Below are 55,195 nucleotides of genomic sequence, written 5' to 3'. Positions count from 1 at the left end.
AGCGCCGGCCGGCTACATCGAAGCTCGTGGACCAGCTCTCTCCCGCAATCAGGTCCTCCGACGACTGTTCCACAGTCTCCCTTTCATCGTGGCGCCAGTGCAGCATGGGCAGTTCCGCTGCCGGCACCGATGCGTCGTACAAGTGGAAGTCGAGGTCGTCGCCGAATTCGAACGAGCCGATGGTTGCGCGAACAAGTTCGTCGACGGAGAACACGCCGACCGTGAAACCGGCCAGCCGGCGCTGGCGGTCGTCGAGCGTGATCGGAACGGTGTTGCCGCGAAAGACAGGATGGAACACCAGAAAGCCGAAGTCCTCGCCCGCCTCCTGAACAAGGCGCAGCGGGCGGGTCGCGATCGGCTGTGCCATGTCCCGGGCGAGGTCCATGGCTTCGCGTCGTTCCGGGTTCGATGCCAGGTCAAGTCCGAGGGCCTGCTCGTTGCCGTACAGCGGCTCGACCAGGAACACGGGGTAGTACTCGTCGCGTCGGCCGACCGCGACCTGCGGCCCATCGGGCCCGATCTCGCGGAACGCGAAATCGGCAAGCCCGTCGTGACGTGCGGCCTGCTCGAAGCTCTGGCGCAGCGGCGCCTCGACCCGTGGAACCCATTCCAGGGCGCGGATCCCGTCGAAGTTGTCCAGGGTGATCGAGACCAGATCCGCGAATTCGTTGCGCGACGGCGTGCGATAGGAGGTGTAGGTGGCGGCCAGGGCCCGAACATGGCCGATCTGACGCTCGACGTCGCCCTCGAGCAGCATGGCGAACGGCCGTGCACGATGGTCGTAGAGCTCGTCGAGCGTTGCGTGCCAGTGGTCGCGCCCGGTGATGGCGGTGACCACGGCCGTTACCAGCAGGCCAAGAACGACCGCAACGATCGGCCCAGTGTTCGAACCCCGCTGACCCCTGACCCCGCGCGCTTTCGTTGACGGCTTGCCGTTCATACAGATGGGATCCTCGACCGGCCAGCCGGCGACCGCTCGGTCAGTCCTGCTTCCGATGCTCCAGGATGCGCGACACAACGCGCATCTTCGATTCCAGCTGGGCGGAGGAGAACGGCTTGCGGATATAGCCGGTCACGCCGCAGGCCTTCGCCTCGATCACCGATCCGCGGTCGGCGGTGCCGGTGATCAGCAGGAAAGGAATCTCCTCGTCGCAGGTTCGCACCTGGCGCAGCAGGTCGATGCCCGACATGCCCGGCATCTTCCAGTCGCTGAGGATCACGTCGACGAACGACTCGTCGTCGTCGTAGGCATTCAGCAGCGCCAGCGCCTCGGTGCCGTTCTTGGCGGTGAAGACCTGGGTCATGCCGATGTCGTGCAGCATGTTCTTGATCAGCTGCATCGTTTCGAAGCTGTCCTCGACGACGAGGACGCGAAGATTGCTGCTCGGAACGCTCTGGCGCATCGTGCGGAATCCGGTTCTTCTCCAGGAAACCGGAAGTTAACGTCGGCGCTGTTGCAGATTCGTAAATGGAGGCCGGCGGCGGCGGGAGTCCACGTGCGTTCCTTGCCGCGCTCAGGTGCCGGTTTCAGCTCTTCCGCGCGAAGGAACGGGCGCGCGCCGAATTGTCGCGCCGCATGGGCTGGTGTCCGTCAGCCCGTCAGCGCGTGTGCGTCCTGCCGCGCCTTGACGTGGCACAGCACGTGGCTGACCGTTCCGTCCTCTTCGCCGAGCGGCAGCGCAACCATCTCGCAGTCGAGGTCGTGGCCGGTCGGGCCGACGAACCGCTTGTCCTGGCCCAGCGGCTCGCCGACCCTGGCGACGTCCAGGCTGACCCGCACGATCCACGCCACCATCTGCGGCGTGAAGGCGATGTCGGCACTGCGGTCGGCCATGCCGTCGTTGTCGACGATCCGCGTCGCGCGCGAGATCAACGGCCGGCCGTGGTTGCCGCGCTTGCAGGCCAGCAGGAACGAGTTCGGCCAGAAATAGGCGATCTGGTTGGCGTCGAGGTCGCGCCAGGCCGGCATCGGCCGCGCGCCGGCGATGCGCGCCCAATAGCCGAGGATGTCGGAGTCGCGCCGCGATTCGTCGCGCGCCCGCTGCGGGAACGGGCTGACATGCTCCGGCAGGCCGCCTTCGACCAGCATCACGGTCGGATGCGGCGCCAGGTTCTCGTGGTCGGCGGGATCGACGGTGAGCACCGGCAGGCCGCCGGCGAGCGCTTCCTGCCAGGATACCACCACCGGAGTCAGGGTGGGGCGCGGCGCGTCTGCGACCAGCGCAAGCGGGGTGCGCGCCGGCGCCGGTTCGGCCTCCGCCGCCGGCGCGGCGAGGCCGGTCAGCATGCCGGGCTTCGCCGCCGCGGCCGTCTCCTGCCCGTCCGCCTTCCACAGGCGCATGCCGGACAGCGAAGCCGCCGGCGCCTTCTGCGAGGTTGCGCCCTTGGTAGCCGCCCGTCGGCGCGGGGCCTTGGCCGGCGCTGCGCTCATGATGCCACGGGGGCGGGCCGCGTCGGCGCGGGCTGCTGCGACGAAGCGTTGAGACAGGCGCAGGGCCGGCCGTCGGCGCTCTGCGGCGAGCGGCTGACCATTCCGTCGATCGCCATCACCAGCACCTGCTGGACCGTGAGGCCGCGATGGGCGGCGAGGATCTTCAGCTTGCGATGGCGTTCGCGGTCGAGCCGGAGCGTCATCCGCACCGGGTCGGCCTGCGGACCGCCGCCCGGTCCGCCGCCGCCGGTCGCGGGCCGCGGCGGCGCCTCGACGGGCGCGACCGGCCGGCCCAGCGACGGCCGCATGATGGTCGCGAAGCCGCCGGCATGGCCGTGGGCCGCCGCCTCGACGGCGGGCTTGGCCGGGCCGGTCTCGACCGGCTCGACCGTCAGGGCGAGCGAGGGGCGCGCCTCGCCCTTGCGGGCGAGCAGGTTGCTGGTGAGGGCAGCGGCTTTCATGGCCAGCGTGTCTCCCTGGGTCATGCCGGTTGGGCGTGTGCGAAGGCAGGCTGGGCGACCGGCGACAGGGCGTGGCCGCCGGGCACGGCGACTGTGGCGGCCCCGGTCACGGCCTCTGCGCGGTTGCGGTCGAGCCGGTGACGCAGATAGCCCCACAGGTCGATGATCTCGCGCGCCGACCGTCCGGCGTTGGGCAACTCCATCACGGTGCGGCCGTCGATCATGCTGGCCGCAAAGTCGGTGCGCTGGTGAACGATGGCGGGCGCCAGCGTGCCGTGTTGCGACAGGGCGAAAACGGCCTCGGTGGTGATGCGGGCCCGCTGGGTGGCCGCGTTCATCGCGAACACCAGCGGCTTGCCCAGGCCTTCGACCAGCTGCACGGTCGCGCCGGCGGCGCGCAGGTCGTGCGGGCTCGGCCGGGTCGGGATCACCACCAGGTCGCTTTCGCGCACCACGTCGGCGATGGTGCCGGTGATCGCCGGCGGCGTGTCGATCACCACCAGGCGGATGCCCATGGCACGCATCGCCTCGAGGTCCGCGTGCAGTCGGTCGACGGTGGTGCGGGCGAAGCGTGGCGTTTCCGCCGCACGCTCGTTCCACCAGTCGGACAGGCTGCCCTGCGGGTCGGTGTCGACCAGCGCCACCGGCCCGGCCCCGGTCATTTCCGCGGCAACCGCGACGTGGCCGGCCAGCGTGGTCTTGCCGGAGCCGCCCTTCTGGGAGGCGAAAACAAGCACCTGCATCGTTCCTCGGTTCCCCTCTGCCCGCGGCCGGCACGGGCGCGCCGGCCGTCGTTCTGTCTCAGGCCGCGCCGCACCGGCGGCGAATCCTGCGACAACGGTAAGGGGAGGAAGTTAAGTCAAGATGAAGGTAGAAGTATAAGATAAGAATAGAGCAAGGAAAACTTCGCGAGAATTTTATTGAAACAAGCGCATGATCTGTGTCGTGTTTTTGCCGGCCGCGACGCCGTCGCGGTTGTGCGGCGACGCAAAAGCGTTGTGATCGAGGGCGGGGCGTTGCAAAGTCCGCCGCGGCCGGTCGGCCCGGCCGCAACGGAAAGGGAGGCAAGCGCGCAATGAAGGCAGGCGAACTCGGCGGGGTGTGGGTCCCGGTGCTGACGCCGTTCACGGCGGATCTGGAGCCCGACAGGGACCGCCATGCGCGGCTGTGCCGCGATCTCCTGGCCGACGGCGCCGACGGGCTGGCCGTGTTCGGCACCACCAGCGAAGCCAACTCGATGTCGCCGGCGCAGCGCATGCGCCAGCTCGACGGCCTGATCGCGGCCGGCATCCCGGCCGAGCGCACCATGCCGGGCACCGGCGCCTGCGCGATCGACGACGCGGTGGCGCTCACCCGCCATGCGGTGCGCGCGGGCGCGTCGGCGGTGCTGATGCTGCCGCCGTTCTACTACAAGGGCGTCAGCGATGACGGCCTGTTCCGTTTCGTCGCCGAGGTGATCGAGCGGGTCGGCGACGACCGGCTGCAGCTGCTGCTCTATCACATTCCGCCGGTGGCGCAGGTCGGCTTCAGCCCGGCGCTGGTCGGCCGGCTGGTCGAGGCGTTTCCAGGCACCGTGGTCGGCATCAAGGACAGCTCGGGCGACTGGGACAACACCGCGACCTACCTGCGCGAGTTCCCGCAGCTGCGGATCTTCCCGGGCTCGGAGGTCTTCCTGCTGGACGGCCTGCGGGCCGGCGGGGCCGGCTGCATCACCGCGACCGGCAACGTCAACGCGGCCGGCATCCGCCGTGTCTACGCCGACTGGCGCGGGACGCAGGCCGACGGCCTGCAGGCCGAGGCCACACGCATCCGCAAGCTGGTGCAGACCCATCCGATGGTGCCGGCGCTGAAGCGCATCGTCGCGACGGTCTATGACGACGAGGGCTGGGCGTTGACCTGTCCGCCGATGCAGCCGCTGGGCGAGGCGGCATCGCGGGCGTTGCTGGATTCGCTCGCCGGCACCGCTCTGCTGCGCGCGCGCGCTGCCCAGGCAGCGGCCTGACCGATCCGTGGGCCGCCGGCGCCGGCGGGCGTCGGCGGCGCTTCAGTCGAACAGGGCGTCGATGTCGCCCTGACCCATGGTGGAATCGCCCTCGGCGCCATCGAGATCCTCGACCCGGGCACCGTTGATGATCGCACTGGCGCGCTCGATCATGCCGCGCATCTCGCGGGCGATGGTCAGCATGTGGTGGCGCGCGGCCTCGCTCTCATGCTCGACCAGCAGAGCGCCGACGCGCGGCACCGTCTCGCAGATCATCGCGTCGATCGCCGCGATCGTCTCATCGAACGGGCGGCGGAACTCGGCCGGCACGTGGTCATAGGCCGCGATTGCCAGGTCCTTGTGCGAGAAGCCGCTGTCGGCGAAATGCTGCACATAGGTCTTCGGCTGCCACTGCTCCAGTTCCGGCGCCATGTCCGGCATGTCGGCAACGAGTTCGAGCATCATGACGAACTCGTTGAAATGGTTCAGATAATCGGTCGACAGCAGAGTCGTGCCGTTGATCGTCGTGCCCTGGACCAGTCGACGGTAGGTCCGGGTGTGTGTGGCCGATCCGCTGTCCAAGGTCTCGTTCGCTCGGGTCAATGCCGTGCCCCGGCCGCGGGCCGCGGCGCGGGTCTTGTCTGCGTTGCGCCGGCCGCCGACCGATGCGCGAGCCGACGAACCGAATCCTCCCCACCGCCGGCAAGCCTAGCGTGTCGCGCGCGCTCCGCAAACCCGCGTCGCACCGGGGCGGCCGACGCGGTTGGGCATCGCCGCGTGCGGCGCGTCATCATCGCGCAGCGCGGCGGACGGCGGCCGTCCCCAAATGCAGAACAGGACGGTGGCAGCCCGGGGGACGAGCGATGGCGCGAGCAGGATACCGCTTCCGGCCGCGGTTGCGGCGGTTCAAGCCGGCCTGTGCCGTGCTGGCGGTGCTGTCCGCCGCCGGATCGGCGGCGGCGCAGCAGACCATCGCGCCGGAAAGCCTGCATTATCTCGGCGCGTTCCGCCTGCCGGGCGGCGAGGACCGGCCGCTGACCTTCGCCTATGGCGGCAATGCGATGACCTACAATCCGGACGGCGATCCGACCGGGCCGGCGGACGGCTTCCCCGGCTCGCTGTTCGTCACCGGCCACGATCGCATGGCCTATGGCGAATTGCCGGACGGCGACCAGGTGGCGGAGATCACGATACCGGTGCCGGTACGGGCGTCGACTCCCGCCGCGCTCGGCGAGGCCGGCTTCGTGCAGCCGTTCCGCGACATCGCCGCGGGGTGGTTCGCCGGGCTCGACGAAATCCCGCGGGTGGCGATGCAGTACCTGAACGCGCCGCCGCTCGGCGCGCGCATTCACCTCGGCTGGGGCCAGCATCTGCAGGACGACGAGGCCTCGCACGCGCTGTTCTCGCCCGGCCTGTCGGCGCCGGCGATGCAGGGGCCATGGTCGATCGCCGATGTGACGCCCTATGCCACCACCGGCTACATGCTGGAGATCCCGGCCGACTGGGCGGCGGCTCACACGCAGGGGAGGGTGATCGGCACCGGCCGCTACCGCGACGGCGGCTGGTCGGGGATGGGGCCTGCGCTGTTCGCCTATGCGCCCTGGACCGCCGACGGCACGCTGGCCGCGGCCGGCGCGCGGCTGCCGGCCACCACGCTGCTGCACTACCGCAGTTCGACCGAGACTGAGCGGATCGAGGGCGCGCTCGCCGGCTACCAGCACCCCGACGAGTGGGAGGGCGCGGCCTGGCTGACGACAACCGACGGGCGCGCGGCGGTGCTGTTTGCAGGCACCAAGGCCGTCGGCAGCCGCTACTGGTACGGTTTCGTCAATCCGGCGGGTGCCGAGCGGTCCTGCGTCGCCGGCGATTTCGTCGGCGAATTCCCGGTCTGCCGGCTGGCCGACGGGTCCGAGTGTCCGGCGGCCGAGCTGGTGGAATGCACCGGCCACAACGATTTTCGCGGCTGGTGGAGTACGCGCTTCGCTGCCCAGCTGATCCTCTACGACCCCGCCGACCTGGCCGCCGTGGCCGACGGCACGGCCGCCCCGTGGCAGCCGCAACCTTACGCGGCGGTATCGATCGACGACGTGCTGTTCCTTGACCCGCCGCCCTGGGATGTGGAGACGCTGGGCGCCGGCCCGCAACGGCGCCTGCGCATCGGCGACGCCGCCTACGACCGTGAACGGCAGATCCTGTATGTGCTCGAACTGTTCGCCGACGGCGCGAAACCCGTGGTTCACGTCTGGCGCATCGATTGACGCCCGGTCAGCCGAGTTCGTCGGCAGCAAGCCGAAGGGCGCGCAGCAGCTGATCGTCGCTGTACGGTTTGGCAACCCACGATAGCGGGCGCGCGGCAGCGGCACGTTCGCGGGTGAGGCGGTCGGAATGGGCGGTCACGAAGATCGATCGCACGCCGAACGTGCGGAACAAGTCGATGGCCGCATCGACTCCGTCGGCCGCACCGGCGAGCTGGATGTCCATCAATGCCACGTCCGGCTCGTGCTGCTGCACCAGCCGCCGCGCTTCCGCCGCGGAACGCGCCGGTCCGATAACGTCGTAGCCGGCGTCGCGCAACATGTCGGCGGTGGTGATGGCAGCGAGGAATTCGTCCTCGACCACCAGCACGCGCAATGGCTGCAATGTCTTCCGGTCCGGGTCGCCTTGCGCGCTCGCCCGCGGTCGATCGTTCTCGTCGCGGTCTGCGATACCGAATGCCAGAGGTCCCTTCTCGCGGCTGCTGCCGGAAACTCGCCTGTCTAACACAACTCCATTCCGTCTCTGGTTCGTGTACGGGTCAACCCGGCCAGATGGGCGGCAAGTTCGTCCTTGACGAACGGCTTGGCCACCACCGGCACTCCCTTCAGCGCTTCCGGCAACTCCGTGGTCATGCCGGAGCAGAACACGAAGGGTATTCTCTGACGTTGCAGCAGCAACGCCAGATCGAACGAGGTCGCGCCGCCCAGATCGACGTCGAGCACCGCCACGTCCGGGCGGTTCGCCTCGACGATGCCCCTGGCCTCGTCGGAGTTCGCCACTGGACCGAGGACGTCGAAACCCAGTTCCTCGACGATCGCCTCAAGGCCGACCGCGATAAGATACTCGTCTTCCACCAGCAACGCCTTCGGCCGGGCACCGGTTCCCAGCGCTGCCGAAAGCGCCGGCGAGGCCTCGACCACGCCGGCTTCCCGCGACGACACGACGGTCGCCAGCGGCATCACCTTCGGCCCCTTGCGGTTCAGGGCGACATGCAGCATGGCGCGCACGGCGGCGGACCGGCTCGGCATCCGATGCTCGAAACGCCACTCGTCGATGGCCGCGAGTTCTTCGTCGTTGACGTGGATCTGGATCTTCTCGACGCGCTTGCCTGCCACGTGCCTGTCCCTTTCTCAGGCGGGTCCGGGCTACCGGCGCGCGCACCCGCCTGGGTGACATATGTACAGGTTCTGCAAAGAAAATGCGACCGGCGCGCACGCGGCGGCGCCTAGCTCGGCTCGGTGCCGCCTGCTTTCGGTTCGTCGCACAGCTTTTCCAGCGGCGCGGTGAGTGTCCAGCCGAAGCCCGCGGCATCGTAGTCGAAGGCGACATCCGCATCGAAGGTCGACCGCAGCATCTCGTCGAGCAGGACGCGGCCGAATCCCTGCTCGTCGGGCGCGACGACCGGCGGGCCGCCACGCTCACGCCAGGCCAGCGTCACGCAGTTCTCGGCATCGACGGAGCAGGTGATGGTCACCGTCCCGGTGGCATTCGACCATGCGCCGTACTTCGACGCGTTTGTGGCGAGCTCGTGCAGCGCCATGCCGAGCCGTTCGGCCGCGGACGAACGTACCAGCAGGTCGGTCCCTTCGAAGCGATGGCGCGGGGGCCCGTCACCGGTGAAGTTGCCGAGCTGCGCCGAGACAAGTTCGCTGAGCCGCGCACCCTTCCAATCCTCCTGGATCAGAGCGTCGATCGAGCGGCCGAGACCGATCAGGCGGGGGATGAAGCCGGCCTGGAACGCCTGCACGTCGGGCGAGCGTCGGGCAATCAGCCGGGCCAGCGACTGCACGATGGTGAGCTGGTTCTTGGCGCGGTGGGCCAGCTCGCGCATCAGCAGCTCCACATGCGCGATCCGGTTTGCACGTTCGATCGCGGCAACGGCCAAAGCCTCGCTGACCTGGTTGGCTTCGCGCAGCGGCGTCAAGCGAGCCGGAACCCGCTCGCCCTTGCCGTAGGCCTGCGCGTCCGCGGCGATGCGGCGGATCGGGCGCGACAGGAACCGGCCGAACAAGAGGGCAAGCAGCAGCGACAGCATCACCAGCGCAATTCCGCCGATGCCGAGTCGCAGCCAGGATCGGTCGGAAAACGACTCCAATACCGGCTCCGGTGCGTCGATGATTGCCGTCCAGTCGGCCAGGAGCGGCTTGTCGGTGACTACCAGGTGAGACTCGCCGGCCGGGTCGGTCATCCAACGCGCAGTCGGGCGGGGACGATCGGCACCGAAGAGCAAGGCCGCAACATTTCCGCCGAGCAGGCTACCCGCCGCCGGCGTCCGAACGATCACGTTTCCCGACCCGTCCGCGATGGCAGCGGTGATCGCGGGGTCCAGCTGGCTCGTCTCCAGCCACGAATCGATATCGGCCGCATTGCGCGTCAGAACCAGGACGGCCTGGACCGCATCGTCGACGATGACGGGGTAGGTGATATTGAACACCGGTACGCCGGAAACCCGTCCGACGAAGACGTCGGAAACAAACGGCATTCGCCGCTGGACCGTGATGTCCACCGAGTGGGGGTCGCTGGTGAGGCCCAGTTCGGTCCCATACGGCACCCGCGTGTTCAGCAGCTGCTGATAATCGAGCCCCAGCAGCAGTACGAACGATTCCGTGCCGCGCAGCGCCGCCTGGGCACGCGCATGAAAATCGGCGTAGTCGCCACGGTCCAGCAGATCGGACGTGGCCAGCACTTTCAGCGTCGTGATGCTGTTGCTGATCTCCTGGTCGATGCGCGCCGCCAGACCGTCGGCGGCTTCGGTCAGGAAGGAGCTGTATCGCTCGCGCTCCAGGTCCGCATACAGCGCGAGCACATAGGCGCCGAAAGCCAGCACCGGCAGCACCAGAACCAATGCGAAGCCGATCAGATGAAGCGAGAGGGGCAGGCCTGCACGGCGCGCGGAAGCCGGGTCGTGTCTATGCACAGTCTTATTGGGCCCTCTCTCGGCCAATGGCTAAAGGCAGCCGGGCGACGGCATTCGAAAACGCAGCCAACTTAGTCCCAGCTTATGTGCTGGAAAAGCCCGCACATGCCCTAACATATGATCGGCGGAACCGGCCGCCGCGCGGACGGGTTGCCATGGTAGGGCGCGCGGCGGGGCGGGCCTGCGCGGACCACGAAGGAGCCACAAGGAATGCCGCAATTTGTCGAACGTTTTTCGCTCGCCGGCCGCACCGCGCTGGTTACCGGCGCCTCGAAGGGTATCGGACTCGAGATCTGCCGGGTGCTGGCCGATGCCGGTGCCGACATCGTCGCGGTGGCGCGCGACCGCACCGGCCTGGCCGAGGCCAGGGCAGCGGTCGAGGCGGCCGGCCGGCAGTGCCTGACGGTGGAGGCGGAGATGGCGACCGTCGAAGGGCCGCGCACGGCGGCCGCGCAGGCGCTGGCCCGCTTCGGTACGATCGACATCCTGGTCAACAATGCCGGCATCGCCCAGACCACGCCGATCCTCGACACGTCGGTCGACGAATGGGACCGGATCCAGGCGGTCAACCTCAGGGCGCCGTTCCTGCTGGCCCAGGCGCTGGCGCCGCAGATGATCGCCCAGCGCCGCGGCAAGATCATCAACGTGTCGTCGCAGACCGGCGTGGTGGCCATTCCCGACCACGCCGCCTATGCGGCCTCGAAGAACGGCCTCAACGCGCTGACCAAGTGCATGACCTGCGAATGGGCGCAGTACAACATCCAGTGCACCGCGATCTGCCCGACCGTGATCCTGACGCCGATGGGCGAGAAGGTGTGGGGCGACCCGGCCCGCGGCGACCCGATGAAGGCGAAGATTCCCGCCGGGCGGTTCGGCCGGCCGGTCGAGGTGGCCGACCTGGTGCTGTTCCTCGCCTCGTCCGCCTCCGACATGATCAACGGCGACGCGATCATGCTCGACGGCGGCTACACCGCGCTCTGACTATCCCGCTCCGTTATCCGGTAGCCCGGATGGAGCGGAGCGCCGCCCGGGGTCGGGTCCGCGGTCGGGGCCATGTCCGTTCCCGGAATACGCGGCGCTCCTTCCGGGCTACGCCACCTCGGGTCCGGTAGCCCGGATGGGGCGGAGCGCAATCCGCGAGCGGGGTCCGCGGTCGCGGCCGTGTTCGTTCCCGGAGCGCGCTACGCGTCTTCCGGGCTGCGACATCGCGTTCAGTCCAGCGCGATCTCGTACTTGGCGAAGCCGTCGCCGCCGTCGCCCTGCAGGACGATGCCCATCGCGGGCGTCAGCGCCGCCTCCGCCGCCGGCGCCGAGACGAAGGTGACGTCGAGGTCTCCGGGAATCGGCTTGAAGCCCCAGTTGCCGTCGGCCGACGGGTCGATGGTGCCGAGCTGGAAGATGTAGTTGGCCAGCACGGTGCGGTTCTCGTCCGGCGCCTCGATGATGATGTTGGAGCCGTCGAGACCGGGGAAGTTGCCGCCGCCGCCGGCGCGGTAGTTGTTGGTGGCGACGATGAACTGCGCCGTCTCGTCGATCGGCCGGCCGTCGAAGGTCAGGTCGACGATGCGGTGGGCGTCCGGCTCGGCCAGCGAGCCGTCGGTCGCGTAGCGCGCCGGCTGGGCCAGGTCGATCCGGTACGACACGCCGTCGATCACGTCGAAATTGTAGGACGGGAAGTCCGGGTTGAGCAGCGGCTGCTCGCCTGTCGCCGCCGGGTCGATGCGGTTGAACGCGCCGGCCGACATCTCCAGCCATTCACGCACCTGGGCGCCGTCCAGCAGCACCGCGCGCAGGGTGTTCGGGTAGATGTAGAGATCGGCGACGTTCATCAACGCGATCTCGCCGGCCGGGATGTTGGTGAAGTAGTCCGGCCCGCCGCGTCCGCCGGCCTTGAACGGCGCGCCGGCCGAAAGCACCGGCAGCCCGTCATATTCGGTGCCGGCGATCAGGGTCTCGACGTACCATTTCTGCGCGTTGGTCACGATCTGGATCGAGGGGTCGTCCTGCACCAGCGCGAAATAGCTGTTGATCGGCGCCGAGGTCTGGCCGACGCCCTCGCGCATATAGGCGATGGTCGCCTCGTGCTCCTCGCGCACCGCGTCGACGATCTTCGGATCGGCCTCGACCAGCGGGACGATGTCGCGGTCGACCCGCTCGTAGATGCCGCGCACCGCGCCGGTACCGTCCAGCACGGTCCACGCGCCGGCGTCGTCGACGGACAGGTCGAGGTCGACGAGGCCGAGGTGGCTGCCCCAGAAGCCAGGCATGGTCGCCGCCACCCCGTTGATGGTGCCGGCGACGGTGTCGACGCCGTCCAGGCCGTCATAGGTCGCGCTGGGGAACACCTGGTGGGCATGGCCGAACAGGATCGCGTTGATGCCGTCGACCTGCGCCAGCCAGAAGGTCGCGTTCTCGTCCCGCCCGTTCGGGCCCATCGTCGTCAGGCCGGAGTGCGGTACCGCGACGACGATGTCGGCGCCGGCCGCCTTCATCTCCGGGACGTACCGGCGGGCGGTGTCGACGATGTCGTGGGTGACGACCGTGCCCTCCAGATGTGCCTTGTCCCACTGCATGATCTGCGGCGGCAGGAAACCGATCACGCCGATGCGGATCGGGTGCGTGCCGCCGTCGACCCCGGTCAGCGTGCGCTCCAGGATCACGTATGGCGTGTAGTAGGGCGTGTCGTTCGACGGGTCGTCGTCGCCGTCGGCGTGGAACACGTTGGCGCAGACATACGGGAAGGCGGCGTCGTTGACCGCCTCGGCCAGGTAGTCGAGGCCGTAGTTGAACTCGTGGTTGCCCAGGTTGCCGACGTCGTAGCCGAGCAGGTTCATTGCCTTGTAGACCGGATGGACGTCACCCGGGGCGAGGCCGCGCTCGTTGGCCATGTAGTCGCCGAGCGGATTGCCCTGGATCAGGTCGCCGTTGTCGATCAGCACCGAGTTGGCCGCTTCGGCCCGGGCCGCGGCGATCAGCGACGCCGTGCGGGCCAGGCCGACCGCATTCGACTGTGCGTCGCGGTAGTAGTCGTAGTCGACCACGTGCACGTGGATGTCGGTGGTCTCCAGGATGCGCAGCTGGACCCGCTCGTCCGCGCGCGCGGACGGCACAGCCAGCATGGCGGCGACCAGGGCGCTCGCGCTCGCCAGGGCAAGCTTCAGATTCGTTCCGGTCCCCGCATGCATGGCTCCGCCCTCCCGTTCGCACCGTGTCGTCCCCACTCGCCGGATGCTACGCCCGGCGCCCGGCGGGGGGCAACGGCGGCCGTATGACATGATCGGGATCAAACGGCGCCGCCGGCGCAGTGCCTAAGCTGGCTCTCGTCCGCAGCAACGGAGAGGCGCCATGAGACTTCGCCACATCGGCCTGGCCGCCGCCGGCCTGTTTGCGCTGCAGGCGCCGACGCTTGCGTCGCCGGGCTGCGACCTGCTGCGCATGTGCTCCGCCCAGATCGCCGACGAGATGCTGCGCGGGGCGGAAGGCGGCTGCGGCCAGTCGTGGCGCGCCGCGACGATCCGCCAGTACCGCCAGATGAGCGTGTCGCCGCTGGAACAGGCGGGCCCGGGCGTGTGCGAGGCGGTATTCCAGACTTTCGCCGTCAACGTCCGCGGCTGGTACGAGCATCGCCAGTTCTGCCGCATTCCGCCGGCCTGCAAGATCGAGAATCTCGGCGACCTGCCGGCACTGCCCGGCGCCGAATAGCGGCCGATCAGGCCGAGCGTCCGAACTCGCCCTGGCCGCGGCTCGCCGTGTCGGCGACGTCGGCGCCTTCGCTGAACGGCTTGGGCAGCCAGGTGCCGTCGGCCGGCACGCCGGCACGGGCGAACAGCGCCTCGCGGTGGGCGGCGACCATCGTGCGCAGCGACGCCAGGTCGACGCCGAGCAGCCGCCTGTTGCGCTTCCTGGCGACGCCGTCGACCCACACGCTGTCGACGTTGCCGCTGTTGGCGGATTCGACGATCGCGCCATAGGGGTTGTTCATCGGGAACATGTTGATCGCATTGGTGTCGACCAGGATCAGGTCGGCCCGCTTGCCCGGGGTCAGGCTGCCGACCTTGTCGGCCAGCCCGCAGGCGCGCGCGCCCTCGACCGTGGCGAACTGCAGCACGTCGGTCGACATCAGCGGCAGCGGGTCGACGATCCGCTTCTCGTCCAGCGCGCGGCCGTTGACTACGGCGCGTGTGCCGGCCAGCAGCATGCGCATGGCACCGAACATGTCGCCGGCGATCGAGGTGACGATGTCGATCGAGATCGACGGCCTGACCCCGACCTCCAGCAGCCGCATCGTCGCCAGCCAGCCATGGCCCATCTGCAGCTCGACCTCCGGCGAGATCGACGCGGTGGCGCCGGTGTCGGCGATCAGCCGGATTTCCTCGTCCGCCAGCATGTTGCAATGGACGAAGGTGATGTCGTCGCCCAGCAGGCCGCGCGCATCCATCTGCAGCAGCGGTCGCGACGTGCCCCACAGGCCGTCGCCGACATGCATGGTGATGCGCAGGCCGAGGTCGCGGACGTGGTTGAACTCCTCCTCGGTGATGTCGATGCTGGAGAACTGCGGGCCGCGCGAGGCGAACGCCATGGTGACGAGGCCGTCGTCGCCGGGGAAGTGGGTGCGGCGCACCCGGGTCACGTCCGCCAGGTTGGTCGGCAGGTTGCCGTTCGGGATCCACTCGTCGTTCGAGTTGCCGTAGCCGTAGACGCCGCGTATGCCGCTGTCTTTCAGCCCCTGCACCGCGCCGTCGGCGTGCGCCGGCGTGTTATTGTTGTGCGACCAGTCGTACAGCGTGGTGATGCCGCTATCGAGCGCCTCCAGCGCGCCGAGGTGGTTGGCGACGTACATGTCCTCGGGCGAGTAGAGCCGGCCCATCACGCCGCGCACGCCGGCGAAATATTGCGCCAGCGTCCAGTCGGCAGCGGTGCCGCGCAGCAGCGCCTGCCAGGTGTGGCGATGGGAATCGACGAAGCCGGGCAGGGCGATCATGCCGCCGGCCTCCACCACCTTGGCATCGTCGGCGCCGATGGTCGGCGCGACCGCGGCGATGCGGTCGCCGTCGATCAGGATGTCCGCGCGCTGGAAGTCGCCCAGCGTGGGGTCGAGCGTCAGCACGGTGGCGCCGCGGATCAGCGTTCTGGCCATGTCGTCCTCCCCTGGCCGGATGGCCCGCCGCTGGCGGCCATCGCGTTGCCGGCGAGCTTAGACCGGCGCGGCGGCGGATACACGCGGGATCGCCGCACTGCCGGCCGCGTACCGCACGGGTTGCCGCAGCGACATGCGCCGGCCCATAGTCGGCGCGGCGGCGCTGCCGCCGGGCCAGGGGGGAGGACTGCCCATGCGTCGTGCAATCGTGGTCGGCGGCTCGCTGGGCGGGCTGTTCGCCGGCTGCAACCTGATGCGGACCGGCTGGGACGTGACCGTGGTCGAGCGCACGCCCGGTCGCCTGGCGGGCCGCGGCGCCGGCCTCGGCGTACATGCGCCGATGGTGCAGACCCTGCTGGCCGCCGGCTGCGCCGTCGATGCGACGCTGGGGGTTCCGATACCGGGGCGCGCCTGCTTCGCCCGCGACGGCAGCGTCATGGCTGCGATCGACATGCCGCAGTTCGGCATCTCCTGGGGCAAGCTCTACTCGCTGCTCAGTGCCGTTTTCCCCGAGTCGCAGGTGCGGCGCGGGGTGGGCGTGGTCTCGGTCGAGCAGGATGCCGACACGGTGACGGCGCGGCTCGACGACGGCAGCAGCCTGACCGCGGAGCTGCTGGTCGGTGCCGACGGGTTGCGCTCGTCGGTGCGGCGGCAGTACCTGCCCGGGGTCGACCTGGTCTATGCCGGCTACATCGCCTGGCGCGGCCTGGCCGAAGAGGCGGCGCTGCAGCCGGAGACGCTGCGGACGCTGTTCCCGCTGTTCGCCTTCGCCATGCCGGACGGCGAGCACATCCTCGGCTATCCGGTGCCCGGCGAGAACGACGACGTGCGCGTCGGCCATCGCCGCTACAACTTCGTCTGGTACCGGCCGGTGGACCCGCAGCGCGGCCTGCGCGACATGCACACCGACGCCCACGGCCGCTACTACCCAGACGGCATCCCGCCGCATGCTGTGCGCGACGATGTCATCGCCACCATGTACCGCGATGCCGAGGCGCTGCTGCCGGCGACCTTCGTCGATGCGATCCGCGCGACCGCGATGCCGCTGTTCCAGCCGATCGGCGACCTGGAATCGCCGCAGATCGCCTTCGGTCGCGTCGCCATCCTGGGCGACGCCGCCTTCACCACCCGGCCGCACGTGGCTCAGGGCGCGATCAAGGCCGGCTTCGACGCGATGGAACTGGCCGCCGCGCTGGCGGCCGAGCCGGACGTGACGGCGGCGTTGCAGCGCTACGACGCGGTCCGCCGGCCCGCCAGCATGGCGGTGGTCGAGGAATCGCGCCGGCTCGGCGCCTATCTGGAAGGCAGGCTGGGCCCGATCCGCCGCGACCCGGAGCGGCTGATCCGCGAGAATGGCGGGGTCGACCCCGCCGCCGCCATGGCCGACGGCGGCGTGATGGTGCGCCTGCTGAAGGCGCTCGGCTATGGCTGACGATGGGGCGACCCACCGCCCCGCTTGACAGTGCGCCGCCGCCGGCCGCTGCATGGCGCATAGGCGACAGCCGGATTGGCGGCGGTCGCGAAGGGGGCAGGGGCATGGCACAGCATCACGACATCGCGCCGACGGCAGAAGCCTTCACCTGGGGCTGGCTCGACCCGTTCCGCGATCCGATCCTGCGGGTGCGGTCGGGCGACACGGTCGGGCTGACCGCCTGGGCGGCCTGCCGCGAGCGGAACCTGCCGCCGGACCGCACCACGGTCGACCCGCGGCACCTCGACGCGATGTCGAAGCTGACGCCGGGGCCGACCAGCCACATGATCGTCGGGCCGATCCACGTCGAAGGTGCGGCGCCGGGCGACGTGCTGCAGGTCGACATCCTGGAGGCCAGCCTGGCCGACGGGTGGGGCTATGCCGCGATCTATCCCCTGCAGGGCACGCTGCCCGGCGAGTTCGAGGAACAGCAGACCTTCCACACGCCGATCGACCGCAACCGCGGGGTGGCGACCCTGCCCTGGGGCAAGGAGCTGACGCTGGAGCCGTTCTTCGGCATCCACGCGGTGGCGCCGCCGCCGAACTGGGGCCGGCTGTCGGCGATGGAGCCGCGCAAGTTCGGCGGCAACATGGACAACAAGGACCTGAAGCCCGGCACCACCCTGTACCTGCCGGTGTTCAACGACGGCGCCCTGTTCTACGCCGGCGACGGTCACGCGGTGCAGGGTCACGGCGAGGTCTGCGTGACCGCGATCGAGACTTCGATGTCGGGCCGGTTCCGCCTGACGGTGCGCAAGGACCTGGATTACGACTATCCGTTCGCCGAGTCCGCGACGACGCTGATCAGCATCGGCCTGGACGCCGACCTCGACGAGGCGGCGCGGATCGCTGTGCGCCAGATGATCGCGCATGTCTGCCGGCGAACCCAGCTGACCCGTCACCAGGCCTATGCGCTGTGCTCGCTGGTCGGCGACCTGCACGTCACCCAGACGGTGGACGGCGAGAAAGGCTGCCACATGGTGCTGGACAAGGCGCACCTGTAGGCGCAAGTCGACCCGCCGGAAAGGCGACGGGCCCGACGCATGTGCGCCGGGCCCGTGCAGACGATGCCTTGCAGGCCCGGCCGGCTTCAGAAGGAACCCGGCGCCAGCTTGAACACGTCCGGGTTGGCGAAGTCGGCGATATAGGCCAGCTGCATGACCAGCGCGGCCTCGGGCGCGGCTTCGCCCTCGGCCGCCGCCTCGCCCTGGCGCTGGGCGATGCTCAGCGTCACGCTGCTGCCGTCCGCGTCCTCGGCATAGAAGGCGAGCAGGTTGCCGCCCTCGAGCGGGACGCCGACCGCGGTCTTCTCCGGGTCATAGCCCTGGCCGCGGAAATAGCCGACCAGCAAAGAGGCCGCGTTGCGGATACCGTCCGGCGTCGAATCCTCGGCCGCGCCCCAGACGATGTTCACCTGGATCAGGCTGTGGCTCTCGTAGCCGAAGATGTAGACGACCCGCGCGGTGCCGCCCTCCGGCATCAGGCCCGGCACGGCGATGCGTAGATTGGTGGTCTTCTCCAGCGCGTTCTCGCCCGCCTCGACCTGGTCGGCCGTGACGCCGAAATCGGCCTCGATCGCGGCGCGGACCTCGTCGGCGGTCATGCCGAAGCGGGCGCTGCGGAAGCCGTCGATGGTCGCCGGCTCTGCCGGCTGCTGCGCGGCGGCGGCGGCGTCGGCTCCGACGGCGGTCGCCGCCTCGCCGGTGTCGAGATCAAGCGTCTCGTTGCCGGCGGCCAGCGCCGTGCCGGCGGCGCCGAGCCAGCATGCCCCGGCCAGCGCCAGGGCGCGAACCAGATCAAGCTGCATCGTCGGTCACCTCCGCGCCGGCGCCGGCGCTCGCGGCCTGCTGGTCGATCAACTCCGCCCAGCTGCCGGTCGACAGCAGCTGTGCATAGATCAGGCCGAGCCAGCCCTTCTTGCGCCAGTCGAGGAACACGTCGTCGGGCAGGGCGTTGAATTTCTGCTCGTCGATCACGCGGAAGCCGGTGATCGCCAGCTGCTCGCCGCTGGTCATGCGGATGTTGGCCCGGTTCTCGCGCAAGAGGTCGTGCTCCTTCAGCGCCGCGGTGAACAGCCGCGTGCGCTCGATCTCGCGCTGGAAGCTGGTGCAGAACTCCAGCGCGCGCTCCAGCACCTGGGTGCGCTGGCCGTTGCGGAACAGCGGCCGCACGTCGCTGTTGACCACCAGGTCGGAGTCCTGGTCGATGCACAGGCCGAGCTTGGTCTTGTCCTGGCTCTCGGCGAAAATGAACGGATAGCGGCGTGCATAGGCCGGCACGTAGGCGCCGGCGCGCCAGCTGCCGTCGGCCTCGACGAACAGGTTGTGGCCGGCGCGCATGCCCAGGATCACCACCGGGGCCGGATTGTCGCCGCCGGCGAACACGATGGGATAGTGGCGCGCGGCCGCCGCGAATTCGATCGCGTTCAGCATCATCACATTGGCGTGGCGGGCGAAGCCGAAGCCGCCATTCTCCTTCAGCGACAGGTTGCCGTGCTTGTTGGCGTCCAGTAGCACCGGCTTGCCATAGAGCGGCGGCAGGCCGCTCGGCGCCCCGTCGGAAGCCGGAGCGGTGGCCTGGTCCTGTACGGTGTCACTCATCTGCGATCCTTCTTGAAATCTGGGGCCGCGGGGGCAGGCTGCGGCGGACTGTGGGCGGCGAAAGTCTGCACCGATTGTGCCCAAAATCGGGTTAATGCCCGACCGTCAATGTAGTATCGGGCGGGTCAGCCTGCCTGCCTGGCTGAGGTATTCGGCCCCGCCTTTGCGGATCTGGGGCGAAAGTGGAGGTCCGGGCCGGAATCGAACCGACGTGCAAGGATTTGCAGTCCTCTGCATAACCACTCTGCCACCGGACCATGCGCGAACGCTGCGCGCGTCCGACGCGGCTCGATATAGGCTTCGCCCGGCGCCATCGTCAAGGCGGCGGGTGGCGCGAGGGGCGGCGGCCTGAGCATGCTTGCGGCCTGCGCCGCCATTGATTATTTAGCGCACGCGAGCCGCGGCCTCCCCGGACTCCGGTTTGCGCCCGCCCGATGGCCAGACAAGGCGCCAGATGTCATGACCGACTACGCCACCGCGCGCCAGAACATGATCGATTGCCAGCTGCGGCCGAACAACGTCAACGACGCCGCCGTGCTGAAGGCGATCGCGCAGACGCCGCGCGAGATGTTCGTGCCAGCGGCGAGCCGCCCGATGGCCTATGTCGACGAGGATGTACCGGTCGGCGCGGGCCGCGCGCTGCTGGAGCCCATGGTGTTCGCCCGCATGCTCGAGCTGGCGGAGATCGGCCCCGGCGACATCGTGCTCGATATCGCCTGCGCCACCGGCTATTCGACCGCCGTGCTGGCCCGGCTGGCCAACACCGTCGTCGCGCTGGAGGACAGCGCCGAGCTGGCCGATGCCGCCAACGAGCTGATGACCGACCTGGCCATCGGCAACGCGGTTGTGGTCACCGGTGCGCTGACGGCCGGCCGGCCGAGCGATGCGCCGTTCGACGTGATCCTGATCGAGGGCGCGGTGGCCGCGATTCCGCCGGCGTTGATCGATCAGCTCGGCGAGGGCGGGCGGCTTGTCGCCATCCTGCGGCCCGACGACGGCCCCGGACGGATGACGCTGGTGGTCAAATCCGCCGGCGCGATCTCGCAGACCGCGGCCTACGACGCCGCCACGCCGCGGTTGGAGGCGTTCACGCCGGCGGCCGGTTTCGTGTTCTGAGCGGGCCGAAGCCACGCCGAACCGCTTGCGTGTCGTAAGATCATCGGCTAAGCGGTTGATTCGTCTGCTCGAAGCGGACGCAAAGCCTCGCCGGCCCGGGCGCCTCGCCATCGGGTCGACATCGCGGTGCCTGGAAGCCCGAGGGGAGCGACGGTGATGCTGAGACTGGGTTCCGTGCGGCGTCTGGCCGGCGGCATGACCGCGTTGGCGTTGCTGGCGCTGCCGCCGCTTGCTCCGGCAACGGCCGACACCCTGGTCGACGCCCTGGCGCAGACCTACACCACCAATCCGCGCCTGCTCGCCCAGCGCGCGGCGCTGCGCGCCTCCGACGAGCAGGTGCCGCAGGCCCTGTCCGGCTGGCGGCCGACCGTCACCATCAACGCGCAGGCCGGCTATACCGACGCGACGTCGGAGAACCGCACCACCCAGAACAGCGTCGATCTGCAGCCGCGGGCGGGGTCGGTCACGATCAATCAGCCGATCTTCAACAACGGCGCGATCCTCGCCACGGTCGACCAGGCCAAGAACGTGGTCCAGGCGGCCCGCGCCCAGCTGTTCTCCACCGAGCAGGCCGTGCTGCTGGACGCCGCCACCGCCTTCGCCAACGTGGTGCGCGATACCGCCGTGCTCCAGCTCAACCAGAACAACGAACGCGTGCTGGGCGAACAGCTGCGCGCGACCCAGGATCGGTTCGAGGTCGGAGAGCTGACCCGGACCGACGTGGCGCAGGCCGAGGCACGGCTGGCATCCGCCGTCGCCAACCGGATCCAGGCCGAGGGTGCACTGACCACCTCGATCGCCAACTACGAGCAGGTGATCGGGCCGCTGCCGGCCGAGCTGGTGCGGCCGCGGGCGCTGAGCGGGCTGCCGGCCTCGCGCCAGGACGCGATCGCCATCGCGCTCGCCAACAATCCCGATATCGCCGCGGCCGAGTTCAACCTGCGTGCGGCGACCGATGCGATCGACACGCAGATCGCCACCCTGCTGCCGACCCTCTCGCTGCAGGGCGAATACCGCTATGCCTATGAGAGCTCGACGCCGAACACGGAAAGCCGCAGCGCGGCCATTCTCGCCATCCTGTCGATTCCGCTCTACCAGAGCGGTGCGGAATATTCCGCGATCCGGGCGGCGCGGCAGACGATGAGCCAGCGCCAGAGCGACCTCGACCAGGCCAAACGGCTGGTGACGGAGGCGGTGACGGCGGCCTGGGACCAGCTGCAGACGGCGCGCGCGGCAATCACATCGTTCCAGGCGGCGGTCCGCGCGCAGGAGATCGCGCTGGAGGGGACCCGGCAGGAATCGACCGTGGGCACGCGCACGATCCTGGACGTGCTGGACGCGGAGCAGGAGCTGTTCAACGCGCAGGTTTCGGTGGAGCGTTCGCAGCGCGACGAGGTCATCGCCACCTACACGCTGGCGCGTGCCATCGGCGGTCTGACCGCGGCACAGCTCGGCCTGCCGGTCACCTACTACGACGTCACCGGGCACTACGACGATGTCAAGGACGCGTGGATCGGCACCGAATGACGCAGCCGGCACCTGTCGCCCCGCGGGCCGCATTGCTCTGGGCAGTTTTGGACATTGCGTTTGACTTCGCCTATTTTGGCGGATCGGCGAAGGACGAGCGATACAGCAGACGAAGGCGGCGCGGATGAGCCCAGCTGACGGCCAGCAAGAACCTTCGATGGAGGAGATCCTCGCCTCCATCCGGCGTATCATCTCGGAGGACGGAGACGGCGACCAGGCACCGGCGCCGCAGGCCGTGCCGGAGCCTGTCGAGGACGAAATCGAGGAGCGGGACGCCCTGGAGCCGGATCCCGAGCCGGAGCCGGACGTCGTCCTCGAGGCCATGGACGAGGAGCCGGACGACGAGGTCCTTGAGCTGACCGACCTTGTCGACGACGACGGCACGGTGGTCGACCTGGCGCAGCCGGCGGCGCGCGAGCCGGCGCCGATGGCCGAGCTGCTGCCCGAGGATGCCGGCATGCCCGCGGCCGGTGACGACGACGGCAACATCCTTTCCGACCACGCCGCAGCGATGGCGGCAGGCTCGCTGGCGGCGCTGACGACGGCCGCCGGGCGCAAGATCGCCGACCAGCTCGGCGCATCGGACATTGGCGGGCTGACGGTGGAGGAACTCGTCCGCCAGTTGCTGCGACCGATGCTGCGCGACTGGCTGGACCAGAACCTGCCGCCGATGGTCGAGCGCCTGGTCCGCCGCGAGATCGAACGGCTCGCGCAGCAGGTACGGCGCTAGCCGCGCCGCAACAGCCTGCCGCCACGGGGCTTCCGCCCACCGTCGAAACTTGATAATCGCGTCGCGCGCCGGCCGTGCGACAGCGTGGCCGCGCCGCGACCGTCCACCAGCCGACACGCCAAGACCGGACCGAACATGCTCGAAAAGACTTTCACGCCCGCCGAGATCGAAGCGCGCCACTATGCGCGCGAGGAGGAATCCGGCGCATTCGCCTGCGGCCGCGCGGGCGCCGGCGATCCGTTCACCATCGTCATCCCGCCGCCGAACGTGACCGGTTCGCTGCACATGGGCCATGCGCTCAACAACACGCTGCAGGACGTGCTGGTGCGCTGGCGGCGCATGCAGGGCCGCGACGTGCTGTGGCAGCCGGGCACCGACCATGCCGGTATCGCCACCCAGATGGTGGTCGAGCGCCAACTGGCGGCGAGCGGCTCGAACGAGGACCGCCGCTCGCTCGGGCGCGAGGCGTTCATCGAGCGCGTCTGGGCCTGGAAGGCGGAGTCCGGCGGTCTGATCATCAACCAGCTGCGGCGGCTCGGCGCATCGTGCGACTGGTCGCGCGAGCGCTTCACCATGGACGAGGGCCTGAGCCGGGCGGTGCTCAAGGTGTTCGTGCAGCTGTACCGCGAGGGCCTGATCTACAAGGACAAGCGGCTGGTCAACTGGGACCCGAAGCTGGAGACCGCGATCTCGGACCTCGAGGTCGAGCAGGTCGAGACCAAGGGGCACATGTGGCACTTCCGCTATCCGGTCGAGGGCGAGGCGGGTGTCTCGCTCGTCGTCGCGACCACGCGTCCGGAGACGATGCTGGGTGACACCGGCGTCGCCGTGCATCCCGAGGACCCGCGCTATAGGCACCTGATCGGCAAGCACTGCATCCTGCCGCTGGTCGGCCGTCGGATTCCGATCGTCGGCGACGACTATGCCGACCCGGAGACCGGGACCGGCGCGGTCAAGATGACGCCTGCGCACGACTTCAACGACTTCGAGGTCGGCAAGCGCCACGGGCTGGAGATGATCAACATCTTCGACGTTCGCGCCCGGCTGAACGACGCCGTGCCCGAGAAGTATCGCGGCATGGACCGCTATGAGGCGCGCAAGGCGGTCGTGGCCGACATCGAGGCGCTGGGGCTGCTCGACCGCATCGAGGATCACGTCCACACCGTGCCCTATGGCGACCGCGGCGGCGTGCCGATCGAGCCCTATCTGACCGAGCAGTGGTATGTCGACGCGGCAACGCTGGCCCGGCCGGCGATCGCGGCGGTCGAGGCGGGGCGCACCCGTTTCGTGCCGGAGCAGTGGACCAAGACCTATTACGAGTGGATGCACAACATCCAGCCCTGGTGCGTGTCGCGCCAGCTATGGTGGGGCCACCGCATTCCTGCCTGGTACGGCCCCGACGGCACCGTGTTCGTCGCCGAGACCGAGGGCGAGGCCCAGGCCGCGGCCGACGCTCACTACGGCGCGCCGACAACGCTGGAACGCGACCCCGACGTGCTCGACACCTGGTTCTCGTCGGCGCTGTGGCCGTTCTCGACGCTCGGCTGGCCCGACGAGACGCCGGAACTGCAGCGCTACTACCAGACCGACGTGCTGGTCACAGGATTCGACATCATCTTCTTCTGGGTCGCCCGGATGATGATGATGGGCCTGCATTTCATGCGGAAGGAGCCGTTCCACACCGTCTACATCCACGCCCTGGTCCGCGACGAGAAGGGCGCGAAGATGTCGAAGTCGAAGGGCAACATCATCGATCCGCTGGAGCTGATCGACGAGTTCGGCGCCGACGCGTTGCGCTTCACGCTGGCGGCGATGGCGGCGCAGGGCCGCGACATCCGGCTGTCGACCGCACGCGTGGCCGGCTATCGCAACTTCGCGACCAAGCTGTGGAACGCGGCACGCTTCACCGAGATGAACGGCTGTGCGCCGGACCCGGCGTTCGTGCCGGCCGGCGTGGGCCTGGCGGTCAACAAGTGGATCGTCGGCGAGACTATGCGCTGCATCGGCGCGGTGGACCGGGCGCTGGAGGAGTTCAAGTTCGACCAGGCCGCCGGTGCCGTCTACCACTTCGTGTGGCACAGCTTCTGCGACTGGTATCTGGAATTCACCAAGCCGATCCTGCAAGGCGGCGACGCCGATCCGCGCGACGTGGCGGAGACCCGGGCGACCACGGCCTGGGCGCTGGGCCGCATCCTGCACCTGCTGCACCCGTTCATGCCGTTCGTCACCGAGGAACTTTGGCAGCAGCTGGGCCCGGCCGACGGCGGGTTGCTGGTCACGGCGCCATGGCCCGATGCCGACCTCGGCCTGGTCGACGAGACCGCCGCCGGCACGCTCAACTGGGTGGTCGACCTTGTTTCGGCCATCCGCACGGTGCGGGCCGAACTGAACGTCCCGCCGTCGGCCGAGCTCAACGCGCACCTGTACGGTGCCGACGCGGCCGTCGCCGCCCGGCTGGCCGAGAACGAGGCGCTGATCCGGCGGGTCGCGCGGCTGTCGGCCGTCACGGCCCACGCCGGCGCGGCCGGCGATGGCGACACCCGTGCGGCGGCGCAGACGGTGGTCGGTGCGGTCACCGTGGTGCTGCCGCTGGGCGACGTCATCGACCTGGACCAGGAGCGTGGTCGGCTGCGCAAGGATCTGTCCCGTTTCGACGACGAGATCGCCAAGATCGCCAAGAAGCTCGACAACCCGCAGTTCCTCGCGCGCGCCCCCGAGGACGTGGTGGCCGAGCAGCGCACCCGGCAGGCCGACGCCCAGGAGCAGCGCGCGCGCCTCGCGGCGGCGCTCGGCCGGCTCGGCGGCTGACCGGCTGCGCCGACGGCGGTACCCCGCTTGTCGGTGACTCTTCTCACCTGGGCGCGGCGGGCGATGCGCATCGAGACGCGCCCGTCGCCCTGGGAGACCCGGATGGAACCGCGGATTCCCGGCGCTTTGCCGCGTCTCTGACGGCAATTTCTGAAAAGTCGTTCAGAATATTAAATAATTGACATGTCGATGCATTCGTAGGAGGTTCGCTCGGCCATGTGGGCAAACCACAGGCTGTCTTCGAGGGCGGTTCCGCCATGCTCATCGCCAATGACGAAATGCTGGTCGCCAGCCACCCCCTCATTGAGGCTGGGATCAAGTATTGGCAGAAGCTGGCCCGCGACCGGGCCATGCCGCGTCGGCGCGAACTCGACCCGACCGATATCCCGCGCTTGTTGCCTTACACGATTCTGCTGGATATCCAACACGATCCGCTGGATTTTTACATTCGTGTTGCTGGTCAACATATTATCGACAACTACGGTCGCACGCCGGTGCGATGCACAATTAACACACTGATTTCGGAAAATCCGTCGATCCGGCGCTTCGCCGACAGCTTCCGTTTGTGCGTGCAGCAGCGGCGCCCGGTGGTGGTCGAGGACCGGTTCGTCGGGGCGGACGACCTGCGCAAGCGCACCTACGGGGTCATTTTGCCGCTGGCGGACGACCGCGACGAGGTCTCGCACCTGTTGTGCTTCAGCGTCTATCTGGACCGCGACGGCCACCAGATCGGCTGAATCCCGGCGTCCTGCCGCCAAACAAGTCGAGCGCCCGGGCCGAGGTTGCGGTCACTCCCGACGTTCAGCCCCCGGAAAACATCGCATCGAGCAGGCGGTTGACGCGGCGGCCGTTCTCGGCGGCGCTGGCCGGGGCCGGTCCGCCGTTCAGGTGATCGACAATCTGCTGCACCAACGGCTGGTGCACATGCGGCGGGTCGTCCACGTCGATGCGCTCGACCGCGCCGTCGCTCTCCACCGTGATCGGCGACGGTGCGAAGAAACGCATCGAGGCGCGGCCGCGATCGCCGATCAGGGTCACCGTCTCCTCGTGCCGGTCGGCCACGTAGTTGCAGGCGAAGCTGGCGACCACGCCGCCGGGGTAGACCACCGTGGCGCCGACCGTATCGTCTGCCGCATAGAGCCCAGCCTGGTTGACGCCGGCGCCGCACGCCGACAGCGCCGGACCGAAGGCATGGTCGAGCCAGTCCAGCGTGTGCACCTGCGTGTCGGTGAACAGGCCGCCGCCGTTGATCGCCGGATCGGTCTTCCATGCCACGTCGGGCGGCTCGTCGGCGCGGCGGAACTGGCGCACGGCCACCATGCGGATGCGCCCGAGGCGGCCATCGGCGGCCAGCGCGCGGAAGGCCTCGAACCGCGGCAGCGCGCGCCGGTAGTAGGCGACGTAAAGCCCGGTGCCGGCGCGGCTGCAGGCCTCGATCATCGCGTCGCATTCGGCGCCGCTCATCGCCATCGGCTTCTCGACCAGCACCGGCTTGCCGGCTGCAGCGGCCTTGCGGACGTATGTCAGGTGCGAGCTCGGCGGTGTCGCCACGTAGACGGCATCGACGTCGGGGTGCCCGATCAGGGCGTCGGCGTCGTCGAACCAATGGCTCGCGCCGTGGCGCCGGGCGAAGTCCGCCGCCTTGGCGCCGTCGCGACGCATCACCGCCGTCAGCGCGCTGTCGCGCGCCTTGTAAAGCGCCGGGCCGCTCTTGACCTCGCAGACGGCGCCGCAGCCGACGATGCCCCAGCGGATCGTCGCCATCGTCAGCGCGGTCCGGCCGCGGCCGGCGCCGCATCCGCACGGTCCGCCGGCGCGCCAGCCGGGGCTTGAGTCATCATACAGGTCACGGGTCGGATCCTCCGGCGTTCCTATTGCCGACGGCCGGCCGGCTTTGCAAGCGGCCGGAGCCCTGGTCGGCGCGTGGCCGGCGCTATGCCTCGCCGCGGGCGGGATAGTCCTTCTCGAGGATGAAGTCGGTCGCCTTCAGCAGGTCGGCGATCTGCGGGCGGGCGAACGGCATGGTCTGGGTGGCGGCCAGGTAGAGCGTTCCGTCGGCGCGGACCATGAACAGTCCGGGCTCGGAAAACAGGGCGGGCTCCTCGATGCCGATCGAGGTCTTGCCGCGGCTGGTCGAGATGGCAAGACCCCAGTCTCGTGCGGTTTGCAGCGGAAGGTCATAGCCGACGCGGGTCTGGTCAAGCCCCCATTTCTCGCGTGCGGCGTCGGCCCGGTCGCGGCCGTCCATCGAGAGCGCGACCACTTCGACGCCGCGTTCGGCGAAGGCGGCGACATGTCCCTCCAGCCCGCCGACATAGGTGGCGCAGGCCGGGCAGTGCAGGCCGCGATAGGCGACGATCAGCGTGAAGGTCCGCGGCCGGGCATCGGCCAGCGTGAACGTTTTTCCGTCGAGCGTCGGCACGCTGAGCGCCGGCGCGGGCTGGCGGGTCTTGAGCATCCAATATTCCCCTGGTTTCGTTCGTGGATTGGCGTACTGCGCGCGACATAGACGCGCGCGGGCGGCCGGGCAATCCCGCTCGCCGAGCCGTGATCCGCCGTGTGTGGCGTCGGCATGCGCCCGATGCAGCCAAGCGTTGCGCCTTTGCGCCTTGTGTTGGATCGGGTGGGCGACAATGATGCGCCCGACGCGGCCATCCCCGGCCCAACAGCAAGCGTGCGGAGGATCATGCCCATGGGGGCCAACCCGAATTTCGACAAGACCAAGCTGCCCAGCCGTTATGTCTCGGTGGGTGCGAAAAGCGCGCCGCACCGCGCCTACTACTACGCGATGGGCATGTCGGAGGCGGAGATCGCCCGCCCGTTCGTCGGCGTGGTGACCACCTGGAACGAGGCCGCGCCCTGCAACATCGCGCTGTCGCGCCAGGCCCAGGCTGTGAAGCTGGGCGTCAAGGCGGCCGGCGGCACCCCGCGCGAGTTCACCACCATCACCGTCACCGACGGCATCGCCATGGGTCACGAGGGCATGAAGTCGTCGCTGGCCAGCCGCGAGGTTATCGCCGATTCCGTCGAGCTGACCATGCGCGGCCACTGCTATGACGCCATGGTCGGTTTGGCCGGCTGCGATAAGTCGCTGCCGGGCCTGATGATGGCGATGGTGCGCCTGAACGTGCCATCGGTGTTCATGTATGGCGGCTCGATCCTGCCCGGGCGGTTCCGCGGCCGCGACGTCACCATCGTCGACGTGTTCGAAGGCGTCGGCGCCAACGCGGCCGGCAACATGGACGACGACAGCCTGCACGAGCTGGAGTGCGCCGCCTGTCCGTCGGCCGGCTCCTGCGGCGGCCAGTATACCGCCAACACCATGGCCTGCGTGTCGGAGGCGATGGGACTGGCGCTGCCCAATTCCGCCGGCGCGCCGGCACCCTATGAAAGCCGCGACCAATATGCCGAGGCCAGCGGCGAGGCGGTGATGAACCTGATCAAGCTGGGCCTGCGCCCGCGCGACATCGTCACCCGCAAGGCGCTGGAAAACGCCGCCACCATCGTCGCAGCGACCGGCGGTTCGACCAACGGCGGACTGCACCTGCCGGCGATCGCCCACGAGGCCGGCATCGCGTTCGACCTGGACGATGTCTGCGCCATCTTCAAGAAGACGCCCTACATCGCCGACCTGCAGCCTGGCGGCAAATATGTGGCGAAGGACCTCTACGAGGTCGGCGGCGTCGGCATTGTGATCAAGGCGTTGCTCGACGGTGGCTTCCTGCACGGCGACTGCATCACGGTGACCGGCAAGACTCTGGCCGAGAACTACGGCAAGGTCGTATTCCCGACCAACCAGGACGTGGTCTATCCGGTCGACCGGGCGCTGAGCCCGACCGGCGGTGTGACCGGCCTGAAGGGCAACCTGGCGCCGGAGGGCGCGATCGTGAAGGTCGCCGGCATGAAGAAGCTGCAATTCCGCGGGCCCGCGCGCTGCTTCGACCGCGAGGAGGACGCGCTGACCGCGGTGCTGGAACGCACCTACAAGGAAGGCGAGGTGCTGGTCATCCGCTACGAGGGGCCGAAGGGCGGCCCCGGCATGCGCGAGATGCTGTCGACGACCAGCGCGCTGTATGGCCAGGGCATGGGCGACAAGGTGGCCCTGATCACCGACGGTCGCTTCTCCGGCGGCACCCGCGGCTTCTGCATCGGCCATGTCGGGCCGGAGGCGGCCATCGGCGGCCCGATCGGCCTGCTCCGCGACGGCGACATCATCGCGATCGACGCCGTAGCCGGCACGCTCGACGTCGAACTGTCCGAAGCGGAACTTGAGGCGCGGCGGAAGGCGTGGCAGCCGCGCCCGGCCAATTTCGGTTCCGGCGTGCTGTGGAAATATGCCGCCACGGTCGGCCCGGCGTGCAAGGGCGCGGTCACCCATCCCGGCGGCGGCGCCGAGACGCGCTGCTACGCCGACATCTGACCGCCCGCCCGGACGAAAAACGCCGGGCCCGCATGGGCCCGGCGTCGTCTCGGGGATGCAGATCGGTTCAGGGCTTGCCGGTCGGGCTGCCGTTCGCGCCGCCGCCCTGGCCGCCGTCCCGGCCGCCGTCGTCGCTGCCGCCGTCGTCGCCGCCGCTGTCGGTCGGCGAGGAATTGTCGGTGCGGTCGTTTTCGCTGCCCAGGGGCTCGCCCGGCCGCTGCCCGGGAAACGGACCGTCGTCACCGAACGGGCCGTCGTTGGGGTTGTCGGTCGGCTGGTCGTTGGGCTGGCCGTTGGGCTGGTCGGGGTCGTCCGGGTCGTCGCCGGCGGCAGGCTGGATGCAACCCAGCGGATCGTAGGCGCAGACCAGCGCTTCGGCGGTCGGCATCAGCTCGTCGCACAGGCGGTTCTCCGGATCGGCCAGCATCGCCTGCAGGGCCGCGGTGTCGCGCGCCTCCACGGCGTCGGCGAAACGCTGCCAGTCGTGTGCCTGGCAGCTGTCCATGACGCCGACGGTCGCCTGCGCGTGGGCAAGGGAGGTGCCGGCCGACAGGATCGCGAAGGCCAGGCCGGTCTTCAGCAGGGGGTGAACGCTCATCTCACTTCTCCGTCGCATGTGTCGTTTTTTCGGGGTTCGACTTGTTGCCAATGAGGCTGGGTCGCGCAGGCCCGCGGTCGGGTTCAAACTTTCTTAACCATCGGCCAAGCGCGCGCCGCGCCGCGGGCACCCAGAGGCCGACCCCGACCCGACGTGCGGTCGGGCCGGGGGGCCGGAGAGGGGCGTCGCGTCAGCCGGCGGCGCCGGTCACCGCGTTGCTGCGGCTCGGCGTGTTGCCACCGTCGCCGCCGCCCGGGTTGCCAGGATCGGCCGGGCTGCTGTTGTCGTCGCGATCCTGCTCGTTGCCGGCCTGCTCGCCGGGGCGCTGGCCCGGGAACGGACCGTCCGGACCGAAGAACAGGTTGTCGGTCGGCGGGGTGTCGTCGATGTCGACCGGGATCGGGCTGGGACCGGCCGACGGCGCGATGCAGGCCATCGGGTTCTCGTTGCAGGTCAGCACCTGGACGGTGAGGTAGAGCTCGTTGCAGTTGGCGATCTCGGGATCGGTCAGCATGCGTGCGAGTTCCTCGTTGTCCTGCGCCGCGACCGCGTCGGCGAAGCGCTGCCACTCATGCGGGCGGCAAGTCATCACGCCGGTGCTTGCGGCCTGGGCCAGGGACATCGAAGTCAGGACGGTGCCGAGCACAATGCCCGGGAACAGGATGGTCTTGGCGAACATTTGGAGCCTCTTGGATCTGATTGGTGGCGGGGGATATCCCTGCCATTCAGGTCGTCAGTCGAGGCCCGGACCGACGGCGTTCACGAGTCACAATCAAATCACGAGTGTGGCGGATATCACCGCGGTTGCTCGAATTCCGCCTCAATCGTCACCGCGACTTCGTCGCCGACCGCGGGCAGCCAGTTGGCGAGTCCGAAGGCGCTGCGCGAGAAGGTGGCGGTCGCGCTGAAGCCGAGCACGTAGGTCGGTTCCAGCGGGTTCGGCGCCCCGCCGTTGAAGGTCACGTCCAGCGTGACCGGCCGGGTGACGTCGCGTATCGTCAGATCGCCTTCCACCGTGCCGGTCTGTGCCCCGGTCAAGGCGATCTGGCGGCTCTCGAAGCGGATCTGCGTGTAGCTGCCGGCATCGAAGAACTGCCGGCCGGTCAGCATCGCGTCGATCTCCGGGTCGCCGGTGTCGACGCTGGCCGCGTCGATCGTCGCGGTCAGCCTGCTGCGGGTGGGATCGGACGGGTCGAAGTCCAGTTGCGCATCGAACCGGTCGAAGCGCGCGATGTACCGGCTGTAGGCGAAGTGCCAGACCGCGAACTGCACGTCGGCATGGCGTGCCGACAGCGTGTAGGCGCCGGCCGGTGCCGCCGCGGCGTCAGGGCTGGCCCGGTAGGTCGCGACCGACACGGCCTCGCAGCCGGCAAGGAGGCTCGCGAATACCCAGCCGACACTCGTGCGCACGCGCATGGCAGACCGCCGTCCCACAGGGCCGCCGAGCCGGCGGCGGCGGCACTGTTGCGCCGCCGGCTGTCGCATGCAAGACACGAGATCTTGTAGAAGAAAAGTCCAACCGTGACGAAATATTGACGTTGCCAACCGAATCGCCTATTGCCCTCTCTCCGGTCAGTAAGACTGATGGCCGGTGGCGAAACGGGTAGACGCATCGCACTGTTTATGCGACGCCGCGCGCAGCGGTTTGGAGGTTCGAATCCTTCCCGGCCAGCCAATCTCGCCTTCACGGTGAAGCCGACGATCTTCCGAATACTATGGTATTGCTCCGTGACTACCAGCCTTTGTTGGCACGGAGCGGGTCGGCGCGGGATATCTAGCCGGCGAAACGCCTGACCGCCAGCACCGCGTTGAGCCCGCCGAAGGCGAAGGAATTGGACAGGGCGACATCGACCTTCGCCTCGCGCGCTGCGTTCGGCACATAGTCGAGATCGCAATCGGGGTCCTGCTCCAGGTAGTTCGCGGTCGGAGGTACGATGCCGTCGCGGATCGCCAGCAGCGTCGCGGCCAGTTCGAGCGCGCCGGCGCCGCCGAGCGCATGTCCGATCATCGACTTGGTTGACGATACCATCAGGCTGCGGGCGTGGGCGCCGAAGGCGTTGTGCAAGGCCCGGGTCTCGGTCACGTCGTTCGCGGCGGTGCCGGTGCCGTGGGCGTTGACGTAGGCGACGTCCTCCGGGTTCAGCCTCGCGTCGCGCAGCGCGCCGGTGATCGCCCGGGTGGCGCCGGCGAGGTCCGGCGTAGTGATGTCGCGTGCGTCAGAGCTCTGGCCGAAGCCGACCACCTCGCCGAGAATGTCCGCGCCGCGCGCCTTGGCGCCGTCCAGCGTCTCGAGCACGAAGATCGCGGCGCCCTCGCCGAGCGACAGCCCCTGTCGGCCCTTGGAGAAAGGCCGGCAGGTGTCCGGCGCCAGCACGCGCAGCGCCTCCCAGCCGCGCATGGTGCCGAAGGCTATCGCCGCCTCGCTGCCGCCGGTCACCGCGCTGTCGACGGAGCCGCTGCGAACCATGTGGAAGGCGTGACCGATGGCGTGCGCCGCCGACGAGCATGCGCTGGCGATGACATAGGCCGGGCCGAGGATGTTGTGCTCCATGCTTATATGGCTGGCCGCCGCGCTGATCATCAGCCGCGGCACGGCAAACGGGTGCACCCTGTTCTTGTCCTCGCGGTAGATCGCCCAGTAGTTGTCGTCCTGCGTGGTCTGCCCGCCGACGCCCGATCCGATGATCGCGGCGGTGCGTTCGGCGGCTTCGCCCTCGAAGCGGATCCCGGCCTGCGCGATCGCCTCGCGCGCGGCGACAACGGCGAACTGAGAGAAGCGGTCGAGCATGCCGCGCTGCTTCGGCTCGAAATGGCCGGCGGGATCGAAGTCCCGCACCTCGGCGCCGATCCTCACGTAGAGCCGCTCGGTCGGAATGGTGGTCAGCGCGCCGATCATCGAGCGGCCGGCCTTGAGCGTGTCCCAGAACTGGCCGACGTCGTGCCCGGCGGCACTGATCACCCCGAGCCCGGTGACGACGACCCTATGCATCCAGGGCCGCCCCGGCGCGATCGCAATGACGGCAGATGGGCGCGGGCTGCGGCAACGCGCTAGGCTTTGCCCGTGACGAGCCCGGAGACCGCGTCGATGACGTCGCCGACCGTGTCGAACTCGGCCTGGGAGTCGTTCGCGTTGTAGGGGACCTGGATGTCGTACTTCTCTTCGATCGCGAAGATGATCTCGACGATGCCGAGGGAATCGACCTGAAGCTCGTCCAGTTTGGCATCGCGCCTGACCAGGTCGCGCTCGACCTGACCCTTGTCGGCGATGATGTCCATGATCTCGCTCTCGACGTTCGACATGCTGTTCTTTCCTACGCCCGTCGTGACGGCGCGTATCGGTGATGGGATTGCGCTTGTCGGCGAGACGGGCAACGCCCTAGAGATATTTTCGTTAGCGTGTTTGCCGAGCGGTTTCAACAGCTTTGACCGGGCCGTTGGCGAAGCGGCGACCCGAGCCGGAAGCCGCGGCCGGTGCGGCTCCGCGACCCGGCGCGACACCGACCGTGCATACGCAGGCGGGTCGGTCCGCGGGCGCGCCGGCACGATGCACGGCGGCAATCGGTACGGCGGACTGTGTCGCTGCCGACGGGATGAACGGAGCTGCTGCGGGTCTTCAGGAAATGGCGCCATGCGGGCGTCGGGTGGAGGTCGCGATGCTGCGGAACGGGCGACGGTGGTGGGCTGGAGCGGTGGCCGTTGCGCTGGCCGTTGGCATCGGCGGGCGGGCGACGGCCGAGGCGCCGCCCGCGGACGATGGCGAACTGCTGCGCCGCATCGCGGCGATGGGCAGCATCGAGCCCGACTGGGTGACGCCGGCGGCACGCAGGCAGCTGACGCCGGAGCTGATCGCGACCGTGATGTCGCAACTGGGCGAGGCGGCCGGTCCGTTCGAGGCGGTGGCACCGGAAGGCGATGGCTGGCTGTTGCTGTTCGAGAACGCCAGCGTGCCGGTCCTGCTCAGCCGGGACGAGAACGGCCTCGTGGCCGGGCTGTTCTTCCGGGAACCGATTCCCAACGATCTGACGCTCGACGAGGTGGTCGGCGCCATTGCGGCACTGCCCGGCGAGACTGCGGTCTATGTCGCCCGCGGCGACACGGTGCTGGCCGCGCACGCCGCCGACGCGCCCTTGCTGGTCGCCTCCAGCTTCAAGCTGGCAGTGATGCTGGCGCTGCGCGAGGCGGTGGACGCGGGCGACCTGGCCTGGGACCAGGTCGTGCGCTACCGGTCGGACTGGGCCTCGGTCTCTTCCGGCATGCTGCACGCCTATCCCGATGGGCATCCGATCACGGTGGCGAGCCTCGCCGCCATGATGATCTCGCTCAGCGACAACACGGCCACCGACGTGCTGATCCGTCTGGTCGGACGCGACCATGTCGAGGCGGCGGCCGGCACCGCACCGATCCTGATGACGGCGGAATACTTCAAGCTGAAAGCCGACCCGGCGCTGTACCGGCGCTATCTCGACGCCGACCTGGCCGGGCAGCGCGCGATCATCGAGGAGATCGGCGCGGTACCGCTGCCGCGTCAGGCGGACCTGGCCAACGGCCGCATCGCCCACGGCTGGCGGTTGAGCGCGCGGTCGCTGTGCGCCCTGATGGGCGCGGTCGCGGACCTGGGCGAGATGGGCATCAACACCGGGGGTCAGCCGTCGGTCGAGTGGGACCGGATCGCCTTCAAGGGCGGTAACGACGTCGGCGTGACCAACCTGACCTACATGGTGACGCCGCCGGGCGGCATGCCGGTCTGCCTGTCGATGACCTGGAACGAGCCGGGCCATTTCGACGACGCCACGTTCAACAGCCTCGCCGGCCAGTTGCTGCACGTGCTGCGCGCCGGCGGCTGACGCGGGCGACGAGGGGCAGGGAAGCCGGCCGATCCTAGGCGGCGACCGCGCGGCGTTGCCCGCCGCGGGCGACCAGCACGACACCGACCAGCACGCCGGCCATGCCGATGACGTGGTACCAGTGCAGCGTCTCGCCCAGGAAGCTCAGCGCCATGATCGTGGTGAACACCGGCACCAGGTGGATGAACACCCCGGTCCGGTTGGCACCCAGCGTCGCCGTGGCCTGGTTCCAGAAGATGTAGGCGAGGACCGAGGCGAACACGGCCATGTACAGCACGCTGGCGGCGTTCGACACGCTCAGGTGCGGTGCGCCGACCACGACCAGTTCGACCAGGAAGAACGGCAGCAGGGCCAGGATGCCGAAGCTGACGGTGATGCCGAGGAAGGCGAGCCCGCCGAGCCCGGCCGGCCGCAGCCGCAGCAGCACCATGTACAGCGCATAGACCAGCACCGCTCCGATCACCCAGACGTCGCCGACGGTGATGTCGAAGGCGGCCAGCGTGGCCGGGTCGCCGCGCGCGACGATCCACAGCACGCCGATCAGCGAGACCGCCACGCCCAGCGCCTGCACGCGCGTCAGTCGCTCGCGGTAGAGCGCCCACGACATCACCACGATCGCCAGCGGCATGGTCGAGTTGAGCACCGCCGCGTTGATCGTCGTGGTGGTATGGAAGGCGAAATAGACCATGGTGTTGTAGCCGGGGATGCCGAGCACGCCGAGCAGCGCCAGCCGGCCCCAGTTGGCCCGGATCACCGGCCAGGCTTGGCGCATTGCCGGCCATGCGAACGGCATCAGGATCGCCCAGGCCAGCACCCAGCGCCAGAAGGCGAGTGCGATCGGCGGGAAGGTTTCTGTGACGCTGCGGGCCAGCGTGTAGTTGCCGGACCAGAACAGCACCGTCGCGGTCGCCATCGCATAGGGGGCGAGGCGGGCGAACGGGGCTGCCGCGGGGTCGGGCGCGGGTGCGGCGCTCAATCCGCCAGCTCGACCCAGACCGGGGTGTGGTCGGAAGCCTTCTGTGCGCCGCGCGGCTTGCGGTCGATCTCGCAACGCTGCAGCCGGTCGGCCGCCTGCGGCGACAGCAGCAGGTGGTCGATGCGCAGGCCCTCGTCCTTCTGCCAGCGGCCGGCCTGGTAGTCCCAGAAGCTGTACTGGTGCTTCTCGATGTGCAGCGCCCGCCATGCCTCGGTGTAGCCGAGATGCTGCAGCGCGCGGAACCTGGCGCGGCTTTCCGGCTGGGCCAGCGCGTCGTCGGCCATCGCCGCCGGGTCCCACAGGTCGTCGTCGGTGGGACAGACGTTGTAGTCGCCGCCCAGCACCACCGGCATCTCGCCGTCCAGCAGGGTGCGGGCGCGCGCGATCAGGCGGTCCATCCAGGCCAGCTTGTAGGCGAATTTCTCGCCGCCGATCGGGTTGCCATTGGGCAGGTAGATCGAGGCGACCCGCACGCCGGCTACAGTGGCCTCGAGATAGCGGGCATGGTCGTCGCCGTCGTCGCCGGGCAGGCCTGCCATCACGTCCGCGGCCGCGCCGAAATCCTTGCGCACCAATACCGCGACGCCGTTGTAGCTCTTCTGGCCGTGGATCGCGCCGTCATAGCCGGCCGCCTGCACCTCCAGCATCGGGAAGCCGTCGTCCTGGCACTTGATCTCCTGCAGCAGCGCCACGTCGGGCTGTGCCTGCTGCAGCCACGCCACGATGTTGGGCAGCCGGGCCTTGATCGAGTTGACGTTGAAGGTCGCGATCTTCATGGCGCGGACCATACAAGGCGGGCGCGCGGGAGGGTAGGGGCGACGTGGCCGTCAGATCGCGAAGGACGAGCCGCAGCCGCAGGAACTGGCCGCATTCGGGTTCTGGATGCGGAAGCTGGAGCCGATCATCTCGGTGACATAATCGACCTCGGCGCCGGCCAGCAGGTCGAGCGAGATCTCGTCGACCACCACCGTCACCCCGTTGCGGGTGAAGGTGCGGTCGTCGGCGTTGATGCAGTCGTCGAGCGAGAAGCCGTACTGGAAGCCGGAGCAGCCGCCGCCGGAAACGGCGATGCGCAGGTGCATCGCGCCGTTGCCGTCGCGTGCGACGATCTTCGCGATTTGGGCCGCGGCGCGGTCGGTGATGGTCAGCGCCGGCCCGGCCGCCGTTTCGCCCGCGTTCGCCTGGGTCTGGGTGGTCATGGTCGCTCCACTGCTCCGCCCGGCAGAAATGGGGAGGATTTGGCTATTGTCAAACCCCGGCCGGCCGCGCATGGTCCGCGCGAATCGGCAGCCCGCCTCATTCTGACAAGCGCAAGCCCACTGCGCGACAGCTCCGGCCGCGATCGCCCATGACTTCCGCCCGACCGGCACCCTATGCGACCGACCCGCGCAACAGCCGCGGGCGCCTGCACGCCGAGCCGTCCGCGGCCGAACGCGACCCGTTCCAGCGCGACCGCGACCGCATTGTCCACTCCTCCGCCTTTCGCCGGCTGAAGCACAAGACCCAGGTATTCGTCGATACCGGCGGCGACCATTTCCGCACCCGGCTGACCCACAGCCTCGAGGTCTCGCAGATCGCGCGCTCGATCGCCCGCGCGCTGGGCCTGAACGAGGACCTGACCGAGGCGCTGGCGCTGGCGCACGACCTGGGCCACACGCCGTTCGGCCATGCCGGCGAGACCGCGCTGGATGCGGCGATGCAGCCCTTTGGCGGCTTCGACCACAACGCCCAGACCCTGCGCATCGTCACCAAGCTGGAACGGCGCTACGCCGCCTTCGACGGCCTGAACCTGACCTGGGAAACGCTGGAAGGCACGGTCAAGCACAATGGACCCCTGGTCGGCGAGGCGGACGAGTGCCGTGCGCTGCCGGCCGCCATCGTCGAGTACCAGGCGCAGCACGATCTGGAACTGGCCACCCATCCCGGGCCGGAGGCGCAGGTGGCGGCACTGTCCGACGACATCGCCTACAACAACCACGACCTCGACGACGGGCTGCGCGCCGGGCTGTTCGACATCGCCGAGCTCGAGGACGCGCCGCTGACCTTCGCCACGTTCCGGGCGGTGCGCGACGCCCATCCCGGCCTCGACGCCTCGCGCTGGATCCACGAGAGCGTCCGCCGGCTGATCGATGCCATGGTCACCGACCTGCTGGCCGAGACCCGGCGCCGGCTGGCGGAGGCCCGGCCGGGCGCGGCGGCCGACGTGCGGGCGCTGGGCCGCCCGCTGGTGGCCTTCTCCGAGCCGATGCGCGCGCAGGACAGGGAGTTGAAGGCCTTCCTGCACCGGCGTATGTATCGGCACTACAAGGTGAATCGGATGGCCAGCAACGCGCGCCGGGTGGTATCGGCGCTGTTCGCGCGGCTGTTCGAGGAGCCCTGCCTGCTGCCGCCCGAATGGCAAAGCCAGTGCGACGGCGCCGACCCGGCCAAGCGGGCCCGGGTCATTTCCGACTACATCGCCGGCATGACCGACCGCTTCGCCGAGATCGAGCATCGCCGCCTGACCGAGGTCCGATCGTCCACGCTATGAATTTCTTCGCCGACATCCACGAACGGGTCGCCCGCGCCGTCGAGCGGCTGGTGGCGACCAACGCCCTGCCGTCCGGGCTGGACCCCGCCAAGGTCACCGTCGAGCCGCCGCGCGAGGCGGCCCACGGCGACGTCTCGACCAACGCGGCGATGGTGCTGGCCAAGCCGGCGGGAATGAAGCCGCGCGACCTGGCCGAGATCCTCGCCGCCAGGCTGGGCGAGGACCCCGACCTCGACGACGTCACCGTCGCCGGGCCCGGCTTCATCAACATGCGGCTGCGCCCCGGTTATATCCGCGGGCTGCTGGCCGACGCCCTGGCCGCCGGTTCGGCCTATGGCCGGGTCACCCGCGCGGTCGGCCCGGCGGTCAACGTCGAGTACGTCTCGGCCAACCCGACCGGCCCGCTGCATGCCGCCCATGCGCGCGGCGCGGTGGTCGGCGACGTGCTGGCCAACCTGCTGTCGTTCACCGGCCACGCGGTGACCAAGGAGTATTACATCAACGACGACGGCGCCCAGGTCGACACGCTCGCGCGGTCGGCCTACCTGCGCTACTGCGAGGCGCTGGGCGAGGAGATCGGCACGATTCCGCCCGGCCTCTATCCCGGCGACTATCTCAAGCCGGTCGGCGAGGCGCTTGCCGCGGCGCATGGCGACGCGCTGCTCGGCCGGGAGGAGGGCGACTGGCTGCCGCTGGTGCGCGAATTCGCCATCGAGGCGATGATGGCGCTGGTCAAGGCGGATCTCGCCGCGCTGGGCGTCCACCAGGACCTGTTCTCGTCGGAGCGCGCGGTGGTCGCCGCCGGGGCGGTCGACGCCGCCTTCGAGGCGCTGGTCGCGCAGGACCTGATCTATGTCGGCACGCTGGAGCCGCCGAAGGGCAAGGCGCCCGACGAGTGGGAACCGCGGCCGCAGACCCTGTTCCGTTCCACCCGGTTCGGCGACGACGTCGACCGGCCGTTGAAGAAGTCCGACGGCAGCTGGACCTATTTCGCCAAGGACATCGCCTACCACTACGACAAATACATGCGCGGCACGCCGCTGCTGATCGACGTGCTGGGCGCCGACCACGGCGGCTATGTCAAGCGCATGCAGGCGGCGACCCGGGCGATCAGCCGCGGCGAGGCCGAGCTCGACATCAAGATCTGCCAGCTGGTCAAGTTGCTGGACGGCGGCGCGCCGGTGAAGATGTCGAAGCGGGCCGGCACATTCGTCACGCTGCGCGACGTGATCGACGCGATCGGCAAGGATGCCGTGCGCTTCATGATGGTCTCGCGCCGCAACGACCAGTCCATGGACCTGGACTTCCAGAAGGTGCGCGAGCAGTCGCGCGACAATCCCGTGTTCTACGTCCAGTACGCCCATGCGCGGGCCTGCTCGGTGCTGCGGCACGCGGCGGCGGAGTTCCCGCAGCTGTCGCAGGCGCCGGCCGACCTGGCCGCCGCCGACCTGTCGTCGCTCGCCGATTCGGCCGAGCTCGGCATCATTCTGCGACTCGCCAGTTGGCCGCGCACCGTGGAGGGGGCGGCCGCGGCGCATGAGGCCCATAGAATCGCCTTTTTTCTCTATGACTTGGCGTCCGACTTTCATACACTCTGGAACAAGGGACGCGACGAGTCGCAGCTCCGGTTCTTGGTGCAGGGCGAAGACCGGAAGACGCTGGCACGGCTGGCTCTCGTCGCAGGCGTGCGTGCGGTGCTCGCGATCGGGATGGGGCTGATCGGCGTGACACCGGTTGAGGAGATGTAATGGCTGCCCCGGAACTTGTAGCGCCGCTTCGGATGGATCGCCCGCGTGCCGGCACGCGCAGTGCCGCGGCACGCACCGCCGCGCAGGTGGAGCCGAGCCGGCGTCGCGGCCTGGTCTACCGCGCACTGACCGGCGCGGTCGCGCTGGCGGTGTTCGGCGGCTGCGGCTACTACGCCTGGACCGCCTATACCGGCGAACGGCAGGTGGTGCCCTCGGGCGGCGAGGTCGTTACCATCCAGGCCTCGGCCGAACCCCTGAAAACCGCGCCCGACGACCCGGGCGGCCTGTCGGTGCCGGCCGGCGAATATGCCTTTTTCGACGAGATCGACGGCGAGCGCATCGCGGTGCGGCCTGACGAGGAGAGCGTGCTTCCGCCACCTGAGGAGCCGATCAGCGAGATCGTGCCGGACGTGTTCGACCAGGCGCCTTCGATCCCGGTCGAGCTGTACGAGGCGGCGATGGAAAGCGCGGCCGAAGGCGCGCAGCCGGCGGTGACCCAGGCGGAGGGACCGGCGCCGGCGCAGGCCGGCGTCAGCGTGCCGCCGGTGCTGGTCGCGCCGATGCTGCCGTTGCCGCAGCTGACCGAGGGCGAGCTTGCGCCGCAGCCGGTTGCCCAGGCGACGAACGTGACGGCCGACCCCGCCGCGACGGCGGTCGCGGCTGCGGCGCAGGTTGCGGCGGTGGAACCGGCCGCCGCTGCCCCGCAGGCGACGCAATCCGCGCCGGCCGGGACCGCGACCGTGCAGCTTGCCTCCATGCGTTCGCAGGATCTGGCCCAGCAGGAGTGGAGCCGGCTGCGCCGGTTGATGCCCGACCTGCTCGGCAGCCGCGAGCCGCTGATCCGGCAGAGCACCAGCGGCGACCGCACCTATTTCCGGGTCAGCGTTGCCGCCGGCGGCGCGATCGAGGCCGCCGCCCTGTGCGCCGAGATCAAGAACCGAAATTTTGACTGCATCGTCCACAACTGACCAGCGCTGCGGATGAACGGGCCGGCGCGGCCCGCCGACGGAGCGGCAGGGGGCGGGCCCGACCTGCCGGATGACCGGCTGGCCGTCGTGTTCGGTTGTGCCGGGACGGCGCTGAGCGACGACGAGTGCCGCTTCTTCCGCCGCGTCCGTCCGCTCGGTTTCATCCTGTTCGCACGCAATTGCGCCGAGCCGGCGCAGGTCGCTGCTCTCGTCGCCGACATGCGCGCGGCCGTCGGCGACCCGTTCGTGCCGGTGCTGATCGACCAGGAAGGCGGACGGGTCGAACGGCTGAAGCCGCCGCACTGGCGCCATGCGCCGCCGGCCAGCGCCTTCGGACAGCTGTTCGAGCGCGACGCCGCGGCTGCGACGGAGGCGGCCCACCTCAACGCCCGCCTGATCGCCGCGGATCTCGATGCGCTCGGCATCACGGTCGACTGCGCGCCGGTGCTCGACCTGCTGCTGCCGGAGACCCACCGTGCCATCGGCGACCGTGCCTTCGCGGCGCGGCCGGAACGGGTGGCTGCCTTGGGTGCCGCAGTCCGCGCCGGGCTGGAGGCGGGTGGCGTGACGCCGGTGATCAAGCACCTGCCTGGCCACGGCCGCGCCACCGTCGACAGCCATGCCGACCTGCCGCGGATCGCCGTGCCGCGCGCGACCCTGGAGAACGACGACTTCGCCCCGTTCCGTGCGTTGCGCAACTGTCCCTGGGGGATCGTCGGCCATCTGCTGATTGAGGCGATCGACCCCGACCGGCCCGCCAGCCTGTCGCCGGCCGTGATCGACGAGGCGATCCGCGGCGCCATCGGCTTCGACGGCGTGCTCGCCACCGACGACATCAACATGGGCGCGCTCGGCGGCGACCTGGGCTGGCGGACGCGTGCGCTGCTGGATGCCGGCTGCGATGTGGTGCTGCACTGCAACGGCGATCTCGATCAGATGCACGTCGTGGCCGCTGCGGCAGGACGCTTGACCGCGGCGGCACGCATGCGCCTATTGCAGGCTGAGCGCCGACGGCTGACGATCCCCCGGTCACCGCTGGATCGCGAGCATGCCCTGGCGCGCCTCGAGGACCTGTTGGGCGAAGCGGGCAAGACCTGAGCGGATGACGAGCGAAACCGCGACTTCTGACGCCGACGACAGCTTCGACGCCGGCCGCCGCGACGGGCTTGCCGCGCGCGAACAGCACATGCTGTTCATCGACGTCGACGGGTTCGAGGGGCCGCTGGACCTGCTGCTGACGCTGGCCAGGGACCAGAAGGTCGATCTCGCCCAGATCTCGATCCTGGCGCTGGCCGACCAGTACATCGCCTATATCGAGGCGGCGCAGCAGCTGCGCATCGAGATCGCCGCCGACTATCTGGTGATGGCGGCCTGGCTCGCCTACTTGAAGTCCCGCCTGCTGCTGCCGCAGCCGAAGGAGGATGCGGAGCAGCCATCGGCCGGCGAGATGGCCGCTGCGCTGGCGTTCCACCTGCAGCGGCTGGAGGCGATGCAGAATGCCGGCCGCCGGCTGATGGTACGGCCGCTGCTCGGCCAGGACCGGTTCCCGTGCGGGATGCCGCAGCCGATCCCGGTCGTGGTGACGGCCGCCTATGGCGATACCCTCTACGACCTGCTCAGCGCCTACGGCGCGATCCAGCATCGCGCGGAGGCCGCGACGCTGCACATCGTGCCAACCGAGCTGTTTTCGATGCAGCAGGCGCTGGAGCGGCTGGTCGAGATGCTGGGGCGGCTGCCCGCCGGGGTCGACAGCTGGACCGAACTCGCCCGCTTCCTGCCGGAGCGGCTGCGTGGCGGCCTGGTCGGGCGCTCGGCGGTTGCGGCGACATTTGCCGCCGGGCTCGAACTTGCCCGCAGCGGGCGGCTCGAACTGCGCCAGGACCGGGCGTTCGGGCCGATCTTCATCCGGGCCCGCGACGCCGGGCTGACCGAATGAGCGCGGACGAGACCGACGCGCCCGCGGTGCCGTCGGCAGCGGACCACTATGTGCGCCTGGTCGAGGCGATCCTGTTCGCGTCCGCCGAGCCGGTCGACGAAGGCGCGCTGGCCCGTCGCCTGCCGACCGATGTCGCGGTTGCCGACATCCTGGCAGAGCTGGCCGCGCTCTATCGCGACCGCGGGGTCAACCTGACCCGGGTCGGCAAGGGGTGGGCGCTGCGCACTGCGGCGGACCTGGCTCCGCATCTGCGCATCGAGCGGACGGTGCAGAAGAAGCTGTCGCGGGCCGCCATCGAGACCTTGGCGATCATCGCCTATCACCAGCCGGTGACCCGGGCCGAGATCGAGGAAATCCGCGGCGTCGGCTCGTCCAAGGGCACCTTCGAGGCGTTGCTCGAGGCCGGTTTCATCCGGCCGCGCGGGCGCCGCCAGACGCCGGGCCGGCCGGTGACCTGGGCGACGACCGACCGCTTCCTCGACCACTTCGAGCTGGAGACGGTCGAGAGCCTGCCCGGCCTCGAAGAGCTGAAGGCCGCCGGGCTGCTCGACGCTCGCCCGGCGATCCACGCCTATGGTGCCGCGGAGACGGACGACGCCATCGAGGACGAGGGCGACGATGAGGACGGCCAGCCCGAACTCGGCCTCGAGGAGGAGCTTCTCGACGAGGCCTTCGGCGCCTCGGACCCGGCGGACGGCGCCGCGGACGATGACGACGCTTGAGCTGACCGGGGTCAGCCGGCACTTCGGCGACAGGGTCGCGGTCGACGGGGCCGACCTGGCGGTGGATGCGGGCGAGCTTGTCTGCCTGCTCGGCCCGTCCGGGTGCGGCAAGTCGACCCTGCTGCGCATCGCCGCCGGCCTGGAGATCCCCGACGCGGGCACGGTCGCCATTGACGGCGCCATCGTCGCCGATGCGCGCGGCGGCAGGCCGCCGGAGGACCGCAACGTCGGCATGGTGTTCCAGGACTATGCCCTGTTTCCGCACATGACCGTGGCCGACAACGTGGCGTTCGGCCTGCGCGCGACGGCACGGGCGGCGCGCCACGACGCGGTGGACGGGCTGCTGCGCAAGATGGGCATGGCCGACGCCGGCGGGCTCTACCCGCACGTGCTGTCGGGCGGCCAGCAACAGCGCATCGCGCTGGCCCGCGCGCTTGCGCCGAAGCCGCGCATCATGCTGCTCGACGAACCGTTCTCCGGCCTCGACCGCGGGCTGCGCGACGCGGTGCGCGACGAGACCCTGCACATGCTGAAGGGCTCGGGCGCCGCCTGCGTTCTGGTGACGCACGATCCCGAAGAGGCGATGTTCATGGGCGACCGCATCGCGCTGATGCGCGACGGGCGGATCGTGCAGGACGGGCCGCCCGACACGCTGTACTACCATCCGGCCAGCGCCTTTGCGGCGGGGTTCCTCGGCGAGGCCAACCGGCTGCTGACCCGGGTCGCCGGCGGGCGCCCGGATCTGCCGTTCGCACTGCCGCGGGTCGAAGGGGTGGACGAGGGGCGGCCGATCGAGGTGATCATCCGGCCCGAGGCGCTGCGGCTGACGCCGGGCCCCGTGCCGGACGAGCCGACCGCCCGGGTGATGGCGGCGCGGTTCCTGGGCCGCACCAGCCTCATCCACCTGGCCCTGGACGACGGCACGGTGCGCTACCATCTCCACGCCAGGATGCCGGGTCGCTATCTTCCGCGCGAGGGCGCGCCGGTGGGCGTGCACATCGACCCGAAGCTCGCCTTCGTGTTCCCGGCGGCCGACTGACCCCGTCGCGGGGGCTGGCGCGCGGTCTCGCGCGGGTGTAATGCATGGCGCGGGCCCCATCGCGCAGGCGCACACGACCTGCCCGATGACGCGGCCCAATCCAAATCAGAGCCGGCTTGGCCGGACGGGAGAGGGTGTCATGGGACTCAGTTTCTGGCACATCATGGTTGTCGTGCTGGTGGTCGCGGTGCTGTTCGGGGCGGGCAAGATCCCGCGGCTTGCCAAGGACCTCGGCTCGGGCGTCAACGCGTTCAAGCGGGGCCTGCGCGAGGCCGACGAGACGCCGCAGCGCCCGGTCGCGTCACGGGACGAATGACCCGCCGGCACGGACTGCGGCAACCGGCCGTCCCCCGGCATTGCATGTGACCGGCGCTTTCTGCCATAACTGGCCGCGAGGTGCGGCGCAGCTCAGGCAGAGTGGGGGGCCGCCAACAGAGAGAGGATGCAATGGGACTGAGCATTTGGCAGATCCTGATCATCGTTGCGGTGGTCGTGCTGCTGTTCGGCGCGGGCAAGATCCCGCGGCTGGCCAAGGACCTCGGCTCGGGCGTGAACGCGTTCAAGCGCGGCCTGAAAGACAGTGAATCGCGCGATTCCGACGCCAGCCAGCGCACCATCGAGGCGTCGGCTACGCCGACGGCCACCGGCGCCAAGGACGAAGCCGCCAAGAGCTGATCCCGCCGGCAGCGCGGGATAGAACCGGCCCCGGCAACGGGGCGCGAACTGCGGCGCCGTCGCCCGCACGGGTGGACCCATGTTTGATTTCGGCTGGACCGAGCTGTTGATGATCGGCATCGTTGCCGTCGTCGTGATCGGTCCGAAAGACCTGCCCAAGGCCATGTCCGACCTGGCCGGTTGGGTGCGCAAGCTGCGCGGGCTTGCGCGCGACTTCCAGGGCCAGGTCGACGACATGGTCAAGGGCACCGAGCTGGAAGAGGTCAAGAAGGCCGCCCAGGGCATCAACCGCTACAACGTCAAGCGCCAGATCAGCAGCGTCGTCGACCCGAAGGGCCAGATGAAGAAGGCGCTGGAGGAGACGCGCAGCGCGGCCAATGCGCAGATCGCGGAAACCCGGCAGGCTGCGGCGGCGGCAACCGCGGCGGCGAAGGATGCGCCGGCGGCGGGCGCGCTGGGCGATGCCGCCGAGCCGGGCGCCGGCAATGCGGCGGCAGGCGGCGACGACGGCGGCACGGTCGCGGACAACCCGGTGGCGGTCGCCACCATGAGTGGCACCCCGCCGGCCGAGCCGGCCGCCGCGCCCGCGCCGAAGGCAACGACCGGCCGGTCGACGGCGAAGAAGGCGACCGCTGCCAAGGCTGCCGGTTCCACTTCGCGGACCAAGTCCGCCAGCGCGCCGCGAGCCGGCAAGGCCAAGCCCGCGTCCGCCCGCGCGAAGCCCGCCAAAAAGGGGGCGGCCGCCGGAGCTGCGACGCCGGCCAAGCGCAACGGCACCGCCGGCGCTGCGCCTGAGGCCGGCGGTGGCGAAGGTGTCGCTGTCAAGAAGCCCGCGGCGCGGCGCGCCACGACACGGCGCAAGCCGGCTGCAACCGAAGGCGGCGCCGACGGCGCGCGCCGGGGCGACTGACCGCCAGGGCTGCCCGAAATGACCGACACCGAGGTCGAAGAACACAAGATGCCGCTGATGGCGCACCTGCGGGAGCTGCGCCAGAGGCTGATGTGGGCGACGGGCGCGTTCCTGATCGCCTTCGCCGGCAGCCTGTACTTTGCCGACGAGATTTATGCCTTCCTGGCCGCGCCGCTGATGGAGCAGCTCAAGGCGCGCGGGCAGGAAAATGTCAGCATGATCTTCACCGCGCTATGGGAAGGCTTCTTCACGCAGATCAAGGTCGGCTTCTTTGCCGGCATCTGCATCGCCTTCCCGTTCATCGCCTGGCAGCTGTGGCTGTTCATCGCCCCCGGGCTGTACAAGCGCGAGAAGAAGGCATTCCTGCCGTTCCTGATCGCCACCCCGTTCCTGTTCGCGGCCGGCGCGTCGATGGCCTATTGGGGCATTTTCCCGCTGGCCTGGGACTTCTTCCTCGACTTCCAGAGCACGGGCGAGAACGGCGAGATCCCGACCGTGGTCGCGCCGAAGATCAGCGAATACCTGTCGATCGTCATGAAGATGATCTTCGCGTTCGGGCTGGCGTTCGAATTGCCGGTGCTGCTGAGCCTGATGGCGCGGGCCGGCCTGGTCAGCGCCAAGGGCCTCGCCACCAAGCGCAAATACGCCATCGTCATCATCGTGACGGTGGCCGCGATCATCACGCCGCCGGACGTGTTCAGCCAGGTCGGCCTGTCGATCCCGCTCTACGGCCTCTACGAGGTCTCGATCTGGCTGGCGCGGCGGATCGAACGTCAGCGCGAGGCGCGGGAAGAGGCGCTCTATGCAGAGTTACGGGGCGAGACGGCCAGCGCAGGCGCCGACAGCCAGGCGCCGGCACCTTATGACGACAGCGACACGCTCGGCGTCGACGCCACCGACTTCAGCCTCAGCTACGGCCGATCGTGACCGGCGCGGCGTAGGACCGCAGCCGCGCCTTGCAAGCGCCGGCCGCGATCCGGTTTGACCACGCCGCGCCGCAATCCCTATACCTTGCGGCGTCCGCGCCGCGTTCGAGTCGTCCGTCCCATCTCACTGCGGTTGTTCCCATGCACGATATCCGTTGGATCAGAGACAATGCCGCGGCCTTCGACGCGGCCATGGCGCGGCGTGGGCTGGAACCGGTCAGCGGCACGATTCTGGCGCTGGATGGCGACCTGCGCACGGCCACGTCCGCGCTGCAGGAGATGCAGACCCGGCGCAACGAAGCCTCCAAGGAAATCGGGCGGCTGAAGCGGGACGGCGGCGACGCCGACGCGCTGATGGCCGAGGTCGCCGGCATGAAGACGGCGATGCCGGCATTGGAAGAGCGGATTCGCGCGCTGGAGACGGAGCGCGACGGCCTGCTGGCCGGCCTGCCCAACATGCCCGCGGCGGAGGTTCCGGACGGCCGCGACGAGGCGGACAATGCCGAGTTGCGCCGCTGGGGTACGCCGCGCGACTTCGCCTTCCCGCCGAAGGAGCACGACGCGCTGGGCGAGGCCCTTGGCCTGATGGACTTCGCCACTGCGGCCAAGCTGTCAGGCGCGCGCTTCGTCCTGCTGCGCGGCGCGCTGGCGCTGCTGGAGCGGGCGCTGGGCGACCTGATGCTGGACATGCAGACCCGCGAGCACGGCTACACCGAGATCTCGCCGCCGCTGCTGGTGCGCGACACCGCACTGTTCGGCACCAACCAGCTGCCGAAATTCGCCCAGGACCAGTTCCGCACCACCGACGACTACTGGCTGATCCCGACCGCCGAGGTGCCGCTGACCAACATCGTCGCCGACATGATCGTCGACGAGGCCGACCTGCCGCTGCGGTTCACCGCGCGCACGCCCTGCTTCCGCTCCGAGGCCGGCGCGGCGGGTAAGGACACCCGCGGCATGATCCGCCAGCACCAGTTCACCAAGGTGGAGATGGTGTCGATCACGCGCCCCGAGGATTCGGCGGCGGAACATGAGCGCATGACCGGCTGCGCCGAGGCGGTGCTGCAGCGGCTGGCGCTGCCCTACCGGGTGGTCAGCCTGTGCACCGGCGACCTCGGCTTCGGCGCGGTCAAGACCCACGACCTGGAGGTCTGGCTGCCGGGGCAGGGCGCCTATCGCGAGATTTCCAGCTGCTCCAACTGCGGCCCGTTCCAGGCGCGGCGGATGAAGGCACGCTATCGGCCCGCCGACGGCAAGGGCCCGGCGCATGTGCACACCCTCAACGGATCCGGCCTCGCCGTCGGTCGGGCGTTGATCGCGGTGGTCGAGAACTACCAGCAGGAGGACGGCTCGGTCACGGTGCCCGATGCGCTCCGCCCCTACATGAACGGCATGGAGCGTATTTCCGCAAATGCTTAAGACCCCGTTCGACATCGGCAAGGCCCGCATCCTCGTCTCCAACGACGATGGCGTCCACGCCCCCGGCATCAAGGTGCTGGAGGAGATCGCGCGCTCGCTCAGCGACGACGTCTGGGTGGTGGCGCCGGAAATGGAGCAGAGTGCGCAGAGCCACTCGCTGACCATCCGCAACCCGTTACGCATCCGCCAGCTGGAGGAGCGCCGCTTTGCTGTCGACGGAACGCCGACCGACTGCGTGCTGCTCGGCGTGCGCCACGTGCTGAAGGACCGCAGGCCGGACATCGTGCTGTCTGGCGTGAACCGCGGCGCCAACCTGGCCGAGGACATCGTCTATTCCGGCACGGTCGCGGCCGCGATGGAGGCCGCGCTGCTCGGCATTCCGGCGATCGCTTTCAGCCAGGTCACGCCGCGCAACGAGACGCCCGAGTGGGACACCGCCCGCCGCTTCGGCCCCGAGATCATCCGCAAGGTCACCTCGCTGGACTGGGCGGACGAGGTGCTGGTCAACGTCAACTTCCCGCCGGTCCCGGCCGACCAGGTCACCGGCGTGGAGGTGCAGCCGCAGGGCAAGCGCAAGGTCGGGCTCGGCATCGAGGGCCGGCCGGACCCCTATGGCGTGCCTTACTACTGGATCGTCGACTATGCCAGCGACGCGCCGCGCCGGCGCGACACCGACCTGTCCGCGATCGGCGCCAAGGCGATCGCGGTCACGCCGCTGCACCTGGATTTCACCCACCACCAGTCGGTCGAGAGCTTCCGGGCGCTGTTTGCATGAACGTCGCCTCGCGCAAGATCCGGCTGATCATGGAATTGCGCAACGCCGGCATCGTCGACACCGCCGTGCTGTCGGCGATCGAACGGACGCCGCGCGAGCTGTTCGTGATGGAGGCGTTCCGCGAGCGCGCCTACGAGAACAGCGCGTTGCCGATCGGGCTCGGCCAGACCATCAGCCAGCCGCTGGTGGTGGCGATGATGACCGCCGCCCTCGCGCTCAACGACCGGCACAAGGTGCTGGAGATCGGCACCGGCTCCGGCTACCAGACCGCGATCCTCAGCCGGCTGTGCCGCCGGGTCTATACCGTCGAGCGCCACCGCGAGCTTCTGCGCCAGGCCGAGGCGGTGCTCGAGCGGCTGGCAGTCCGCAACGTCACCGCCCGGTGCGGCGACGGCTGGAAGGGGTGGCCGGAACAGGCGCCGTTCGACCGCATCATCGTCACCGCGGCGGCCGACGAGTTGCCGGCAGCGTTGTGCGACCAGCTGGCGGTCGACGGCATCATGGTGATTCCGGTCGGCCGCAGCAGCGGCGAGCAGCGGCTGCTGAAGGTGGTGCGGCGCGCCGACGGGCTGGAAACGACCACGCTTGGCGGCGTCCGGTTCGTGCCGCTGGTGCGCGGCAACGGCGATATCGAACTGAAGCGGACCGGTACCGACGAACGCGCCGTTTGATCGCCACAATTCGGCTGGTAGCCTGACCGCTACGCAAACCCCGAGTCGGGATTGGAAGGATGTGGCGAGCAACGAGCGCACTGCTGCTGGCCGCCATCGTCGGCGGTTGCGGCTTTGCCGGGGTGAATCCGCGGTCGTCGGGTTCCGCCACCGGCCCGGTCGGCCACCAGGTGGCGGCCGGTGAGTCGATCTACAGCATCGCGTCGCGATACGGTACGACACCGGAGGAACTGGCGGCGCGCAACGGCCTCGGCGCGCCCTATCAGCTGACGGTCGGCCAGCGGCTGGTGGTACCCGCGCCGGCGCAATATGTGGTGCAGCCGGGCGAGACCATCGACATGATCGCGCGCCGCTACGGCACCACGCCGGCGGAATTGGCGCGGATCAACGGCATAGGCGCGCCCTACACGGTGCAGGCCGGACGGACGCTGATGATGCCGCAGGCCGCGGCGTCGGGTGCGACGGGCGTGATCGCGACCAGCGCGGCGCCGACGTCGAGCGTGCAGGTTTCGGCACTGCCCGCGCCGGGTGCCGCCGCCGCGGCGACCTCAACTGCCGTGCAACCGCCCGCCTTCGGCGTCGTGCCGGGTGCAACGGCCGGTACCGCCCAGCCGCCCGCCTTTGCGACCGGCTCCGTCGCCACCGGCGATCCGATCCCGCTGGTCGGCACCACCGGGGCCGGGCCGGCCGCGCCCGGCCAGCAGGTCGCCGCCTTGCAGGCGCCGACGCTGGACACTTCGGGCCTGCCGGCGGCCGCGCCGCCACAGGCGGCAACCTCGAACCCGGTGATCCCGCCGGCACAGGCCGAGATCGCCCCCGACGCACCGCTGCCGCCGGCACAGACCGCGGCGCCGCCGCCGTCCACCGCGGCCGGCGGCCTGCCGGTGCTCAGCGGATCGGGCTTCCTGCGGCCGGTCTCCGGCCAGGTGCTGTCGGCCTTCGGCCAGGGCACGGTGCCGAACGACGGCATCAACATCGCCGCGCCCGAGGGTACACCGATCCTGGCGGCCGAGGCCGGCGTGGTGGCCTATGTCGGCGAGGACATCGACACCTTCGGCAACCTGGTGCTGATCCGCCATGCCGACGGCTGGGTCACGGCCTATGGCCATGCCGAGGCGATCCTGGTTTCAGAGGGCGACACGGTCACCCGCGGCCAGGTGATCGGCCGCGTCGGCAAGACCGGCGCGGTCAGCACCGCCCAGCTGCATTTCGAGCTCAGGCGCGGCACCGAGCCGGTCGATCCGCAGGCCTATCTGGATGGCTAGCCGGACGAACCGCTAGTCGTCCGGGCCGCGGCGGCGGATGTCCTGATAGGGCGTGCCGTCGCTGCGGGTGAACAGGGCCGGCTCGCCGCCGGCCGGTGCGACCAGGTCGAGACCCGGATAGTAGGCGGCGTCGGCGTCAATGCGGCTGCCGACCTCCAGCACGACGGCCGGGCGTTCCGAGCGGTTCTGCAGGCAATGGCCGTTCTGTGCGCCGCCCTTGAAGCCGGCGGCGTCGCCCGCGCGCAGCGTGGTCTCGCCGTCATCGTCGACCAGCACCAGCTCGCCCGCGACCACGAAGACGAACTCGTCCTCGTGGGTGTGCCAGTGGCGCTGGCTGGACCAGGCACCCGGCGGCAGAGTCAGCAGGTTGACCCCGAACTGGGTCAGCCCGGCCGCGTCGCCAAGCCGCTTGCGCTGGCGCGCCCGGCAAGGCGCATCGAAGGGCGCGGGGTACATCGTTCCCACCGCGGTCGCGATGGCGTCCACGTCGATCCTGGGCATTGCATTTTCTCCGCGATGGTGGCTGCGCGCAGCGCCGCAGCGCGCCGCGCCGCTCAGTCCAGGGTCTGGCCCAGGCGCCCGGCGAGGTCGGTGATGAACTGCCAGGCCACCCGGCCCGAGCGCGCGCCGCGCGTGACCGACCACTCCTTGGCCTCGGCGTGCAGCGCGTCGCGGTCGACCGGCAGCCGGAAATGGTCGGCATAGGCGTCGATCATGGCCAGGTAGGTCGGCTGGTTGCAGGCGTGGAAGCCGAGCCACAGCCCGAAGCGGTCCGACAGCGACACCTTCTCTTCCACCGCTTCGCCCGGATTGATCGCGCTGCCCTGCTCGTTCTCGATCATGTCGCGGGCCATCAGGTGGCGGCGGTTCGAGGTGGCGTAGAACAGCACGTTCGCCGGCCGGCCCTCGACGCCGCCGTCGAGCACCGCCTTCAGCGACTTGTAGCTGGTGTCGTCGCTGTCGAACGAAAGGTCGTCGCAGAAGATCAGGAAGCGGCGGCGTACCGGCCGCAGGTGGCCGAGCAGGGCCGGCAGCGTGGCGATCTCCTCGCGGTGGATCTCGACCAGCACCAGCGGCTCGGTGCGGCCCAGGTTGATGGCGGCATGAACCGCCTTGACCAGCGACGACTTGCCCATGCCGCGCGCGCCCCACAGAAGCGCGTTGTTGGCCGGCAGGCTGTTGGCGAAGCGCTCGGTGTTTGACCGCAGGATGTCGCGCACCCGGTCGATGCCCTGCAGCAGGTCGAGATCGAGCCGGCTGACGCTTTCCACCGGCTGCAGCCACTCCTCCTCGCCGTGCCAGATGAAGGCGTCGGCGGCGCTCCAGTCCACCTCCGGCGGTTCGGGCGGCGCCATGCGGTCGAGCGCATCGGCGATCTGCCGCAGCACGGGTTCGAGATCGGCGTCGGGCATCGTGGCACTACCTGCTGTTGGAAGCGCGGACGGTAGCCGGTCGCCCGGGCCCGGTCAATTCGGGCGGGCCGCCCGATCGCCGCGCCGCGCCGGGTCGCTGCCGGTGTAAGCAAATGTGACCGTGCTTTCCATGGGGGCCGCTCCCATATATGGTCCCGCGCAGTTTGACACCCATCCATCGGTGGCTATAGTCCGCCGACTTTGCATCGGGGGAGTTTCGGTATGCTGATTTCAACGGCGTGGGCCCAGGAAGCCACGGGCGACGCGGCGGCGGGGGCTGCGGCAGCGCCGGGCGGCGGCGACATGCTGATGACCTTCGTGCCGCTGATCCTGATCTTCGTCGTTTTCTATTTCCTCCTGATCCGCCCGCAGCAGAAGAAGATGAAGGCGCACCGCGCGATGGTGGCCAGCGCCCGCCGCGGCGACCGCGTCGTCACCCAGGGCGGCATCATCGGCGTGGTGACCAAGGACCTCGGCGAGAACGAGCTGATGGTCGAGATCGCCGAAGGGGTGCGCGTCAAGGTGCTGAAGCATACCCTGTCCGACATCCTCAACCGCTCCGACAGCCGCGCGACCGCCACGCCGTCCGCGCCGGCACAGGACGAATCCAGCGGCGGTGGCGGCCTGCTCGGCAGGTTCAAGAAGTCCAACGGCTAGTCCTCTGGCCAATAAAGAAAAGTCGGTGCCGGCGCGGGCCGGCACGAGGGACCGTTAGGCGATGCTGCGGATATCCTTGTGGCAGACCTTGGTGATTCTCGGCATCGTCGTGCTCGGCGCGGCCTTCGCTGCGCCGAACCTGTTCTCCAAGCAGGACCTTGCCGACGCCCCCGGCTGGCTGCCGAACAAGCAGGTCGCGCTCGGGCTCGATCTGCAGGGCGGCGTCCACTTCCTGCTCGAAGTCGATCTGGCTACCGCCCATTCCGAGCGGATGGAGAGCCTGGAGGACGCGGTCCGTGCGGCATTCAACGATGCCGAGCCGCGTATCGGTTACACCGGCCTGTCGGCCGGCCGCGAGGCGGTCAGCGTCACCCTGCGCGACCCGGCCACCGACCGTGACCGGGCGGTCGATGCCCTGACCACGCTGGATTCCGCGCTGACGGTGACGTTCGACGAGGCCGGCGCGGGGCGCATCACCTATGGCGAGGATGCCAGGGCCGAGCTGGACAAGCTGACCATCGACCGTGCGATCGAGGTGGTGCGGCGGCGAGTCGACGAGCTGGGCGTGCGCGAATCCACCGTGCAGAGCCAGGGCGACGACCGCATCATCGTCGAGGTGCCCGGCGTCGACGATCCCCAGGAAATCCTCGACATCATCGAGAAGACCGGCCGGATGACCTTCCATCTGGTCAACACGGCGGTCTCGCCGAACGAAGCCCGGCCGCCGTCCGACACCATCATCGTGCCCGACCAGAACGGCACCACGATGTGGCCGATCTTCCGCCAGATCGTCACCAACGGCGCCGACGTCGAGCATGCGGCGCCCCAGTTCACCACCGACCAGGGCTGGGTGGTTTCGTTCCGCTTCAACACCAAGGGCGCGCGCGACTTCGCGCGGGTCACCAACGAGCATGTCGACGAGTATCTGGCAATCGTCCTGGACGGCGAGGTGATCAGCGCGCCGAAGATCGACGAGCCGATCACCGGCGGCAGCGGCATCATCCGCGGTAGCTTCAGCGCCGAGAGCGCGACCACGCTGGCCGTACTGCTGCGTGCCGGCGCGCTGCCGGCACCGCTGAAGGTGCTGGAGCAGCGCTCGGTCGGGCCCGGCCTGGGCCAGGATTCGATCGATGCCGGCGTGCTGGCCTGCGTCATCGGCATGGGCGCCGTCGTGGTATTCATGGTGATGGCCTACGGCCTGTTCGGCGTGTTCGCCAATGTGGCGCTGGTCGCCAACCTGGTGCTGCTGATGGCGATCCTGTCGGCGCT

At 69.6% G+C, this 55,195-nt stretch carries 55 protein-coding genes and 2 tRNA genes (2 of these 57 running past the window's edge); 31 read left to right on the top strand and 26 right to left on the bottom strand.

The genetic code is table 11. From position 1 onward, the window contains the following. The 5 genes from R3F55_20375 to R3F55_20355 all read right to left on the bottom strand — a co-directional run. Positions 1–940 carry the start of a CHASE domain-containing protein gene (locus tag R3F55_20375; protein ID MEZ5669748.1) on the bottom strand. 2,285 nt of this gene lie to the left of the window's left edge, so the window shows 940 of its 3,225 coding nt (coding positions 1–940); its start codon is at positions 938–940; its stop codon lies beyond the left edge, outside the window. Between the two features lie 40 nt (positions 941–980). Continuing rightward, a complete protein-coding gene (locus R3F55_20370) occupies positions 981–1,403 on the bottom strand; it encodes a response regulator (GenBank protein ID MEZ5669747.1) in 423 nt (140 codons plus the stop codon). A 188-nt stretch (positions 1,404–1,591) separates the two neighbouring features. Next, the gene (locus R3F55_20365; GenBank protein ID MEZ5669746.1) at positions 1,592–2,431 is read right to left on the bottom strand and encodes a hypothetical protein; all 840 of its coding nucleotides are present in this window, start codon (positions 2,429–2,431) and stop codon (positions 1,592–1,594) included. Beyond that, positions 2,428–2,892: a hypothetical protein gene (locus R3F55_20360; protein ID MEZ5669745.1), complete on the bottom strand. Its 465-nt coding sequence runs from the start codon at positions 2,890–2,892 to the stop codon at positions 2,428–2,430. The genes R3F55_20365 and R3F55_20360 overlap by 4 nt, the downstream gene beginning before the upstream one ends. A 20-nt stretch (positions 2,893–2,912) precedes the next feature. Beyond that, positions 2,913–3,635: a ParA family protein gene (locus R3F55_20355; GenBank protein ID MEZ5669744.1), complete on the bottom strand. Its 723-nt coding sequence runs from the start codon at positions 3,633–3,635 to the stop codon at positions 2,913–2,915. Between the two features lie 332 nt (positions 3,636–3,967). Between R3F55_20355 and R3F55_20350 the strand changes: the two genes are divergently transcribed. After that, positions 3,968–4,894: a dihydrodipicolinate synthase family protein gene (locus R3F55_20350; GenBank protein MEZ5669743.1), complete on the top strand. Its 927-nt coding sequence runs from the start codon at positions 3,968–3,970 to the stop codon at positions 4,892–4,894. A gap of 42 nt (positions 4,895–4,936) precedes the next feature. On the opposite strand, the gene R3F55_20345 is transcribed toward R3F55_20350, so the two are convergent. Continuing rightward, on the bottom strand, positions 4,937–5,455 hold the full coding sequence (locus R3F55_20345) for a hypothetical protein (GenBank protein ID MEZ5669742.1): 519 nt from the start codon (positions 5,453–5,455) through the stop codon (positions 4,937–4,939). A 281-nt stretch (positions 5,456–5,736) separates the two neighbouring features. Between R3F55_20345 and R3F55_20340 the strand changes: the two genes are divergently transcribed. Beyond that, the gene (locus R3F55_20340; GenBank protein MEZ5669741.1) at positions 5,737–7,131 is read left to right on the top strand and encodes a hypothetical protein; all 1,395 of its coding nucleotides are present in this window, start codon (positions 5,737–5,739) and stop codon (positions 7,129–7,131) included. 7 nt (positions 7,132–7,138) lie between these two features. On the opposite strand, the gene R3F55_20335 is transcribed toward R3F55_20340, so the two are convergent. The 3 genes from R3F55_20335 to R3F55_20325 all read right to left on the bottom strand — a co-directional run bounded on the left by R3F55_20335 (position 7,139) and on the right by R3F55_20325 (position 9,965). Next, entirely contained in the window at positions 7,139–7,636 is a 498-nt protein-coding gene (locus R3F55_20335) for a response regulator (protein ID MEZ5669740.1), read from the bottom strand. Next, complete coding sequence (locus tag R3F55_20330; protein ID MEZ5669739.1) at positions 7,630–8,244, bottom strand: response regulator; 615 nt, start codon at positions 8,242–8,244, stop codon at positions 7,630–7,632. The genes R3F55_20335 and R3F55_20330 overlap by 7 nt, the downstream gene beginning before the upstream one ends. 110 nt (positions 8,245–8,354) lie before the next feature. Next, the gene (locus R3F55_20325) at positions 8,355–9,965 is read right to left on the bottom strand and encodes a sensor histidine kinase (protein MEZ5669738.1); all 1,611 of its coding nucleotides are present in this window, start codon (positions 9,963–9,965) and stop codon (positions 8,355–8,357) included. A 291-nt stretch (positions 9,966–10,256) separates the two neighbouring features. On the opposite strand from R3F55_20325, the gene R3F55_20320 reads away from it, so the two are divergent. Beyond that, entirely contained in the window at positions 10,257–11,027 is a 771-nt protein-coding gene (locus R3F55_20320) for a glucose 1-dehydrogenase (GenBank protein ID MEZ5669737.1), read from the top strand. Positions 11,028–11,257: 230 nt separating this feature from the next. On the opposite strand, the gene R3F55_20315 is transcribed toward R3F55_20320, so the two are convergent. Next, positions 11,258–13,231 (bottom strand): bifunctional 2',3'-cyclic-nucleotide 2'-phosphodiesterase/3'-nucleotidase, encoded by a 1,974-nt coding sequence (locus R3F55_20315; GenBank protein ID MEZ5669736.1) that lies wholly within the window; start codon positions 13,229–13,231, stop codon positions 11,258–11,260. Positions 13,232–13,391: 160 nt separating this feature from the next. On the opposite strand from R3F55_20315, the gene R3F55_20310 reads away from it, so the two are divergent. Beyond that, positions 13,392–13,748, top strand: coding sequence for a hypothetical protein (locus tag R3F55_20310; protein ID MEZ5669735.1), 357 nt, complete (start codon positions 13,392–13,394; stop codon positions 13,746–13,748). A 7-nt stretch (positions 13,749–13,755) separates the two neighbouring features. Here the strand turns inward: R3F55_20310 and R3F55_20305 are convergent, their stop codons facing one another. Next, complete coding sequence (locus R3F55_20305) at positions 13,756–15,183, bottom strand: amidohydrolase family protein (GenBank protein ID MEZ5669734.1); 1,428 nt, start codon at positions 15,181–15,183, stop codon at positions 13,756–13,758. A gap of 193 nt (positions 15,184–15,376) precedes the next feature. Between R3F55_20305 and R3F55_20300 the strand changes: the two genes are divergently transcribed. Next, a complete protein-coding gene (locus R3F55_20300; protein ID MEZ5669733.1) occupies positions 15,377–16,615 on the top strand; it encodes an FAD-dependent monooxygenase in 1,239 nt (412 codons plus the stop codon). 104 nt (positions 16,616–16,719) lie between these two features. After that, entirely contained in the window at positions 16,720–17,658 is a 939-nt protein-coding gene (locus R3F55_20295) for an acetamidase/formamidase family protein (protein ID MEZ5669732.1), read from the top strand. Positions 17,659–17,744: 86 nt separating this feature from the next. Here the strand turns inward: R3F55_20295 and R3F55_20290 are convergent, their stop codons facing one another. The 3 genes from R3F55_20290 to R3F55_20280 all read right to left on the bottom strand — a co-directional run bounded on the left by R3F55_20290 (position 17,745) and on the right by R3F55_20280 (position 19,511). Continuing rightward, positions 17,745–18,461 carry a hypothetical protein gene (locus R3F55_20290; GenBank protein ID MEZ5669731.1) on the bottom strand — a complete coding sequence of 239 codons (717 nt, stop codon included), beginning with the start codon at positions 18,459–18,461 and terminating at the stop codon, positions 17,745–17,747. After that, positions 18,451–19,254: a SapC family protein gene (locus tag R3F55_20285; protein MEZ5669730.1), complete on the bottom strand. Its 804-nt coding sequence runs from the start codon at positions 19,252–19,254 to the stop codon at positions 18,451–18,453. The genes R3F55_20290 and R3F55_20285 overlap by 11 nt, the downstream gene beginning before the upstream one ends. 183 nt (positions 19,255–19,437) lie before the next feature. Beyond that, positions 19,438–19,511: transfer RNA gene (locus R3F55_20280), tRNA-Cys, on the bottom strand. A 202-nt stretch (positions 19,512–19,713) separates the two neighbouring features. Here R3F55_20280 and R3F55_20275 point away from each other — a divergent pair. From R3F55_20275 to R3F55_20255, 5 genes are all read left to right on the top strand, one after another. After that, positions 19,714–20,370 (top strand): protein-L-isoaspartate O-methyltransferase, encoded by a 657-nt coding sequence (locus R3F55_20275; protein ID MEZ5669729.1) that lies wholly within the window; start codon positions 19,714–19,716, stop codon positions 20,368–20,370. Positions 20,371–20,526: 156 nt separating this feature from the next. Beyond that, positions 20,527–21,897 carry a TolC family outer membrane protein gene (locus R3F55_20270; GenBank protein ID MEZ5669728.1) on the top strand — a complete coding sequence of 457 codons (1,371 nt, stop codon included), beginning with the start codon at positions 20,527–20,529 and terminating at the stop codon, positions 21,895–21,897. Between the two features lie 124 nt (positions 21,898–22,021). Then, a complete protein-coding gene (locus tag R3F55_20265) occupies positions 22,022–22,627 on the top strand; it encodes a DUF2497 domain-containing protein (GenBank protein MEZ5669727.1) in 606 nt (201 codons plus the stop codon). Between the two features lie 135 nt (positions 22,628–22,762). Next, the gene (locus R3F55_20260; GenBank protein MEZ5669726.1) at positions 22,763–25,435 is read left to right on the top strand and encodes a valine--tRNA ligase; all 2,673 of its coding nucleotides are present in this window, start codon (positions 22,763–22,765) and stop codon (positions 25,433–25,435) included. Between the two features lie 257 nt (positions 25,436–25,692). Next, positions 25,693–26,172, top strand: coding sequence for a PAS domain-containing protein (locus R3F55_20255; protein ID MEZ5669725.1), 480 nt, complete (start codon positions 25,693–25,695; stop codon positions 26,170–26,172). A gap of 64 nt (positions 26,173–26,236) precedes the next feature. Here R3F55_20255 and R3F55_20250 read toward each other — a convergent pair whose 3' ends face one another. Together R3F55_20250 and R3F55_20245 are read right to left on the bottom strand one after the other, a co-directional pair. Further along, positions 26,237–27,199, bottom strand: coding sequence for a Gfo/Idh/MocA family oxidoreductase (locus R3F55_20250; GenBank protein MEZ5669724.1), 963 nt, complete (start codon positions 27,197–27,199; stop codon positions 26,237–26,239). Positions 27,200–27,368: 169 nt separating this feature from the next. After that, positions 27,369–27,893: a peroxiredoxin-like family protein gene (locus tag R3F55_20245; protein ID MEZ5669723.1), complete on the bottom strand. Its 525-nt coding sequence runs from the start codon at positions 27,891–27,893 to the stop codon at positions 27,369–27,371. A 234-nt stretch (positions 27,894–28,127) separates the two neighbouring features. Here R3F55_20245 and ilvD point away from each other — a divergent pair, with 234 nt between their 5' ends. Next, complete coding sequence (gene ilvD, locus R3F55_20240) at positions 28,128–29,855, top strand: dihydroxy-acid dehydratase (GenBank protein ID MEZ5669722.1); 1,728 nt, start codon at positions 28,128–28,130, stop codon at positions 29,853–29,855. 67 nt (positions 29,856–29,922) lie between these two features. On the opposite strand, the gene R3F55_20235 is transcribed toward ilvD, so the two are convergent. From R3F55_20235 to R3F55_20225, 3 genes are all read right to left on the bottom strand, one after another. Beyond that, positions 29,923–30,453: a hypothetical protein gene (locus R3F55_20235; GenBank protein ID MEZ5669721.1), complete on the bottom strand. Its 531-nt coding sequence runs from the start codon at positions 30,451–30,453 to the stop codon at positions 29,923–29,925. A gap of 190 nt (positions 30,454–30,643) precedes the next feature. Then, positions 30,644–31,132: a hypothetical protein gene (locus R3F55_20230; GenBank protein ID MEZ5669720.1), complete on the bottom strand. Its 489-nt coding sequence runs from the start codon at positions 31,130–31,132 to the stop codon at positions 30,644–30,646. Between the two features lie 116 nt (positions 31,133–31,248). Then, positions 31,249–31,869 carry a YceI family protein gene (locus R3F55_20225; GenBank protein ID MEZ5669719.1) on the bottom strand — a complete coding sequence of 207 codons (621 nt, stop codon included), beginning with the start codon at positions 31,867–31,869 and terminating at the stop codon, positions 31,249–31,251. Positions 31,870–32,038: 169 nt separating this feature from the next. Here R3F55_20225 and R3F55_20220 point away from each other — a divergent pair. Beyond that, a tRNA-Asn gene (locus R3F55_20220) sits at positions 32,039–32,128 on the top strand. A 99-nt stretch (positions 32,129–32,227) separates the two neighbouring features. Here the strand turns inward: R3F55_20220 and R3F55_20215 are convergent. Next, entirely contained in the window at positions 32,228–33,442 is a 1,215-nt protein-coding gene (locus tag R3F55_20215) for a beta-ketoacyl-[acyl-carrier-protein] synthase family protein (GenBank protein MEZ5669718.1), read from the bottom strand. Between the two features lie 59 nt (positions 33,443–33,501). Beyond that, a complete protein-coding gene (locus R3F55_20210) occupies positions 33,502–33,753 on the bottom strand; it encodes a phosphopantetheine-binding protein (GenBank protein MEZ5669717.1) in 252 nt (83 codons plus the stop codon). Between the two features lie 353 nt (positions 33,754–34,106). On the opposite strand from R3F55_20210, the gene R3F55_20205 reads away from it, so the two are divergent. Beyond that, the gene (locus R3F55_20205; protein ID MEZ5669716.1) at positions 34,107–35,297 is read left to right on the top strand and encodes a serine hydrolase; all 1,191 of its coding nucleotides are present in this window, start codon (positions 34,107–34,109) and stop codon (positions 35,295–35,297) included. Positions 35,298–35,331: 34 nt separating this feature from the next. On the opposite strand, the gene R3F55_20200 is transcribed toward R3F55_20205, so the two are convergent. Genes R3F55_20200 through erpA form a run of 3 tightly spaced genes read right to left on the bottom strand, consistent with a single transcriptional unit; the run spans position 35,332 to position 37,472 of the window. Further along, positions 35,332–36,273: a DMT family transporter gene (locus R3F55_20200; GenBank protein MEZ5669715.1), complete on the bottom strand. Its 942-nt coding sequence runs from the start codon at positions 36,271–36,273 to the stop codon at positions 35,332–35,334. Further along, entirely contained in the window at positions 36,270–37,049 is a 780-nt protein-coding gene (locus R3F55_20195; protein ID MEZ5669714.1) for an exodeoxyribonuclease III, read from the bottom strand. Before R3F55_20195 ends, R3F55_20200 begins: the two co-directional genes overlap by 4 nt. Before the next feature lie 51 nt (positions 37,050–37,100). Next, entirely contained in the window at positions 37,101–37,472 is a 372-nt protein-coding gene (erpA, locus tag R3F55_20190) for an iron-sulfur cluster insertion protein ErpA (protein MEZ5669713.1), read from the bottom strand. A gap of 149 nt (positions 37,473–37,621) precedes the next feature. Here erpA and R3F55_20185 point away from each other — a divergent pair, with 149 nt between their 5' ends. The 15 genes from R3F55_20185 to R3F55_20115 all read left to right on the top strand — a co-directional run bounded on the left by R3F55_20185 (position 37,622) and on the right by R3F55_20115 (position 51,857). Continuing rightward, on the top strand, positions 37,622–38,803 hold the full coding sequence (locus R3F55_20185) for a deoxyguanosinetriphosphate triphosphohydrolase (protein ID MEZ5669712.1): 1,182 nt from the start codon (positions 37,622–37,624) through the stop codon (positions 38,801–38,803). Then, a complete protein-coding gene (gene argS / locus R3F55_20180) occupies positions 38,800–40,551 on the top strand; it encodes an arginine--tRNA ligase (protein MEZ5669711.1) in 1,752 nt (583 codons plus the stop codon). The genes R3F55_20185 and argS overlap by 4 nt, the downstream gene beginning before the upstream one ends. A gap of 32 nt (positions 40,552–40,583) precedes the next feature. Beyond that, positions 40,584–41,519, top strand: a complete 936-nt coding sequence (locus tag R3F55_20175) for an SPOR domain-containing protein (GenBank protein ID MEZ5669710.1) — start codon at positions 40,584–40,586, stop codon at positions 41,517–41,519. A gap of 12 nt (positions 41,520–41,531) precedes the next feature. Next, on the top strand, positions 41,532–42,617 hold the full coding sequence (gene nagZ, locus R3F55_20170; GenBank protein MEZ5669709.1) for a beta-N-acetylhexosaminidase: 1,086 nt from the start codon (positions 41,532–41,534) through the stop codon (positions 42,615–42,617). 4 nt (positions 42,618–42,621) lie between these two features. Beyond that, a complete protein-coding gene (locus R3F55_20165) occupies positions 42,622–43,455 on the top strand; it encodes a ScpA family protein (GenBank protein ID MEZ5669708.1) in 834 nt (277 codons plus the stop codon). Beyond that, positions 43,452–44,177, top strand: coding sequence for an SMC-Scp complex subunit ScpB (scpB, locus tag R3F55_20160; protein MEZ5669707.1), 726 nt, complete (start codon positions 43,452–43,454; stop codon positions 44,175–44,177). Before R3F55_20165 ends, scpB begins: the two co-directional genes overlap by 4 nt. Then, positions 44,164–45,216, top strand: a complete 1,053-nt coding sequence (locus tag R3F55_20155; protein MEZ5669706.1) for an ABC transporter ATP-binding protein — start codon at positions 44,164–44,166, stop codon at positions 45,214–45,216. Before scpB ends, R3F55_20155 begins: the two co-directional genes overlap by 14 nt. 139 nt (positions 45,217–45,355) lie before the next feature. Further along, positions 45,356–45,532 carry a twin-arginine translocase TatA/TatE family subunit gene (gene tatA, locus R3F55_20150; GenBank protein ID MEZ5669705.1) on the top strand — a complete coding sequence of 59 codons (177 nt, stop codon included), beginning with the start codon at positions 45,356–45,358 and terminating at the stop codon, positions 45,530–45,532. A 131-nt stretch (positions 45,533–45,663) separates the two neighbouring features. After that, complete coding sequence (gene tatA, locus R3F55_20145; GenBank protein ID MEZ5669704.1) at positions 45,664–45,891, top strand: twin-arginine translocase TatA/TatE family subunit; 228 nt, start codon at positions 45,664–45,666, stop codon at positions 45,889–45,891. Positions 45,892–45,970: 79 nt separating this feature from the next. Continuing rightward, positions 45,971–46,801 (top strand): Sec-independent protein translocase protein TatB, encoded by an 831-nt coding sequence (gene tatB / locus R3F55_20140; protein ID MEZ5669703.1) that lies wholly within the window; start codon positions 45,971–45,973, stop codon positions 46,799–46,801. Between the two features lie 18 nt (positions 46,802–46,819). Beyond that, positions 46,820–47,728, top strand: coding sequence for a twin-arginine translocase subunit TatC (tatC, locus tag R3F55_20135; GenBank protein MEZ5669702.1), 909 nt, complete (start codon positions 46,820–46,822; stop codon positions 47,726–47,728). Between the two features lie 140 nt (positions 47,729–47,868). Then, the gene (serS, locus tag R3F55_20130; GenBank protein MEZ5669701.1) at positions 47,869–49,146 is read left to right on the top strand and encodes a serine--tRNA ligase; all 1,278 of its coding nucleotides are present in this window, start codon (positions 47,869–47,871) and stop codon (positions 49,144–49,146) included. Beyond that, a complete protein-coding gene (gene surE / locus R3F55_20125; GenBank protein MEZ5669700.1) occupies positions 49,139–49,921 on the top strand; it encodes a 5'/3'-nucleotidase SurE in 783 nt (260 codons plus the stop codon). The genes serS and surE overlap by 8 nt, the downstream gene beginning before the upstream one ends. Beyond that, complete coding sequence (locus R3F55_20120) at positions 49,918–50,592, top strand: protein-L-isoaspartate(D-aspartate) O-methyltransferase (GenBank protein ID MEZ5669699.1); 675 nt, start codon at positions 49,918–49,920, stop codon at positions 50,590–50,592. Before surE ends, R3F55_20120 begins: the two co-directional genes overlap by 4 nt. Before the next feature lie 59 nt (positions 50,593–50,651). Then, positions 50,652–51,857: a LysM peptidoglycan-binding domain-containing M23 family metallopeptidase gene (locus R3F55_20115; protein ID MEZ5669698.1), complete on the top strand. Its 1,206-nt coding sequence runs from the start codon at positions 50,652–50,654 to the stop codon at positions 51,855–51,857. A 12-nt stretch (positions 51,858–51,869) separates the two neighbouring features. On the opposite strand, the gene R3F55_20110 is transcribed toward R3F55_20115, so the two are convergent. Together R3F55_20110 and R3F55_20105 are read right to left on the bottom strand one after the other, a co-directional pair. After that, positions 51,870–52,358: a cupin domain-containing protein gene (locus R3F55_20110; protein ID MEZ5669697.1), complete on the bottom strand. Its 489-nt coding sequence runs from the start codon at positions 52,356–52,358 to the stop codon at positions 51,870–51,872. 53 nt (positions 52,359–52,411) lie between these two features. Beyond that, the gene (locus R3F55_20105) at positions 52,412–53,269 is read right to left on the bottom strand and encodes an ATP-binding protein (protein ID MEZ5669696.1); all 858 of its coding nucleotides are present in this window, start codon (positions 53,267–53,269) and stop codon (positions 52,412–52,414) included. Between the two features lie 222 nt (positions 53,270–53,491). Here R3F55_20105 and yajC point away from each other — a divergent pair, with 222 nt between their 5' ends. After that, positions 53,492–53,926 carry a preprotein translocase subunit YajC gene (gene yajC, locus R3F55_20100; GenBank protein MEZ5669695.1) on the top strand — a complete coding sequence of 145 codons (435 nt, stop codon included), beginning with the start codon at positions 53,492–53,494 and terminating at the stop codon, positions 53,924–53,926. Between the two features lie 61 nt (positions 53,927–53,987). Continuing rightward, positions 53,988–55,195 carry the 5' portion of a protein translocase subunit SecD gene (gene secD / locus R3F55_20095; GenBank protein MEZ5669694.1) on the top strand. Its footprint extends 355 nt past the window's final position, so only the first 1,208 of its 1,563 coding nucleotides appear in the window; it begins with the start codon at positions 53,988–53,990; its stop codon lies off the right edge, out of view.

Source organism: Alphaproteobacteria bacterium (assembly GCA_041396705.1).
Lineage (GTDB): Bacteria > Pseudomonadota > Alphaproteobacteria > CALKHQ01 > CALKHQ01 > CALKHQ01.
The sequence above is the reverse complement of the archived record's forward strand: the minus strand, read 5'-3'. Positions and strand labels throughout refer to the sequence as shown.

Bases quoted from the DNA above. Each gene is read 5' to 3' on its own strand.
- R3F55_20370 (MEZ5669747.1), bottom strand. From the start codon at position 1,403: ATGCGCCAGAGCGTTCCGAGCAGCAATCTTCGCGTCCTCGTCGTCGAG.
- R3F55_20365 (MEZ5669746.1), bottom strand. From the start codon at position 2,431: ATGAGCGCAGCGCCGGCCAAGGCCCCGCGCCGACGGGCGGCTACCAAG.
- R3F55_20360 (MEZ5669745.1), bottom strand. From the start codon at position 2,892: ATGAAAGCCGCTGCCCTCACCAGCAACCTGCTCGCCCGCAAGGGCGAG.
- R3F55_20355 (MEZ5669744.1), bottom strand. From the start codon at position 3,635: ATGCAGGTGCTTGTTTTCGCCTCCCAGAAGGGCGGCTCCGGCAAGACC.
- R3F55_20350 (MEZ5669743.1), top strand. From the start codon at position 3,968: ATGAAGGCAGGCGAACTCGGCGGGGTGTGGGTCCCGGTGCTGACGCCG.
- R3F55_20340 (MEZ5669741.1), top strand. From the start codon at position 5,737: ATGGCGCGAGCAGGATACCGCTTCCGGCCGCGGTTGCGGCGGTTCAAG.
- R3F55_20320 (MEZ5669737.1), top strand. From the start codon at position 10,257: ATGCCGCAATTTGTCGAACGTTTTTCGCTCGCCGGCCGCACCGCGCTG.
- R3F55_20315 (MEZ5669736.1), bottom strand. From the start codon at position 13,231: ATGCATGCGGGGACCGGAACGAATCTGAAGCTTGCCCTGGCGAGCGCG.
- R3F55_20310 (MEZ5669735.1), top strand. From the start codon at position 13,392: ATGAGACTTCGCCACATCGGCCTGGCCGCCGCCGGCCTGTTTGCGCTG.
- R3F55_20305 (MEZ5669734.1), bottom strand. From the start codon at position 15,183: ATGGCCAGAACGCTGATCCGCGGCGCCACCGTGCTGACGCTCGACCCC.
- R3F55_20300 (MEZ5669733.1), top strand. From the start codon at position 15,377: ATGCGTCGTGCAATCGTGGTCGGCGGCTCGCTGGGCGGGCTGTTCGCC.
- R3F55_20295 (MEZ5669732.1), top strand. From the start codon at position 16,720: ATGGCACAGCATCACGACATCGCGCCGACGGCAGAAGCCTTCACCTGG.
- R3F55_20290 (MEZ5669731.1), bottom strand. From the start codon at position 18,461: ATGCAGCTTGATCTGGTTCGCGCCCTGGCGCTGGCCGGGGCATGCTGG.
- R3F55_20285 (MEZ5669730.1), bottom strand. From the start codon at position 19,254: ATGAGTGACACCGTACAGGACCAGGCCACCGCTCCGGCTTCCGACGGG.
- R3F55_20275 (MEZ5669729.1), top strand. From the start codon at position 19,714: ATGACCGACTACGCCACCGCGCGCCAGAACATGATCGATTGCCAGCTG.
- R3F55_20270 (MEZ5669728.1), top strand. From the start codon at position 20,527: ATGCTGAGACTGGGTTCCGTGCGGCGTCTGGCCGGCGGCATGACCGCG.
- R3F55_20265 (MEZ5669727.1), top strand. From the start codon at position 22,022: ATGAGCCCAGCTGACGGCCAGCAAGAACCTTCGATGGAGGAGATCCTC.
- R3F55_20260 (MEZ5669726.1), top strand. From the start codon at position 22,763: ATGCTCGAAAAGACTTTCACGCCCGCCGAGATCGAAGCGCGCCACTAT.
- R3F55_20255 (MEZ5669725.1), top strand. From the start codon at position 25,693: ATGCTCATCGCCAATGACGAAATGCTGGTCGCCAGCCACCCCCTCATT.
- R3F55_20250 (MEZ5669724.1), bottom strand. From the start codon at position 27,199: ATGGCGACGATCCGCTGGGGCATCGTCGGCTGCGGCGCCGTCTGCGAG.
- R3F55_20245 (MEZ5669723.1), bottom strand. From the start codon at position 27,893: ATGCTCAAGACCCGCCAGCCCGCGCCGGCGCTCAGCGTGCCGACGCTC.
- ilvD (MEZ5669722.1), top strand. From the start codon at position 28,128: ATGGGGGCCAACCCGAATTTCGACAAGACCAAGCTGCCCAGCCGTTAT.
- R3F55_20235 (MEZ5669721.1), bottom strand. From the start codon at position 30,453: ATGAGCGTTCACCCCCTGCTGAAGACCGGCCTGGCCTTCGCGATCCTG.
- R3F55_20230 (MEZ5669720.1), bottom strand. From the start codon at position 31,132: ATGTTCGCCAAGACCATCCTGTTCCCGGGCATTGTGCTCGGCACCGTC.
- R3F55_20225 (MEZ5669719.1), bottom strand. From the start codon at position 31,869: ATGCGCGTGCGCACGAGTGTCGGCTGGGTATTCGCGAGCCTCCTTGCC.
- R3F55_20215 (MEZ5669718.1), bottom strand. From the start codon at position 33,442: ATGCATAGGGTCGTCGTCACCGGGCTCGGGGTGATCAGTGCCGCCGGG.
- R3F55_20210 (MEZ5669717.1), bottom strand. From the start codon at position 33,753: ATGTCGAACGTCGAGAGCGAGATCATGGACATCATCGCCGACAAGGGT.
- R3F55_20205 (MEZ5669716.1), top strand. From the start codon at position 34,107: ATGCTGCGGAACGGGCGACGGTGGTGGGCTGGAGCGGTGGCCGTTGCG.
- R3F55_20195 (MEZ5669714.1), bottom strand. From the start codon at position 37,049: ATGAAGATCGCGACCTTCAACGTCAACTCGATCAAGGCCCGGCTGCCC.
- erpA (MEZ5669713.1), bottom strand. From the start codon at position 37,472: ATGACCACCCAGACCCAGGCGAACGCGGGCGAAACGGCGGCCGGGCCG.
- R3F55_20185 (MEZ5669712.1), top strand. From the start codon at position 37,622: ATGACTTCCGCCCGACCGGCACCCTATGCGACCGACCCGCGCAACAGC.
- argS (MEZ5669711.1), top strand. From the start codon at position 38,800: ATGAATTTCTTCGCCGACATCCACGAACGGGTCGCCCGCGCCGTCGAG.
- R3F55_20175 (MEZ5669710.1), top strand. From the start codon at position 40,584: ATGGATCGCCCGCGTGCCGGCACGCGCAGTGCCGCGGCACGCACCGCC.
- nagZ (MEZ5669709.1), top strand. From the start codon at position 41,532: ATGAACGGGCCGGCGCGGCCCGCCGACGGAGCGGCAGGGGGCGGGCCC.
- R3F55_20165 (MEZ5669708.1), top strand. From the start codon at position 42,622: ATGACGAGCGAAACCGCGACTTCTGACGCCGACGACAGCTTCGACGCC.
- scpB (MEZ5669707.1), top strand. From the start codon at position 43,452: ATGAGCGCGGACGAGACCGACGCGCCCGCGGTGCCGTCGGCAGCGGAC.
- R3F55_20155 (MEZ5669706.1), top strand. From the start codon at position 44,164: ATGACGACGCTTGAGCTGACCGGGGTCAGCCGGCACTTCGGCGACAGG.
- tatA (MEZ5669705.1), top strand. From the start codon at position 45,356: ATGGGACTCAGTTTCTGGCACATCATGGTTGTCGTGCTGGTGGTCGCG.
- tatA (MEZ5669704.1), top strand. From the start codon at position 45,664: ATGGGACTGAGCATTTGGCAGATCCTGATCATCGTTGCGGTGGTCGTG.
- tatB (MEZ5669703.1), top strand. From the start codon at position 45,971: ATGTTTGATTTCGGCTGGACCGAGCTGTTGATGATCGGCATCGTTGCC.
- tatC (MEZ5669702.1), top strand. From the start codon at position 46,820: ATGACCGACACCGAGGTCGAAGAACACAAGATGCCGCTGATGGCGCAC.
- serS (MEZ5669701.1), top strand. From the start codon at position 47,869: ATGCACGATATCCGTTGGATCAGAGACAATGCCGCGGCCTTCGACGCG.
- surE (MEZ5669700.1), top strand. From the start codon at position 49,139: ATGCTTAAGACCCCGTTCGACATCGGCAAGGCCCGCATCCTCGTCTCC.
- R3F55_20120 (MEZ5669699.1), top strand. From the start codon at position 49,918: ATGAACGTCGCCTCGCGCAAGATCCGGCTGATCATGGAATTGCGCAAC.
- R3F55_20115 (MEZ5669698.1), top strand. From the start codon at position 50,652: ATGTGGCGAGCAACGAGCGCACTGCTGCTGGCCGCCATCGTCGGCGGT.
- R3F55_20110 (MEZ5669697.1), bottom strand. From the start codon at position 52,358: ATGCCCAGGATCGACGTGGACGCCATCGCGACCGCGGTGGGAACGATG.
- R3F55_20105 (MEZ5669696.1), bottom strand. From the start codon at position 53,269: ATGCCCGACGCCGATCTCGAACCCGTGCTGCGGCAGATCGCCGATGCG.
- yajC (MEZ5669695.1), top strand. From the start codon at position 53,492: ATGCTGATTTCAACGGCGTGGGCCCAGGAAGCCACGGGCGACGCGGCG.